The 56,999-nt window shown below is 72.0% G+C and carries 48 protein-coding genes, 4 tRNA genes and 5 pseudogenes (2 of these 57 cut by a window edge); 32 read left to right on the plus strand and 25 right to left on the minus strand.

All coding sequences use genetic code 11. From position 1 onward, the window contains the following. A protein-coding gene (locus tag ACFY9V_RS04265; protein WP_391159331.1) for a hypothetical protein crosses the window boundary here: on the plus strand, positions 1-728 show its end. It extends 832 nt beyond the left edge of the window; the window shows 728 of its 1,560 coding nt (coding positions 833-1,560); its start codon lies off the left edge, out of view; it ends in the stop codon at positions 726-728. 19 nt (positions 729-747) lie between these two features. On the opposite strand, the gene ACFY9V_RS04270 is transcribed toward ACFY9V_RS04265, so the two are convergent. From ACFY9V_RS04270 to ACFY9V_RS04280, 3 genes and pseudogenes are all read right to left on the minus strand, one after another. Continuing rightward, positions 748-1,185 carry a hypothetical protein gene (locus ACFY9V_RS04270; RefSeq protein ID WP_391159333.1) on the minus strand — a complete coding sequence of 146 codons (438 nt, stop codon included), beginning with the start codon at positions 1,183-1,185 and terminating at the stop codon, positions 748-750. Positions 1,186-1,288: 103 nt separating this feature from the next. Next, a complete protein-coding gene (locus tag ACFY9V_RS04275; RefSeq protein ID WP_391159597.1) occupies positions 1,289-1,435 on the minus strand; it encodes a hypothetical protein in 147 nt (48 codons plus the stop codon). A 154-nt stretch (positions 1,436-1,589) separates the two neighbouring features. Continuing rightward, positions 1,590-1,859, minus strand: a pseudogene (locus ACFY9V_RS04280) (NUDIX domain-containing protein); the annotation flags it as partial. On the opposite strand from ACFY9V_RS04280, the pseudogene ACFY9V_RS04285 reads away from it, so the two are divergent. Further along, a pseudogene (locus tag ACFY9V_RS04285) lies at positions 1,794-2,344 on the plus strand (HD domain-containing protein). The pseudogenes ACFY9V_RS04280 and ACFY9V_RS04285 sit on opposite strands and share 66 nt — an antisense overlap. Here ACFY9V_RS04285 and ACFY9V_RS04290 read toward each other — a convergent pair. The 6 genes and pseudogenes from ACFY9V_RS04290 to ACFY9V_RS04315 all read right to left on the minus strand — a co-directional run bounded on the left by ACFY9V_RS04290 (position 2,332) and on the right by ACFY9V_RS04315 (position 6,588). After that, positions 2,332-2,799: an NUDIX domain-containing protein gene (locus ACFY9V_RS04290; protein WP_391159336.1), complete on the minus strand. Its 468-nt coding sequence runs from the start codon at positions 2,797-2,799 to the stop codon at positions 2,332-2,334. The pseudogene ACFY9V_RS04285 and the gene ACFY9V_RS04290 overlap by 13 nt on opposite strands. Next, entirely contained in the window at positions 2,786-3,487 is a 702-nt protein-coding gene (locus ACFY9V_RS04295; protein ID WP_391159338.1) for an XRE family transcriptional regulator, read from the minus strand. The genes ACFY9V_RS04290 and ACFY9V_RS04295 overlap by 14 nt, the downstream gene beginning before the upstream one ends. 736 nt (positions 3,488-4,223) lie before the next feature. Continuing rightward, entirely contained in the window at positions 4,224-4,403 is a 180-nt protein-coding gene (locus ACFY9V_RS04300; protein ID WP_391159598.1) for a hypothetical protein, read from the minus strand. A 95-nt stretch (positions 4,404-4,498) separates the two neighbouring features. Beyond that, positions 4,499-4,735: pseudogene (locus tag ACFY9V_RS04305) on the minus strand (DUF2637 domain-containing protein); the annotation flags it as partial. A gap of 137 nt (positions 4,736-4,872) precedes the next feature. Next, positions 4,873-5,793, minus strand: coding sequence for a hypothetical protein (locus tag ACFY9V_RS04310; RefSeq protein WP_391159341.1), 921 nt, complete (start codon positions 5,791-5,793; stop codon positions 4,873-4,875). 321 nt (positions 5,794-6,114) lie between these two features. Further along, positions 6,115-6,588: a hypothetical protein gene (locus tag ACFY9V_RS04315; protein ID WP_391159343.1), complete on the minus strand. Its 474-nt coding sequence runs from the start codon at positions 6,586-6,588 to the stop codon at positions 6,115-6,117. Between the two features lie 355 nt (positions 6,589-6,943). Here ACFY9V_RS04315 and ACFY9V_RS04320 point away from each other — a divergent pair. After that, a pseudogene (locus ACFY9V_RS04320) lies at positions 6,944-7,145 on the plus strand (helix-turn-helix domain-containing protein); the annotation flags it as partial. Positions 7,146-7,298: 153 nt separating this feature from the next. After that, a pseudogene (locus tag ACFY9V_RS04325) lies at positions 7,299-8,882 on the plus strand (LacI family DNA-binding transcriptional regulator). Positions 8,883-8,932: 50 nt separating this feature from the next. Here the strand turns inward: ACFY9V_RS04325 and ACFY9V_RS04330 are convergent. From ACFY9V_RS04330 to ACFY9V_RS04340, 3 genes are all read right to left on the minus strand, one after another. Beyond that, positions 8,933-9,006, minus strand: a tRNA-Pro gene (locus ACFY9V_RS04330). Positions 9,007-9,018: 12 nt separating this feature from the next. Next, positions 9,019-9,687, minus strand: a complete 669-nt coding sequence (locus ACFY9V_RS04335) for a Pr6Pr family membrane protein (RefSeq protein ID WP_391159345.1) — start codon at positions 9,685-9,687, stop codon at positions 9,019-9,021. A 35-nt stretch (positions 9,688-9,722) separates the two neighbouring features. Further along, positions 9,723-10,652 (minus strand): metallophosphoesterase, encoded by a 930-nt coding sequence (locus ACFY9V_RS04340; protein ID WP_391159347.1) that lies wholly within the window; start codon positions 10,650-10,652, stop codon positions 9,723-9,725. A 281-nt stretch (positions 10,653-10,933) separates the two neighbouring features. Between ACFY9V_RS04340 and ACFY9V_RS04345 the strand changes: the two genes are divergently transcribed. Beyond that, the gene (locus ACFY9V_RS04345) at positions 10,934-11,392 is read left to right on the plus strand and encodes a GatB/YqeY domain-containing protein (RefSeq protein ID WP_355336100.1); all 459 of its coding nucleotides are present in this window, start codon (positions 10,934-10,936) and stop codon (positions 11,390-11,392) included. Between the two features lie 117 nt (positions 11,393-11,509). Here the strand turns inward: ACFY9V_RS04345 and ACFY9V_RS04350 are convergent, their stop codons facing one another. Then, complete coding sequence (locus ACFY9V_RS04350; protein WP_391159349.1) at positions 11,510-13,867, minus strand: transglycosylase domain-containing protein; 2,358 nt, start codon at positions 13,865-13,867, stop codon at positions 11,510-11,512. A 397-nt stretch (positions 13,868-14,264) separates the two neighbouring features. Between ACFY9V_RS04350 and ACFY9V_RS04355 the strand changes: the two genes are divergently transcribed. Then, entirely contained in the window at positions 14,265-14,597 is a 333-nt protein-coding gene (locus tag ACFY9V_RS04355) for a WhiB family transcriptional regulator (protein WP_093716024.1), read from the plus strand. 70 nt (positions 14,598-14,667) lie between these two features. Here the strand turns inward: ACFY9V_RS04355 and ACFY9V_RS04360 are convergent, their stop codons facing one another. Further along, positions 14,668-16,002, minus strand: a complete 1,335-nt coding sequence (locus ACFY9V_RS04360) for an ArsA-related P-loop ATPase (RefSeq protein WP_391042638.1) — start codon at positions 16,000-16,002, stop codon at positions 14,668-14,670. 3 nt (positions 16,003-16,005) lie between these two features. Next, a complete protein-coding gene (locus ACFY9V_RS04365; protein WP_391159350.1) occupies positions 16,006-17,124 on the minus strand; it encodes an ArsA-related P-loop ATPase in 1,119 nt (372 codons plus the stop codon). Between the two features lie 208 nt (positions 17,125-17,332). On the opposite strand from ACFY9V_RS04365, the gene ACFY9V_RS04370 reads away from it, so the two are divergent. The 5 genes from ACFY9V_RS04370 to ACFY9V_RS04390 all read left to right on the plus strand — a co-directional run bounded on the left by ACFY9V_RS04370 (position 17,333) and on the right by ACFY9V_RS04390 (position 21,182). Then, entirely contained in the window at positions 17,333-17,494 is a 162-nt protein-coding gene (locus tag ACFY9V_RS04370) for a DUF4177 domain-containing protein (protein ID WP_188284144.1), read from the plus strand. Further along, the gene (locus tag ACFY9V_RS04375) at positions 17,491-17,958 is read left to right on the plus strand and encodes a RidA family protein (RefSeq protein WP_355336109.1); all 468 of its coding nucleotides are present in this window, start codon (positions 17,491-17,493) and stop codon (positions 17,956-17,958) included. Before ACFY9V_RS04370 ends, ACFY9V_RS04375 begins: the two co-directional genes overlap by 4 nt. Before the next feature lie 121 nt (positions 17,959-18,079). Beyond that, complete coding sequence (locus ACFY9V_RS04380) at positions 18,080-19,105, plus strand: NUDIX hydrolase (protein ID WP_391159352.1); 1,026 nt, start codon at positions 18,080-18,082, stop codon at positions 19,103-19,105. Beyond that, positions 19,102-19,935, plus strand: a complete 834-nt coding sequence (locus ACFY9V_RS04385; protein WP_391042643.1) for an MBL fold metallo-hydrolase — start codon at positions 19,102-19,104, stop codon at positions 19,933-19,935. The genes ACFY9V_RS04380 and ACFY9V_RS04385 overlap by 4 nt, the downstream gene beginning before the upstream one ends. Then, positions 19,932-21,182 carry a cytochrome P450 gene (locus tag ACFY9V_RS04390; RefSeq protein WP_391159355.1) on the plus strand — a complete coding sequence of 417 codons (1,251 nt, stop codon included), beginning with the start codon at positions 19,932-19,934 and terminating at the stop codon, positions 21,180-21,182. Before ACFY9V_RS04385 ends, ACFY9V_RS04390 begins: the two co-directional genes overlap by 4 nt. A gap of 162 nt (positions 21,183-21,344) precedes the next feature. On the opposite strand, the gene ACFY9V_RS04395 is transcribed toward ACFY9V_RS04390, so the two are convergent. Together ACFY9V_RS04395 and ACFY9V_RS04400 are read right to left on the minus strand one after the other, a co-directional pair. Further along, a complete protein-coding gene (locus tag ACFY9V_RS04395; RefSeq protein ID WP_391159356.1) occupies positions 21,345-22,952 on the minus strand; it encodes an ABC transporter permease in 1,608 nt (535 codons plus the stop codon). After that, entirely contained in the window at positions 22,949-24,067 is a 1,119-nt protein-coding gene (locus ACFY9V_RS04400) for an ATP-binding cassette domain-containing protein (RefSeq protein ID WP_391159358.1), read from the minus strand. The genes ACFY9V_RS04395 and ACFY9V_RS04400 overlap by 4 nt, the downstream gene beginning before the upstream one ends. 101 nt (positions 24,068-24,168) lie before the next feature. Here ACFY9V_RS04400 and ACFY9V_RS04405 point away from each other — a divergent pair, with 101 nt between their 5' ends. Beyond that, positions 24,169-24,651: a helix-turn-helix domain-containing protein gene (locus tag ACFY9V_RS04405; protein WP_355336119.1), complete on the plus strand. Its 483-nt coding sequence runs from the start codon at positions 24,169-24,171 to the stop codon at positions 24,649-24,651. A gap of 31 nt (positions 24,652-24,682) precedes the next feature. On the opposite strand, the gene ACFY9V_RS04410 is transcribed toward ACFY9V_RS04405, so the two are convergent. Further along, positions 24,683-25,528, minus strand: a complete 846-nt coding sequence (locus ACFY9V_RS04410) for a diacylglycerol kinase family protein (RefSeq protein WP_355336121.1) — start codon at positions 25,526-25,528, stop codon at positions 24,683-24,685. A gap of 134 nt (positions 25,529-25,662) precedes the next feature. Here ACFY9V_RS04410 and ACFY9V_RS04415 point away from each other — a divergent pair, with 134 nt between their 5' ends. Further along, on the plus strand, positions 25,663-26,946 hold the full coding sequence (locus tag ACFY9V_RS04415) for an adenylosuccinate synthase (RefSeq protein ID WP_391130413.1): 1,284 nt from the start codon (positions 25,663-25,665) through the stop codon (positions 26,944-26,946). A gap of 95 nt (positions 26,947-27,041) precedes the next feature. Here the strand turns inward: ACFY9V_RS04415 and ACFY9V_RS04420 are convergent, their stop codons facing one another. Next, positions 27,042-28,784, minus strand: a complete 1,743-nt coding sequence (locus ACFY9V_RS04420) for a protein kinase (RefSeq protein ID WP_391159360.1) — start codon at positions 28,782-28,784, stop codon at positions 27,042-27,044. Between the two features lie 244 nt (positions 28,785-29,028). Between ACFY9V_RS04420 and ACFY9V_RS04425 the strand changes: the two genes are divergently transcribed. Together ACFY9V_RS04425 and ACFY9V_RS04430 are read left to right on the plus strand one after the other, a co-directional pair. Beyond that, positions 29,029-29,715, plus strand: a complete 687-nt coding sequence (locus tag ACFY9V_RS04425) for a GntR family transcriptional regulator (RefSeq protein WP_391159362.1) — start codon at positions 29,029-29,031, stop codon at positions 29,713-29,715. Positions 29,716-29,768: 53 nt separating this feature from the next. Next, the gene (locus ACFY9V_RS04430) at positions 29,769-30,419 is read left to right on the plus strand and encodes a hypothetical protein (RefSeq protein ID WP_188284155.1); all 651 of its coding nucleotides are present in this window, start codon (positions 29,769-29,771) and stop codon (positions 30,417-30,419) included. 107 nt (positions 30,420-30,526) lie between these two features. On the opposite strand, the gene ACFY9V_RS04435 is transcribed toward ACFY9V_RS04430, so the two are convergent. Next, on the minus strand, positions 30,527-31,273 hold the full coding sequence (locus tag ACFY9V_RS04435; RefSeq protein ID WP_391159365.1) for an SLATT domain-containing protein: 747 nt from the start codon (positions 31,271-31,273) through the stop codon (positions 30,527-30,529). A 236-nt stretch (positions 31,274-31,509) separates the two neighbouring features. Here ACFY9V_RS04435 and purD point away from each other — a divergent pair, with 236 nt between their 5' ends. The 4 genes from purD to ACFY9V_RS04455 all read left to right on the plus strand — a co-directional run bounded on the left by purD (position 31,510) and on the right by ACFY9V_RS04455 (position 37,839). After that, complete coding sequence (purD, locus tag ACFY9V_RS04440) at positions 31,510-32,757, plus strand: phosphoribosylamine--glycine ligase (RefSeq protein ID WP_355336130.1); 1,248 nt, start codon at positions 31,510-31,512, stop codon at positions 32,755-32,757. Between the two features lie 195 nt (positions 32,758-32,952). After that, entirely contained in the window at positions 32,953-34,776 is a 1,824-nt protein-coding gene (locus ACFY9V_RS04445) for a hypothetical protein (protein ID WP_391159367.1), read from the plus strand. A 520-nt stretch (positions 34,777-35,296) separates the two neighbouring features. Then, on the plus strand, positions 35,297-36,781 hold the full coding sequence (locus tag ACFY9V_RS04450) for a N,N-dimethylformamidase beta subunit family domain-containing protein (protein ID WP_391159370.1): 1,485 nt from the start codon (positions 35,297-35,299) through the stop codon (positions 36,779-36,781). 155 nt (positions 36,782-36,936) lie between these two features. Next, positions 36,937-37,839, plus strand: a complete 903-nt coding sequence (locus tag ACFY9V_RS04455; protein ID WP_355336135.1) for a phosphoribosylaminoimidazolesuccinocarboxamide synthase — start codon at positions 36,937-36,939, stop codon at positions 37,837-37,839. A 66-nt stretch (positions 37,840-37,905) separates the two neighbouring features. Here ACFY9V_RS04455 and ACFY9V_RS04460 read toward each other — a convergent pair. The 4 genes from ACFY9V_RS04460 to ACFY9V_RS04475 all read right to left on the minus strand — a co-directional run bounded on the left by ACFY9V_RS04460 (position 37,906) and on the right by ACFY9V_RS04475 (position 38,770). Continuing rightward, positions 37,906-37,981 (minus strand) — tRNA-Gly (locus ACFY9V_RS04460). Positions 37,982-38,114: 133 nt separating this feature from the next. Next, positions 38,115-38,190 (minus strand) — tRNA-Gly (locus ACFY9V_RS04465). A gap of 49 nt (positions 38,191-38,239) precedes the next feature. Further along, positions 38,240-38,311 (minus strand) — tRNA-Gly (locus ACFY9V_RS04470). Positions 38,312-38,452: 141 nt separating this feature from the next. Continuing rightward, on the minus strand, positions 38,453-38,770 hold the full coding sequence (locus tag ACFY9V_RS04475; protein WP_188284161.1) for an Lsr2 family protein: 318 nt from the start codon (positions 38,768-38,770) through the stop codon (positions 38,453-38,455). 403 nt (positions 38,771-39,173) lie between these two features. Here ACFY9V_RS04475 and purS point away from each other — a divergent pair, with 403 nt between their 5' ends. The 10 genes from purS to ACFY9V_RS04525 all read left to right on the plus strand — a co-directional run bounded on the left by purS (position 39,174) and on the right by ACFY9V_RS04525 (position 51,982). Further along, positions 39,174-39,419, plus strand: coding sequence for a phosphoribosylformylglycinamidine synthase subunit PurS (purS, locus tag ACFY9V_RS04480; protein WP_093716007.1), 246 nt, complete (start codon positions 39,174-39,176; stop codon positions 39,417-39,419). Further along, positions 39,416-40,096, plus strand: a complete 681-nt coding sequence (purQ, locus tag ACFY9V_RS04485) for a phosphoribosylformylglycinamidine synthase subunit PurQ (protein WP_355336137.1) — start codon at positions 39,416-39,418, stop codon at positions 40,094-40,096. The genes purS and purQ overlap by 4 nt, the downstream gene beginning before the upstream one ends. After that, positions 40,093-42,342 carry a phosphoribosylformylglycinamidine synthase subunit PurL gene (gene purL, locus ACFY9V_RS04490; protein ID WP_391130439.1) on the plus strand — a complete coding sequence of 750 codons (2,250 nt, stop codon included), beginning with the start codon at positions 40,093-40,095 and terminating at the stop codon, positions 42,340-42,342. The genes purQ and purL overlap by 4 nt, the downstream gene beginning before the upstream one ends. A 276-nt stretch (positions 42,343-42,618) precedes the next feature. Beyond that, positions 42,619-43,017 carry a hypothetical protein gene (locus ACFY9V_RS04495; protein ID WP_391159372.1) on the plus strand — a complete coding sequence of 133 codons (399 nt, stop codon included), beginning with the start codon at positions 42,619-42,621 and terminating at the stop codon, positions 43,015-43,017. A gap of 91 nt (positions 43,018-43,108) precedes the next feature. Beyond that, complete coding sequence (locus ACFY9V_RS04500; protein WP_391130444.1) at positions 43,109-43,636, plus strand: DUF664 domain-containing protein; 528 nt, start codon at positions 43,109-43,111, stop codon at positions 43,634-43,636. 884 nt (positions 43,637-44,520) lie between these two features. After that, positions 44,521-44,982 carry a hypothetical protein gene (locus tag ACFY9V_RS04505; protein WP_355336145.1) on the plus strand — a complete coding sequence of 154 codons (462 nt, stop codon included), beginning with the start codon at positions 44,521-44,523 and terminating at the stop codon, positions 44,980-44,982. Positions 44,983-45,227: 245 nt separating this feature from the next. Continuing rightward, entirely contained in the window at positions 45,228-47,162 is a 1,935-nt protein-coding gene (locus ACFY9V_RS04510) for a tetratricopeptide repeat protein (protein ID WP_391159376.1), read from the plus strand. 131 nt (positions 47,163-47,293) lie between these two features. Then, positions 47,294-49,726, plus strand: coding sequence for a PQQ-binding-like beta-propeller repeat protein (locus ACFY9V_RS04515; RefSeq protein WP_391159379.1), 2,433 nt, complete (start codon positions 47,294-47,296; stop codon positions 49,724-49,726). Beyond that, positions 49,713-51,152: a protein kinase gene (locus tag ACFY9V_RS04520; RefSeq protein ID WP_391159381.1), complete on the plus strand. Its 1,440-nt coding sequence runs from the start codon at positions 49,713-49,715 to the stop codon at positions 51,150-51,152. Before ACFY9V_RS04515 ends, ACFY9V_RS04520 begins: the two co-directional genes overlap by 14 nt. Positions 51,153-51,187: 35 nt before the next feature. After that, a complete protein-coding gene (locus ACFY9V_RS04525; protein WP_391159383.1) occupies positions 51,188-51,982 on the plus strand; it encodes a hypothetical protein in 795 nt (264 codons plus the stop codon). Positions 51,983-52,094: 112 nt separating this feature from the next. Here the strand turns inward: ACFY9V_RS04525 and ACFY9V_RS04530 are convergent, their stop codons facing one another. After that, positions 52,095-53,051, minus strand: a complete 957-nt coding sequence (locus ACFY9V_RS04530; RefSeq protein ID WP_355336430.1) for a TIGR03564 family F420-dependent LLM class oxidoreductase — start codon at positions 53,049-53,051, stop codon at positions 52,095-52,097. Between the two features lie 253 nt (positions 53,052-53,304). Here ACFY9V_RS04530 and ACFY9V_RS04535 point away from each other — a divergent pair, with 253 nt between their 5' ends. The 3 genes in view from ACFY9V_RS04535 to ACFY9V_RS04545 are tightly spaced (at most 36 nt apart) and all read left to right on the plus strand, a layout consistent with a single transcriptional unit that may run on beyond the window. Further along, positions 53,305-53,673: a hypothetical protein gene (locus ACFY9V_RS04535; RefSeq protein ID WP_391159385.1), complete on the plus strand. Its 369-nt coding sequence runs from the start codon at positions 53,305-53,307 to the stop codon at positions 53,671-53,673. 4 nt (positions 53,674-53,677) lie between these two features. Then, a complete protein-coding gene (locus ACFY9V_RS04540; protein ID WP_391159387.1) occupies positions 53,678-56,350 on the plus strand; it encodes a caspase family protein in 2,673 nt (890 codons plus the stop codon). A 36-nt stretch (positions 56,351-56,386) separates the two neighbouring features. Beyond that, positions 56,387-56,999, plus strand: partial view of a sterol carrier family protein gene (locus tag ACFY9V_RS04545; RefSeq protein ID WP_391159390.1) — the 5' portion only. 194 nt of this gene lie beyond the right edge of the window; only the first 613 of its 807 coding nucleotides appear in the window; it begins with the start codon at positions 56,387-56,389; the stop codon falls past the right edge of the window.

The raw sequence follows: 56,999 nt of genomic DNA on the forward strand, positions 1-56,999 counted from the left end.
CGGACCCACCCGGTTTGACATGGACGGACTTCCAAAACGAATTGTCACACTCTGAGCTACCGCAGCTCCAGGGGAATCAATCACGAGAAAGAGAGGGAGCTGTGCATCGCAAGCGCATTGCTCTGCTATTCGATGAGGACGCAGTGTTGCCCGGGCAGATCGATCAAGATGTGCTGACCCACGTCTCGCGGGTTGTCCCCGAGTATCGGCGTGATCTGGGCGTGGCCGTCGCAAGTCTATTCTTCAACGGCAACGGTGCTGCGCCCGCTGACCTCGCTGCTTATTTCCTTGCACGGGAACCCGCGCTGTGGAAGTCTCTCACAGTGCCCGGGCTTACTACCCTCATCCGTTCCCGCAACCTCGCCGTCTGTACAGTTTCTGGGCTCAGCGAGGAACAGACGGCGGACCTGCACCAGGCGATGCATGAAGCAGTTAATAGTTATCTCGGATGCGTCGAGGTAGATAGGAACTTGCCCTTGCATAAGCAAGTTCTTCCGGCGCATGATGACTACCATGTCGTTGGGGCAGAGTTGCGACTGATCTATAGCGCAGCGAGGCGTGCTCTAGATGAAGCCAACGGCGAAGACCTCGAAGCTCCGTTGGATGAATGGCGCCAGAAAGGGATGTTTCGCAGCGTGGAGTGGGAAGAAGACTTGGAGCAATCTGCGACTGAGGAAAACGAGGCGTCGTTGCTTATCGAGGCTTGGTTGAACGCGCAGTCTGAATGATTCTCCTCGGAGTGATCAATCAGTCCCTTTCGGAGGGGGCTGCAGTGCGTTTGGTGTTGAAGGTGATGCTAGAGAAATCCCGCCCCTGAAGCACTGGACCATTCTGGGTGCCACCGCTGATACTGTTTTGCACGCCGCTGCCCGAGGGGGCGGCCTGTGCCCGCTCCCACCACTCATCGAGCAGCACGCGGAACTCTCTATCCAGGGCTGCTCGTACCCCGAGAGCGGTGGCCAGTGCCTGCGCGCGCATAGGGTCGGCAGGCTCTGCTTCCAGCCCAGCGACTTCCAGTTCGCCGGAGCTGACCTGGGGCGTCCCGTCGTCCCGTGTTCCCTGTGCCGCGGCTCGCCCGAACGGGCGCCGCACCAGCGCGGTGAGTCCTAGCCATGCCTGACGTCCGGCTTCGCCGCCGAGTCCGCCGGCCAGCGCGGCGAGGGCGGCTGCGGTGATCGGGTCCATGTTGTCGCTCCCTCATGCGGTGACGGATCCCACCCTAGGTTGCCGCGCCGTCTCCGCGAACGGTTCCGGCACGAACAAGGCTCAGCTACAGAGTAGAAACTGTTCATGGTCCGTCGGTGCCGTACTCCAGGTAGACGGTCTTTCCGTCCGCTCTCACCGCGAGGGTCGCGTGGATCCGGAGGGCGAAGCGAGGGATCGGGACGGCGTCGAGTCGTGCCTCTTCGTAGAAGGCGTACTCGCCGATCTCCACGCTGTCCGAGGTGTTCTGGGTGCGGTCCGCGTTGGTGATGAGGCCGTCGGCGAATACGAAGAGGAGCGTGTCGGCCTCGCTTGGGTGGGGCCCAGTCGGAGACGAAGAGGCGGCCGAGGGGGGCGGTGAGGCCCAGTTCCTCCTGAGCTCGGGGCGGCGCCTTCGCTCGGGTCTCTCCGGGGTGGAGGAGGCCGCCGGGAATCTCCCAACCGGGCTTGTAGGTGGCGTTGACGAGCAGTAGGCGTCCGGCCTCGTCAAAGAGCAGCACCCCGGCCGCCGTACGGGGCTGGGCTACCGTTTCTTGGGCTTGGGGCTCGCTCATGCCGCCGACTGTAGTTGCTGATCTGCGAGGTGCTCTGTGAGCTGGGCATGGAACGTCGCCGAGCATGAGTTGGCGCATCCCCTTCCGCGGCGATGGGCGCATTCTCAGGGCGTGGCCGCTCGCGCGTCGACACTTGCCGAGCTGCTCGGCAGTCAGGCCGACCTGCTGGGATCCGCGGCGGTGCTGCATGACGTCGGGTACGCGCCCCGGCTCGCGATCACCGGCTTTCACCCGCTGGACGGAGCACGTTTTCTCCGGGACGAGCTCGGCGCTGATACGCGGGTGACGCGACTGGTGGCCAACCACTCGTTCGCGCTTTTGGAGGCGGAGGAGCGGGTCTGCGGGAGGTTCTGGAGGCGGAGTTTCCGCTGTTGGAGGACCAGTTGTTGGTGGATGCGCTGGTGTATTGCGATATGACGACGACGCCTGACGGGGAGCCGACGACCGCGCCGGAGCGGGTGGCCGAGATCGTAAGCCGATACGGCGCCGACAGCGTTGTCGGACGGTTCATTCGGCGGGTCGAGCCTGAGATCTACGCGGCCGTGGCGCGGGTGGAGGCGGCGCTCTCGGCAGCTCAGCCGAGGTAGGGGTAGGTGCCGGCGAGGTAGTCGCCGATCTGCTGGCGCATGCTCGCGTGGACGTCGTAGGCGTCGAGGTCATCGGGCTGGACCCAGCGGACGCCGTCGGCTTCGTCGTTGATGGTGGGCTCGCCGCCGACCGGGCGGCCGATGTAGGTGTTCTCGTACTGCTGGCGGATCTCGCCGTCGGTGTAGGCGACGATGTGCTGGGGGTTGGTGTAGACGCCGAGGAAGCCGGTGATCTCGGCGATGATGCCGGTCTCTTCGAGGCATTCGCGGATCGCGCACTGGGCGGCGGTTTCGCCGATATCCTGGGCTCCGCCTGGCAGCGCCCATTGGCCGGTGTCGCGGCGGCGTTGGAGGAGGATCGCGCCGGACTCGTCGACGACCAGGAGGTTGCTGGCGGGGATGAGGGTGTTCGCCTTGGGGGCGTTCGGGTCGTTGTAGTACTCAGTCCTGCCCATGTGTGGTGGCCTCTTCCTGGTAGGGCGTCCAGGGGCGTGCGCCGGCCCAGACGGCGTCGAAGCTGTGAGCGTACGTGTCGAACCAGCCGTTGGTCTCTGCCCACTTGAGGTGGAGGACGGGGTTGGCGCTGGCGGGGTGGCCGTAGATGTGCGGGTTGGCCAGCAGGGTGTCGTCGTAGCGGAAGAGCGAGGTGTAGAGCGTGGTGTCGTGCAGCCGCACCTCGCATCCGGCCACCGTTAACAGCGAGCGGTAGTAGGTGAGGGAGGCACGAATCTTGGCGGCTAGGGTGTCGCCGATGCCTTCTTCGTGGCCCCGGATGGTGACGGCTTGTCCGCCTGGGTCGCCGAAGCACAGCCGTACGCGGATGCCGTCGGCGGCGCGGGCGGCGAGCATGCGGGCGACGTGCGGGTTGCTCTGGGCGAAGAAGGTGCCGGAGAAGACGAGCACGTCGATCTGCTCCTGGGCCTGTTGGAGCAGGCCGAGCCAGGTCTCGCGCGGGACGCTGGCCCGGTTCGGGTACGTGCCGAGCAGTTCCGTGCCCTGGGCGCTGGCCGCGGGCCTGCTCAGAGTCTGCGTGGCGGGCCAGAGGAAGGTCTCCTCCACACGGAGGTGCTGGGCGACGCGGTCGCGATGCCGGGGGTGGGGGATGCGTCCGCCGAGCCAGCGGCCGACGGTCTTGGGGTCCACTTCGCACGCTTCGGCGATCGAGGCATCGGCGTTCCTCGTCGATGCTGGTACGTCGCCCGGTCCGGGAGTACGCGACTGTTGCGGCCGCCGTGAAGCCGCCGGGCATGAGGCCGCACTGCCCGGCGGCCTCGGTGATCTCGCTCCATTCGGCGTCGCTGAAGCATGGGTTGACGCGGTGGCGGCGCGGTACGGCGAGACGTCGTCGGTGGTGCTGCGCTACTGCGTGGGCGACGGTGCTGGTCGGGGCGTCGGACAGGTCGGATTTTGTGCGGGCAGCGTCGTCATACGTCCCACTCGGCACCCCTGGGCCGAGAGTCGCCGTCGCCGACCGCCCCTGGGGCGGGCTGAACCCCGGAATGACTCATCCCGGGACAACTTGCTCCGCCGCACGGTGGGCTGTTGCGGTTGTGGGGGGACGTGTGTGCGCCGTCGCGGACAGGGTGCGCGGAGGTGGCCGGGCTGTGGCTGCTGGCGGGGTTCGACATGGCGAACTCCGTGGCTGTGGGCGGCTCCGGGGCGTTGGGAGGGTCGGCGGTGCGGGCGCTCGGGGGCTGGTTGCGCCGGATCTACGAGTACCCCCACCGCCTTCGTCGGCTCAGCCCTTGGGCGACGCAGGCTGGTCTTGGGCGATGTGGTCGTTGCCGGCGGACAGCCCGCTGCCTGGATCGCCTCGCGGGCGGCGGCACGGCTCACCTGGCCGGGATCCGGGTGGGCGTGGGCGATGACGGCGGCCAGCTCATCGATGGAGGCGTCGGCTCGGCGGCCGGGGCGGCCGGTGCTGCGTGCGGCCGTGGCGGGTGACCAGGATGTGGAGGTGGGGGGTGCCGCCGAGGGCCATCGGGGCGATCGTCGAGAGGACGGCGACGGTGTGGTTGCCGAGGACGAGGACGTGGGTGCCGGGGGAGTTGAGCCGCACCGAGTGCAGGGAGTTGGCCCCAGGCTGGCGGCGGTGGCGGCGCCGAAGAGGGTCCAGGCGTAGAGGCGGGCGCTTCGGGGAGCGTCGCGGAGCAGCAGGATCGCGCGGACGCCGTACGCGATGAAGCCGTCGATCACGATGGGGAAGAGGTAGCTCAGGTCGGGGCAGACGTGGGTGGCCAGGGCGACCTGGCGCAGCGAGTCGAAGGACAGCACGCATCCGCAGGCGCCGAGCAGGAGGATCACGAGGCGGTCGAAGGGGAGCGATTGGTGGCGCGGCCGGTCCGGTATCGGAGCGTGGCGCTCGGGCTGGGGCGGGGTGGACGTGGACATGCGGAGCTCCAGGCGTGGCGGTGGGCGGCGCGGCGCGCGGGTCAGCGCGGGCAGGCGGCATCAACCGGTGGGTCGGGGTGGGGCGCGCGTCAGGACGGGGACGGGCGTGGAGCTGCGTCAGCCGCGAGAAGGCGAGGTCAGGCTCTCGCGCCGGCCAGCGGGCGCGGGTGACGGTCGCTGAGGGCGGCGCGGACCAGGGCGCGGCCTCGGGCGACGGTACGGGCACGCTCGTCGACGGCGTGGGGAGGTGCGGTGTCCGCGCCTGCGCAGGTGCGGCAGATGCCCTCGTACGGAGTCGGGCGCGCACATGCCGAGCACTCGTACCGGCGGGGCCGCGACGATACGGCCGCCGGTTCGACGGCCGGAGGCAGCTTGCGGGTCAGACGGTCGCACAGGAGGGCAGACGCGCTGTGGACGCGTTCGGGCAGGCCGCCCAGCAGGGCGAAGCCGAGATCACGCGGACCCAGGCCACGCTCCAGCCAAGGCTTCACCAGCGGCGCGAGCGTCATGGCCTCTGCCGCGCCGAGGCGTAGGCGGGGCTCAGCCGAGGTCACCGTGTGGAGCACTGCTGCCGCCTCGGCGAGTGCCGGACTTGGTGGTGCGGGCGTGGTCTCGCGCCGCCCGCCCAGTGCCACGCGCCGGACGGGGAGGGTGGGTTCTTTCCCACGGTCCTTTACGGGGTGGGCGTCACGCGTGCCATCGGCCGGTCGACCGGAGCCCGGGAGTACGGCACCCGGCGCCACCTGGGCGGCGGACGCGTACGCGGTGTGCGGGGCGTCGTAGACGTGGGCCTGGCTGACGAAGGTGCCGTCCGGCTGGCGTACCCGCTCGACCCGGTAGTACCCGGCGGCGGTCAGTTCGCGCAGGGCCTTCGCGACGGCGAGGCGGCCCTGGGGGCTGGTGTCGGCCATGTGGCGGCCGTCCTCGCGCCAGCCGTCGGGGCGGGAGAGGAGGTCGGCCAGCAGGCCGCGGGCGGTGTAGGACAGCCGCCGGTCCTGCAACAACGCGTTGGGCAGGACCGTGAAGCCGCGCGTATGGCGGCTACGATGAATCTGCATGGGGAGCTTGGACTCCTTGTGCCGGACCCCGGAGCGTTGGCGCGCTGCCGGGGTCACCCTATTGAGTTCGTCGGTGACAGAACGTACCACGCGGTTCGCCCAAGATCGACTGCTCTTGGGCGACTTGCGATCAGGCGGAACGTTCCTCCGGAGGGCGGGGAAGTCGGCGCGGGCGTGAAGCGAGTACACGGCGTCCTCCCTCGGTCAGCGGTCCGAGCTGCGCCCGGCGGTGGGAGCGGACGGTACGCCCTTTTCCCGGATGGGCCTGCGACGCCGATTCCCGTATGGTCCTGGCGCCCCGCGGGATCACGGTCCGGCGGGTCAATCCGTGGTGAAGGGCGCGTAACCCACCGGCAGCTCGCTGACCTGCAGATCTGAGAAGACCAGGGTGAGACGGTGGGCGTTGGTCTCGATGCGGACCTCATGGAAGTCGATCCCGATGCTCTGCTTCCAACGACGTGCGGTCTCGGACTCGGAGAGGACGGTGGCGCCCGGGTAGAGGGCGTGCCACTTCACGCCCCAGACGTATCCATCGAGGTCGACGCCTTTCTCGTGGTCGATGAGGCGCTCGTCGAGCGAGATCCGCCAGATGTCGGGCCGCACCGTGGTCTCACACCGGGCCTCGACGCAGTACCTGAAGAGGTATCGGAGATGGGTCGGCTCGATGCCGCTGCTGGGAGCCGCTGTCGCGTAAACGATCACCTCGTAGTCGCGCATGTAGCTGGTGTAGCCGTGGTGCACGACGGCTGTGTCGAAGGCGTCGTCCAGTAACTGTTCGAGGAGCACGGGATCCATGTCGCTGTTCTACTGCACACGATCCCGTCCTCCCGGGGCGCGTCCAGGATTCCGTGCTACCGTCCCGCCACGACCGCCCGACCAGGGCGAAGTCGTACACGAATACGCTTCCGCAGGGCCGCGACGACGAGGTACAACAGCACCTCCGCCTCCTGACCGCCGCGACCGACCAACCGAAAGAGGAGGGCTCATGCATTCGCCAGTCACGCGCCGCTGGGCCCTCAACCAGTCTCGTAGAGCGATGCACTGACGCTTCGTCAGTCTGAGTGAGCACCCGGTCCGACCGCGCCGCGCCGCCGCGCCCGGTCGCCGGGGCCAACGGCACGCATCCGCACGCCCTCACGAGGACCCCGCCATGCCTCCTCCCGATCCCGTCAATCTGCCCGTCCTCTACCGGCCCGCCCAGATCGCCGACGTCCTCGGCTGCTCGGAGTGGTGGGTCAAGGAGCAGGCCCGGCGCCGCCGGATTCCGTTCACCCGGCTCGGTGGCAGCTACCGCTTCACCGCTGGCCACCTCGCGGAGATCATTCGGATCTTCGAGGAACGGCCGCTCGCCCCGCCCGAGGCCAGCACCCTGCCCTCCACGAGGTCGGCGTACCGGCCGGCCCGCGCCGCGCCCGTCGCGGCCGAGCCTCGGCTCAACGCCCGGCCGCCGCGGCGACCCCGTTCACCCGCAGGACCCCAGACCACCACCCCGGAAGGAGCCAGACATGGGATACGGCGAGAAGCGCGGCGACTACTGGCGAGCCCGCTACAAGATCGCGCCCGGCAAGTACCGCACCCTCGCCGACGGCAACGGCGAGTTGCTGCGATTCCGGACCAAGCGAGCCGCTGAGCAGGCCGCTGACGAGGAGGAGGCGAAGGTACGTGGCGGGCGGTGGCATGACCCGGCGGCAGCGCGGATCACGTTCGGGGAGTACGCCAACCGCTGGTACGCCGCCCAGGACCTCGCAGCCTCCACCATGCAGAACTACCGGCGGCACATTGAGGAGCATTTGCTGCCGTACTTCAACGACCTGGAGGTCGGCGAGATCAACCGGCACCACGTCGAGCAGTGGGAGCGGCAGGAGCGGGGGCGAGGCTACGCGCCTGCCACCTTGAAGACCTGGCGCAGCACCCTGCACCTGATCCTCTGTGACGCCGTGGACGACGGGCCGCACGAGACGAACCCCGCTGCCCGGCGCAGGGGTCGCGGCAAGCGTGCCGGTCGGTCGCGCAACCGCAGGCCGGAGAAGGTGATCACGGATGCGCTCGGCATCCTGCTCATCGCCGAGCGCGCCGCACTGCTGACCGGGCGGGACGACGAGTTCGTCGCCGTCGTCACCAAGGGCTACACCGGCGTCCGGTGGGGCGAACTCATGGGCCTGGAGACGCAGTTCATACGTCCTGGCTCACTCCGCGTCGAGTGGCAGCTCTACGAGCTGGACGGCGGCGAGTTCCACCGGTGCCCGCCCAAGGACGACTCCTACCGGACCATCGACACCCCGGACTTCCTGTCCGGGCTGCTCTCCGGGCACGTCGCGGCCAAGCGGCCGGAGCCCTGCCGCTGCCACGGACTGCGGTACGCCTTCAACGGCTACAGCGCCGCCAACGGGGCAGCTCGCCGACCGGGCGCGAAGGTCGTCGACGTCGCCCGCAAAGCAGGGGTCTCCGCCGGGACTGTCTCCAACGTGCTCAACTGGCCGGGGCTTGTATCGGAGGACAGGCGGCTCCGGGTGGAGGCCGCCATCGCCGAGTTGGGGTACGTCCGCAACGCCAGTTCAGGGGAGCTTGCGCCCCCCTGACGGCGCAGCGGCTTCGCCTCCTGGCTCTTCTATCCGGCGACCACCGGCTCGTACCCGACCCGGGCGCCCTATGACGCCCACCCGGTGCCGCTGCTTGCCGAGCCCTGGCCCGGCATCCCCGCCCGAGGCAGGGGCGCCGCGCAACGCGCCCAAGCCTGCTGGGTGCCGATCGCCCCTGGCCTGACACCCCACGGCCTCCGCCACACCCACCGGACGATCATGGAAGAGGCTGGCACCCCGCCGAAGCTCATGGACGAGCGCCTCGGCCACGAGGACGGCTCCGTCCAGGCCCGCTACTCCCACGTCACCCCGCGCATGCGCGCCCGCCTCATGGACGCGCTCACCGAGCAATGGGAGGAGGCACTCGACATACGCCGCGCAATGAACTCCGGCTCCCCGGTCGCGGCGCTCGACGCGCTCCTCAGATCGGGAGAAAGACCAGGCCAGAAGGCGGAAGAAGAGAGCCCCCGACCACGATCTTCTCCCAAGACCCCCCCGCAAACGCCGTGAGGGGCGGTCTTCCGAATTGGAAGACCGCCCCTCACGTGCAGTGTCACCAGTCGGGGTGGCGGGATTTGAACCCACGGCCTCTTCGTCCCGAACGAAGCGCGCTACCAAGCTGCGCCACACCCCGGTGCAACGGGGTTTACTTTAGCGGACGGGGGGCTGAGGGCGAAATCCGGTTTCTTCGGGGGGAGGGGCGGTGGTGGTCGAGGAGGATCAGGAGGAGGGAGAGGGCGGCGAAGGCGAGGGCGAGGAGGAGGGCGGTGAGGAGGGTGGCGGGGTAGCCGCGGGTGTCGACGTCGAGGAAGGGATAGGGGTAGCCGGAGAAGGGGCCGCGGATGAGGGCGAAGGCGAAGTAGGCGAGGGGGAGCAGGAGCCATTGGCCGGCGTAGCGCCAGGGGAAGCGGCCGGGGGCGGTGAGCAGGAGCCAGTCGAGGACGACCGTGAGGGGGGTCACGGTGTGGAGGAGCTGGTTGGAGAAGGCGAGGGCGCCGGTGCGGGCGCCCAGGGCCTCGGACTCGGAGAAGTCGCTCGCGTCATTGGCGAGGACGAGGTGGTAGACGAGGCCGGTGATCACGATGCAGAGCAGGACGGCGCCGTGGATCAGCGGGGGGATCGGAGGACGCCGGGTCCAGGTGCGGTACGCGGACCAGGCGAAGGTCAGCGCGATCGCCGCGTTGGTGAGGACCGTGAAGTACGTGAAGACCCGCAGCGGCGGGAAGTGCGCGCACTCGATGGTGATTCCCGTCACCGCCGCTGCCGCGATCAGCAGCCGGAAGGCCGCCACGTACGAACGGGGGATTGCAGGCATGCCTCACCGTACGAGACGGCGGACGGCGGGACGGGTCAGCGGCTGGTGAGCGTCAGGAGTGTCGCCTCGGGCGGGCAGGCGATGCGGACCGGGGTGAAGCGGTTGGCACCGCAGCCCGCGGAGACGTGCAGGTAGGACGTGGAGCCGGTGGCCGTATGGGTGGACAGGCCCTTGACGCGGTCGGTGTCGAGGTCGCAGTTGGTGACCAGCGCGCCGTAGAAGGGGACGCAGATCTGGCCGCCGTGGGTGTGCCCGGCGAGGATCAGCGGGTAGCGGTCGGAGGTGAAGGCGTCCAGGACGCGCAGGTAGGGCGCGTGGACGACCGCCAGATTGAAGTCGGTGTCCGGGTCGGGGCCGCCCGCGACCGCGGCGTAGCGGTCGCGCTTGATGTGCGGGTCGTCCAGGCCGGTGAGGCCGAGCACGGGGCCGTGGTCGAGCTTGAGCTGCCCGCGGGAGTTGCTGAGGCCGACCCAGCCCGCCGCGTCGAACGCGTCGCGCAGCTCGCCCCAGGGGTTGCGCAGGACGCCGTGCGCGGCGCGGTCCTTGCCGTTCAGACCGTGCTGGCCGCGCGCCTTCTCCACCAAGTACCGGGCGGGATTACGGAACTTGGGGCCGTAGTAGTCGTTCGACCCGAAGACGTACGTGCCGGGGAACTGCATCAACGGGCCCAGCGCGTCCAGGACTTCGGGTACGGCGGTGGGGTCCGACAGATTGTCGCCGGTGTTGACGACCAGGTCGGGACGCAGGCCCGCCAGCGACTGGAGCCAGCGGCGCTTCTTGTTCTGGCCCGACACCATGTGGATGTCGGAGACCTGGAGGATACGGATCGGGCGCATGCCCTCGGGCAGCACCGGGATGTCGACGCGGCGCAGGCGGAAGGACCGCGCCTCGAAACCGGCCGCGTACGCCAGGCTGGCCGCGCCGGCCGCCGTCACACCGAGGGGAATTCCGTATCGCGCGCGCATACGTCCATCGTGTCAGAGTCCGGGCCGTACGCGCGCCAAGGCCCCTCGACCGGTGCCGGGCGCACCCTTCAGCTGGGCGCACCCTTCAAACGGGCGCCCTTCAGCCGGGCGCGCCCTTCAGCCGGGCGCACCCTTCAGACAGGAGCCCCCTCCAGACGGGCACCCTTCAGCCACGGCGCACCCTGCCACGGCCAGCCGCACAGACCCCCCGACGGGCAGTCGCCCCCCGCCTCCCTCGTATATGCGGCGCGACCGCCGCGCAGGGATGCGAAACTCGGCGTATGACCACCACGCTCAAGCAGCGACTGCACGACGACCTCACCAAGGCGATCAAGGGACGCGACGAACTGCGCTCCGCCACGCTCCGGCTCACCCTCACGGCCATCACGAAGGAGGAGGTCGCGGGCACCACCGCGCGCATCCTCTCCGACGACGAGGTGCTGAAGGTGATCACGCGCGAGGCGAAGAAGCGGCGGGAGGCGGCCGAGGCCTTCGCGCAGGGCGGCCGGGCGGAGTCGGCGGAGCGGGAGCGCGCCGAGGGCGAGGTGCTGGCGGAGTACCTGCCCAAGCAGCTCGGGGACGAGGAGCTGACCGCGATCGTCCGGGACGCCATCGCCGAGTCGGGGGCCGAGGGACCGCGCGCCATGGGCGCCGTCATGAAGATCGTCAACCCGAAGGTGGCCGGGCTCGCGGAGGGCGGCCGGGTCGCCGCCGAGGTGAAGCGCCAGCTCGCGGGCTGATCCGCGCACTCATCAGCAGACCTCACGCGTAAGGGGCGCCCTCCCAGGAGGGCGCCCCTTACGACGTCACTTATGCGCCGGCCGACGCCTCACACCTGCGTCGGCCCGCGTCGACCCCTACGTCGCCCCCGTCGTACCCCCCGCCCGGCCGTTCCCGCCGCCGGTGGTCAGGCCGGGGAAGGTCGGGAAGGGGTTGGGGCTGCCGTTGGTGGCGCCGTTGGCACCGGTCGCGCCCGCGGTCGTACCCGTCGTCGTACCGCCGTTGGTGCCGCCGCCGGCGGCGCCCGCCGTGATGGCGCCGGTGGTCGTGCCCATCGTGGTGACGCCGCCGGGGCCGTGGCCGCGGCCCTTGTGCTTGTCGTCGGTGTTGGTGGCGTTGCCCGGGTTGTTCGGATCGGGCGACGCCGGGGGGTTCTTGCCCTTGTCCTGGATGTTGAGCGGCACCGTCACGAAGCTGAGCACCGGCTTGCCCTCCAGGGACGCGGAGACGGCGTCCTTCCAGATGGGGGCGGGACCGTCGGCGCCGTACACCAGCGGGTAGTACTTGCCGCCGATGGTGATGTTCTTCATCTTCTTGGAGTGCTTGGGGTCACCCATCCACACGGCCGCCGCCATGTTCGGCGTGTAGCCGGCGAACCAGGCCGCCCACCGGTCGTCGGTCGTACCGGTCTTACCGGCGGTGTCCCGGCCGTCGTCCAGGTTGGCCGCCTCGCCCGTACCGTCGTCGACGACGCCCTTGAGCATCGTGTTGATGGTGTCGGCCGTGTTCTGCGACATGGCCTGCGAGCAGAGCGACTTGGGCACCGTCAGCTTCTTGCCGCCCGCGGCCGTCACGGACTGGATGGCGATCGGCGTGCAGTAGACGCCGCGGTTGGCGAAGGCGGCGTACGCGGCGGCCACATTGAGCGGCGACACCTCGTTGGTGCCGAGGGTGAGCGAGGCGATCTGGTTCAGCGGCTTGCCGTCGGCGCGGTTGAGGCCCAGCTTGGTCGCCATGTTGACGATCGGGCAGAGCCCGGTCTGGCTCTCGAGCTGGAGGAAGTAGGTGTTGATCGACTTCTTCAGCGCCTCGGGCATCTGGTACGGGCCCACCTCGGACGGGTCCTCGTTGCCCGTCTCGTCGGTGCCGTGGATCGTGTTGTTGTCGCAGGTCGTGACGTCGGGGTACGTCATCTTGTTCGGCGACGGCTCCGACTGGTCCGGCTTGTAGCCCGCTTCGAGCGCCGCGGCGGCCGTGATGGGCTTGAACGTCGAACCGTTCTGGAAGCCCTGGCCGCCGCCCATGTTGGCGTTGACCGAGAAGTTGATCTGCGTCTCGTTCTTGCCGAAGCCGTACGGCTTGCTCTGGCCCATCGCGACGATCTTGCCGGTGCCGGGCTCCACCAGGGTGACGGCGGCGGCGATGGCGTCGCTCTTGTAGACGTGCTTGCTGATGCCGTCCAGCACACCCGCCTGCGCCTTGGGGTCGAGCGTGGTCTTGATGGTCAGACCGCCGGTGTCCCAGGTCTTGGCGCGCTCCTCCTTCGTCTTGCCGAAGGCGGCGTTGGTGAGGAAGGTGTTGCGCACGTAGTCGCAGAAGAAGCCCGCGCCGTTGACGGCGGTGATGCAGCCGTTCTTCGGCGAGCTGACCTTCAGGCCGAGCGGCGCCTTCTGCGCGGCGGCGGACTGCTCAGGGGTGATGTCCTTGAGCTGCGCCATGCGCGCCAGCACCGTATTGCGGCGCTTGAGGGCTTCCTGCTCGTCGTTGATCGGGTCGTAGCGGCTCGGCGACTGGACCAGGCCCGCCAGCAGCGCGGCCTCGGTGAGCGACAGGTTCTTGGCGTGCTTGCTGAAATACCGCTGCGAGGCGGCCTCGACGCCGTACGCCTGCTCGCCGAAGAAGGTGATGTTGAGGTAGTTCTCCAGGATCTTCTTCTTGCCGAGTTCCTTCTCGACCTGGATCGCGTACTTCATTTCCTTGATCTTGCGGCCGATCGTCTGCTGGGTGGCGAGGGCGACCTTGTTGGGGTCGTCGCCCGCCTCCTCCACGAAGACGTTCTTCACGTACTGCTGCGTCAGGGTCGAGGCACCCTGGGTGCCGCCCTCCGACGCGTTGTTGCTGAGCGCGCGCAGGATGCCCTTGGGGTCGAGCGCGCCGTGCTCGTAGAAGCGCGAGTCCTCGATGGCGACGATGGCGCTGAGGACATTGGGGCTCATGTCCTCGATCGGGACGACGGTGCGGTCGCGCGAGTAGACCGTGGCGATCAGGCCGCCGTGCGCGTCCAGGATCTTCGACGCCTGGCTGAGCGGCGGGGTCTTCAGCTCGCCCGGCAGGTCGTCGAAGCCGGCCGCGGTGCCCTTGGCCGACAGGCCGAGCGCGCCCACGGCGGGCAGCGCGATGCCCGCGAGGACCACGCCGGAGAGCACGCTGACGCCGAGGAACTTGGCGGCCTGCTGGGCTGTGCTCAGCCCCCCGCCCGATCGCTTGTGTGCCATGGAGGCAGCCTACGTTGCGATTCCCCGGACGTGCGCCCAACTGTTCGCCTACTCTGTAACGGACAGGGCGCGATCGTCGGGCGCGTTCCTGCCTTCCTTCGTCACTCTTGTGAGTGATGAGAACTGCCCGAAATTCGGCATATGCCGAGGGACTTGTCCCTTATGGCGAGACGATGTGTGCTACTTCGCCTCTTAAGTCCGATATTGGTGCCGCATAAGCCCGCCTCACTCCGTTGGGTGATCTCCCGCGCACGCATAGTCCGTTCGGGCCATGCAAGATTGGGCCGGAAAGGGCTGTTGCGCCGCGCCTACCTTCCGTAACGTCCTCAACTGGCAACGGTGAATATGCCGCTTGCCGCCGTGGGGGAGCCTCGATTCGGGAGAGGACGGCGCCAGCATGAGTAGCTGGGTAACCGACTGGAGCACGCAGGCGGCGTGCAGGACCACAGATCCGGACGAGCTGTTCGTCCAGGGCGCGGCTCAGAACAGGGCCAAGGCGGTGTGCACCGGCTGCCCGGTGCGGACCGAGTGCCTGGCGGACGCGCTCGACAACCGGGTGGAGTTCGGCGTGTGGGGGGGTATGACCGAGCGTGAACGCCGTGCGCTGCTGCGACGGCGCCCCATGGTGACCTCGTGGCGCAGACTGCTGGAGACGGCACGCACCGAGTACGAGCGCAGCACCGGCCTCATCCCGCTCGACGACGAGGACGACTACGCCGCCGCGGGCTGACGACCGGTCAGAACCGCACCATCACGTACGGGTCCGGCCCCGCGTCACCGCGCGGTCCGACCTCGCACCACTACGCGGCCGCGGGCCGACCGTCCGCCAACTGCTCGCCGATCGCCCGCAACCCGGTCAGATCGTGTACGTCACCGGGCAGCGCTGTCACGTCCACCATGGGCACCTCCGGGTGGACGGACACAAAGCGGTCGCGCGTGCGTCGTTCACGCGCGACCACCTGCATGCGTTCGGCATGGAGGCGCAGCAATCCGGCGGCCAGCCGTTCGGTACCGGCCGCGGTCGCTGTGCTGGACGTGCTCGCTGTGCTGCCCGTGCTCGCAGTGCTGGACGTGCCTGAGCCGCTGGCGCTCGAGCTGCCGGCGGTGCTTGCCTGACTGGCCGCGGAGGCCCGCTGGGAGTCAGCCTTCCCGGTCGGATGATCCACAATGCCGCCGTCCGCAAGATTTTCTTCCAGCGCCTCCTCCAGGGCCTCGGCGGCGGCCAGCGCCCGCTCCGCGGTGAGGTGCGCGGCGCCGCTGCCGTGGACGCGGTTGAGGACGAGACCGGCGAGCGGCATGTCCTCGGCCGCCAGGCGTTCCACGAAGTAGGCCGCCTCCCGAAGGGCGTCCCGCTCCGGGGCGGCGACCACCAGGAAGGCCGTGCCCGGCGCCTGGAGCAGCCGGTACGTGGCGTCGGCGCGGGTCCTGAAGCCGCCGAACATGGTGTCCATGGCCGCCACGAAGGTCTGCACGTCACGCAGCAGTCCCGCGCCCATCACCTTGCTGAGGGTGCCGGTCATCATCGACATCCCGATGTTGAGGAATTTCACCCCGGCCCGGCCGCCGACCTTGGCCGGGGCCATCAGCAGCTTGATGAACTTGCCGTCGAGGAAGGAGCCGAGCCGCTTGGGCGCGTCCAGGAAGTCCAGCGCGCTGCGGCTCGGCGGGGTGTCGACGATGATCAGGTCCCAGGCGTCCTGGGCCCTGAGCTGGCCCAGCTTCTCCATCGCCATGTACTCCTGCGTGCCCGCGAAACCGGCCGACAGGGACTGGTAGAAGGGGTTCTCCAGGATCGCGCGGGCCCGCTCCTGATCGGAGTGCTGGACCACGACCTCGTCGAAGGTCCGCTTCATGTCCAGCATCATCGCGTGCAGCGAACCGCCGGCGGACCGATCGATTCCGGCCACCTCGCGCGGGGTGTTGTCCAGTTCGGTCAGGCCCATGGACTGGGCCAGCCGCCGCGCCGGGTCGATCGTGAGTACGACGGCCGTACGGCCGCGCTCGGCCGCGCGTACGCCCAGGGACGCGGCGGTCGTCGTCTTGCCGACACCGCCGGAACCGCAGCACACGATGATCCGCGTCTTGGGGTCGTCGAGCAGCGGGTCGATCTCCAGCACGGGGCTCTCCAGGCTCATGGGTCAGGCCTCGTCTCCGGTGTCGGTGTCTTCGTCCGGGTGAGCGGCGGATTCTCCGCGGGCGCCGTCCTTGGCGAAGGTGCCGCCGAAGCCCGGCACGGCCTGCTTGCGCAGGCTGTCGGCCAGCCGGTAGAGCCCGCCGAGGTCCACGCCCTCGCCGATCAGCTCCAACTCCCGTACGGGAAGGCCGAGTCCGCCGATCTCGGCGCGCTGCTCGCGCTCCAGGACCACCCGCTCGGCGTGCTCGTACGCCTGGGCGAGCAGCGGGTCGACGAGCCGCTCGGCGACCCCGCCGCGCCGGGCGCCGCCGAGCCCGGCCTGGGACAGCGCCTTGGCGACGGCCGTGCGCCGCTTGCCGACGCCGCCACCGCTGCCGCCCGCCGGGAGGTCGGTGACCTGGGCGAGGGCGGCGTCCTCCAGGAGGACGGGGCGCACCATGTTGACGATGACGGCGCCCACCGGCAGCCCGGCGGAGCGCAGGTCCGCGACGCCGTCCATCGTCTCCTGGACCGGCATCTCCTCCAGGAGCGTCACCAGGTGGACGGCGGTCTGCGGGGACTTCATCACGCGCATCACGGTCTGCGCCTGGTTGTGTATGGGGCCCATCCGGGCCAGCCCGGCGACCTCGTCGTTGACGTTGAGGAAGCGGGTGATCCGCCCGGTGGGCGGGGCGTCGAGCACCACCGCGTCGTACACCGGCCAGCCCGCCTTGTCCTTGCGGCGGACGGCCTCGCAGACCTTGCCGGTCAGCAGCACGTCCCGCAGCCCGGGGGCGACGGTGGTGGCGAAGTCGATCGCGCCGAGCTTCTTGAGCGCGCGCCCGGCGCGGCCGAGCTTGTAGAACATGTCCAGGTAGTCCAGCATCGCCAGCTCGGCGTCGATGGCCAGCGCGTGCACCTCGCCGCCGCCGGGTGCGGAAGCGATTTTCCGCTCCTGGTACGGCAGCGCCTCGGTCTCGAAGAGCTGGGCGATGCCCTGCCGCTCCTCCACCTCGGCCAGCAGCACACGCCGTCCCTCGGACGCGAGCGCGAGGGACAGCGCGGCGGCGACCGTGGTCTTTCCCGTGCCGCCCTTGCCCGTCACGATGTGGAGCCTGACGGCGGAAGACTGTTGAGGGCTCACCTTGCGAGCCTAACCACTGAAGGCACCACGTACTCGGGCGGCCGTGCGGTTGGGGTGACGGCGCGATGACCGCCGGGTGTCGATCCGGGGCGGCGGCGCGCGGCCGAACGGGGGGCGCGGCAGTGGTCCGCGGGTGGTCCGCGTACGGTCCCCGCCGGTCGGGGAGCGCCGTGCCGGACGGCCGCCGGGGAGGCACTACAGTCGCCGTATGGCGAAGAAGTGGGAATACGCGACCGTGCCGCTGCTCGTGCACGCGACGAAGCAGATCCTCGACACGTGGGGCGAGGACGGCTGGGAACTGGTGCAGGTCGTGCCGGGGATGAGCCCCGAGCAGCTCGTGGCGTACTTCAAGCGGGAGAAGGCCGCGTGAGCGGCGCCGTCGACGCGAGGCTCGCGGAGCTGGGGCTGACGCTGCCGGACGTGGTCCCGCCGCTGGCGGCCTACCAGCCCGCGGTGATCTCCGGGCGGTACGTCTTCACCTCGGGGCAGCTCCCCATGGTCGAGGGCAAGCTCGCGCTGACCGGCAAGGTCGGCGCCGAGGTGACCGCCGACGAGGCGAAGGACCTGGCCCGCATCTGCGCGCTCAACGCGCTGGCCGCCGTCCGCTCGGTCATCGGTGACCTCGACCGGATCGCCCGTGTGGTCAAGGTCGTCGGCTTCGTCGCCTCCGCCCCCGACTTCACCGGCCAGCCCGGTGTGATCAACGGCGCCAGCGAGCTGCTCGGCGAGGTCCTCGGTGAGAAGGGTGTGCACGCGCGCAGCGCCGTCGGCGTGGCCGTCCTCCCGCTGGACGCCCCGGTCGAGGTCGAGGTCCAGGTCGAGCTGACGGACTGAGTCCGCCGGTCCGCCGCCCGCGGGGGAGGCCCCCGCGGGCGGCGGCTCTCGAACGTCGCGGGGAGGTCCCTGCGGGCGGCGGCTCTCGAACATCGCGCCGGATGGACGTAGCATCCCGCCCATGACCAGGACCGACGGACAGATGTTCCCCGCCTCGTGGCCGGACCGCATCCGGGCGCTGACGAGCGGGGAACTGCTCCCCGTCACGCCGCGGCGGGCGGCGACCGTACTGCTGCTGCGGGACACCGACGCCGGCGGACCGGCCGTCCACATGCTGCGCAGACGCGCCTCCATGGCCTTCGCCGGGGGCGCGTACGCGTATCCGGGCGGCGGCGTGGACCCGCGCGACGAGCGTCCGGTGGGGTGGGCCGGGCCGTCGCTGGAGGCGTGGGCGGCGGCGCTGGGGGCGAGCGAGGCGGTCGCGCAGGCCGTGGTGTGCGCGGCGGTGCGGGAGACCTTCGAGGAATCGGGGGTGCTGCTCGCCGGGCCCGACCCCGAGACCGTCGTCGCCGACATCACCGGGGCGGACTGGGAGGCGGACCGGGCCGCGCTGGCCGCTCACCACCTGTCCTTCGCCGACTTCCTGGCCCGCCGCGAACTCGTCCTGCGCTCCGACCTGCTCGGCCCCTGGGCGCGCTGGATCACCCCGGAGTTCGAGGAGCGCCGCTACGACACCTGGTTCTTCCTCGCCACCCTCCCGGCCGGGCAGCGCACGCGGGACGTGTCGGGCGAGGCGGACCACACCGTGTGGCTGCCGCCCGCCGAGGCCGTCGCGGGCTACGACCGCGGCGAGCTGAGCATGCTGCCGCCGACCGTCACCACACTGCGCGACCTGCTGCCGTACGCCTCTGCCGCGGACGCGCTCACCGCCGCGGGTGACCGGGACCTCACCCCGGTCCTGGCCCGCGCCGCCCTCGACGAGCACGGCGACGTCGTCCTGACCTGGCCGGGACACGACGAGTTCACCCGCTTCATCCCGGGCACGGCGGGTCCGCTGCCGGACCGGGGCCAGGTCCAGGGTCAGGGCCGGGACCCGGACCCGGCTCAGGACCAGGGCCAAGGCCAGACTCAGGACCAGGGCCAGGCTCAGGACGCGGCGCGGAGCGAGGACCCGGACCGGGCCCAGGACGAGGGAGCGGGCCGATGACCGCCGCGAAGCCGCCCGGCGAGCCGCGGGCCACCATCGGCGGCCGGGCCACCGCCCGCGCCCTGTGCGTGCTGGCGCCCAACCCCTCGGCGATGACCCTGGACGGCACCAACACCTGGATCGTGGCAGAACCCGACTCACCGCTGGCCGTCGTCATCGACCCCGGCCCGCTGGACGAGGGCCACCTCGCCCACGTGGTGGAGGTCGCCGAGCGGGCGGGCAAGCGCGTCGCCCTCACCCTGCTCACCCACGGCCACCCCGACCACGCGGAGGGCGCGGCCCGCTTCGCCGAACTGACCGGCACCCGCGTACGGGCCCTGGACCCGGCGCTGCGGCTCGGCGACGAGGGCCTGGCCGCGGGCGACACCGTCACCACCGGCGGCCTGGAACTCCAGGTCGTCTCCACACCCGGCCACACCGCCGACTCGCTCTCCTTCCACCTCCCGGCCGACGGCGCCGTCCTGACGGGCGACACCGTGCTGGGCCGCGGCACCACCGTGGTCGCGCACCCCGACGGGCGGCTCGGCGACTACCTGGATTCGCTGCGGCGGCTCCAGGCCCTGACGGTCGACGGCGGGGTGGACACCGTGCTGCCCGGGCACGGCCCCGTGCTCACCGACGCCCGCGGCGCCGTCGAGTACTACCTCGCCCACCGCGCGCACCGGCTCGCCCAGGTCGAGACCGCTGTCGAGTCGGGGCTGCTCACCGCCGCCGACGTCGTCGCCCATGTCTACGCCGACGTCGACCGCTCCCTGTGGCCCGCCGCCGAGCTCTCCGTCCAGGCCCAGCTGGCCTACCTACGCGAACACGGACTCATCGATCTGCCATGACACCCACCCCTCCCGCGTCACCCGCCGCCCCTTCGTCCGGACCCGCCTTCGAGCCCTGGTCGCCCTCCTTCGTCGCCGACCCCTACCCGGCCTACGAAGCCCTGCGCGCGGCCGGCCGCGCGCACTGGTTCGAGCCGACCAGGCAGTGGCTCATCCCGCACTACGACGACGTCAACGCCCTGCTGCGCGACCGCCGTCTGGGCCGCACCTACCTGCACCGCTTCACCCACGAGGAGTTCGGCCGCGAGGCGCCGCCCGCCGAGCACGAGCCGTTCACCACGCTCAACGGCAACGGGATGCTGGACCTCGAAGCCCCCGCGCACTCCCGCATCCGCCGCCTGGTCGCCAAGGCCTTCACCCCGCGCACGGTGGAGAATCTGGCCCCCACCGTGGAGCGCCTGGCCGCCGGACTCATCACCTCCCTGCACGCCGACGGCGGCGGCGACCTGCTCTCCCGGGTCGCCGAGCCGCTGCCGGTCGCGGTCATCGCCGAGATGCTGGGCATCCCGGCCGCCGACCGCGGTCTGCTGCGGCCCTGGTCGGCGGCGATCACCGGGATGTTCGAGCTGAACCCCACCGAGGAGAGCGCCCGCCGCGCGGTCACCGCCAGCGAGGAGTTCTCCGCGTATCTGCACGAACTCATCGCCGCCCGGCGCACCGACCCCGGCGAGGACCTGATCAGCGCGCTGATCGCGGCCCGCGAGGACGGGGACGTGCTCAGCGAGCAGGAAATGATCTCCACCATCGTGCTGCTGCTGAACGCGGGCCACGAGGCCACGGTCAACACCACCACCATCGGCTGGCTCACCCTCTTCCACCACCCCGACCAACTCCAACTCCTCTACGACGCCCCCGAGCGGCTGCGGGACGGCGTGGACGAGATGCTGCGCTACGACACCCCCTTGCAGATGTTCGAACGCTGGGTGCTGGACGACATCGAGGTCGGCGGCACGGTCATCCCGCGCGGCTCCGAGGTCGCCCTGCTCTTCGGCTCCGCCAACCGCGACCCGGCCCGCTTCACCGACCCCGACCGCTTCGACGTCACCCGCCCCGCCGCCGACAACCGCCATGTCAGCTTCGGCGCGGGCATCCACTACTGCCTCGGCGCCCCGCTGGCCCGCCTCGAACTCGGCGCGTCCTTCGGCACCTTCCTGCGCCAGGCACCCGGCCTGCGGCTGGTCGCCGAGCCCGCCTGGAGCCCCGGCTATGTGATCCGCGGACCGGAGGAGCTGCTGGTCACCTGGTGACGGCGCGGAACCACGCGCAGGCCGCGGGGCGGACGCGCGCAGGGCCGCGGGGCGGACGGGCGCAGGGCCGTGGGGCGGACGGGCCCAGGACCGTACGGGCAGCCGCGCGCGGGACCGTATGGCGGGCCCGCGCGCACGACCCCCTGCGCGGATCGCCGCGGGTCAGCCGGTGACGAGGTCGCGGCGGCGCAGCCCGGCCAGGCCGGCCGCGAGGGTCCCGGCGGCCACGAGTATCAGCCAGGCGTACGGCGTCGCGGTGATCTCGCCGCCGGGCAGCTTCGGCACGTGGGTGAACGGCGACAGGTCGAGCAGCGGCTGCGGCAGCCGCAGCACCGGGCCGAGCTGGCCCATCATCACGAAGAGCCCGAGCAGGCCCCAGGCGGCCGTGGACGCCCTCGGCAGCAGGCCGAACAGCAGGGTGCCGAGCCCGATCAGCACCCACACGGCGGGCGCCTGCGCGACGGCCGCCCCGATCAGCCGGGGGACCTGCCCGCCGATGTCGTCGATGGCGCCGCCGTAGGCCAGGCCCATCAGCAGGCCGCCGGTGGCCAGCAGGACGACCGTCCCGAGCAGCGCGTGGACGAGGTGGCTCGCGGCCCAGCGCACCCTGCCGACCGACTGGGCGAGCACGGCCCCCGCGCCCTGCCCGGTCTCCTCGGTGCGCAGCCGCAGCACGCTCTGCACGGCGAAGACGGCGGCCATGATGCCGAGCAGGCCCATCGCGGTCGACAGGAACGCGTCGGTCAGGCCCTGGTGGCCGCCCATCCGCTCGAAGATGTCGTCCACCTGGCCGTTGCCGCCGATCAGGTCCCCGACGGAGTCGGTGACCGAGCCGTAGACCCCGCCCGCGACCGCCAGGCCCGCGGCCCACGCGTACAGGGTGCCGCGCTGCAACCGCCAGGCCAGGGCGAGGGGTCCGTTCAGCGAGCGGGCCGCCCGCGCGGGTCCCGGACGGGCGGGCAGCAGACCGGCCCCGGTGTCCCGGCGGGCGACCAGCGCGTACGCGGCGCCGCAGGTCAGTGCGGCGAAGGCGGCGGCGGGCAGCAGCACCCACCACGCCTCGTCGGCGTACGGATGGAGGTGTTCGAGCCAGCCCAGCGGTGAGATCCACACCAGGGGCGAGGAGGAGTCGGTGGTCGCGGCGTCCCCGGCGGCGCGCAGCAGGAAGGCGCCGCCGAGCACGGCTCCCGCGACACCCTTGGCGAGCCGCGCGGTCTCGGTGAGCTGGGCGGTCACCGCGGCGACCCCGGCGAACATCATGCCGCCGACCGCGAGGGCGAGGGCGAGCGCGACCGAGCCCGTCAGGCTCTGGCCGAGCACGGTCATGCCGCACAGCACGACCAGGGCGACGGCGACGTCGGCGGTCGCGGCGGCCGACAGGGCGGCGGTGAGCGGGGCCCGGCGGTCGACCATGGTCGCGCCGAGCATGTCCTGGCGGCCGGTCTCCTCTTCCTCACGGGTGTGCCGGACGACGATCAGCATGCTCATCAGCCCGGTGAGGGACGCGCCGAGCACGCCCATCCGCCAGCCGGTGAGCGCGCCGATCGTGTCCCAGTCGTAGATGGGTCCGAACAGCGCGCGCAGCGGCGCGCTGGCGTTGGTGCTGCGCGCGAGGTCCGCGCGTTCGGCCTGGTCGCCGTAGAGCGTGCGGAAGGAGGCGGCGGTGCCGATGACGGACGCGGCCAGCACGTACAGCCAGGCCGGGATCATCAGCCGGTCGCGGCGCAGGGCCAGTTGGGTGAGGGCGCCGGTGCCCGCGAAGCCGCTCATCGGGGCGTCGCCTTACGCGGACCGGTCGCGGACGGCGTACCGGATGCGGACGGCCTGTCGGGTCCGGACGGCGTACCGGATGCGGTAGTACCGGTCGCGGGCGCCCCGCCGGGTCCGGACGGCGTAACGGCCCGGCCCTCGGCAGCCGACGCGCGACCGTCGGCGTCCGGGTCCTCGTAGTGCCTGCGGAACAGCTCCTCCAGGGTGGGCGGGCGGCTGGTGAGGCTGCGGACGCCGGTGTCGGCGAGGGCGCGCAGCAGGGCGTCGAGCTTGTCGGTGTCGGCCTGGAGGGTGACGTGGTGCCCGCTGACGTCCACGTCGTGCACGCCGGGCAGTTCGTCGAGGCCGCGCGGTGGGGCGGCCAGTTCCGCGGTGACGCTGGTGCGGGTCAGATGGCGCAGCTCGCCGAGGGCGCCGGTCTCCACCGTGCGGCCCTGGCGGATGATGCTGACCCGGTCGCAGAGCGCCTCGACCTCGCTGAGGATGTGGCTGGACAGCAGCACGGTCGCCCCGCGGTCCCTGGTCTGCTCCACGCAGCCCTGGAAGACCTCTTCCATCAGCGGGTCGAGTCCCGAGGTCGGCTCGTCCAGGATCAGCAGGTCGGCGTCCGAGGCGAAGGCGGCGACCAGGGCGACCTTCTGCCGGTTGCCCTTCGAATACGCGCCGCCCTTCTTCGTCGGATCCAGCTCGAACCGGTCGAGCAGTTCCCGTTTCCGGCTCGCGGCACCGCCGTCGGCCCGCTCGCCGGTCTCCCCGCGCCCGCGCCACCGGCCGCGCACAGCGCCTCCGCCGCCCCCGCCGCGCAGTCTGCCGAAGAGGTCGATGATCTCGCCGCCGCTGAGATTGGGCCACAGCGTGACATCGCCCGGCACGTAGGCGATCCGCCGGTGCAGGGCCACCGCGTCCCGCCACGGGTCGCCGCCGAGCAGCCGGGCCTCGCCGCCGTCGGCTCTGATCAGGCCGAGCAGGACGCGGATCGTGGTGGACTTCCCCGCCCCGTTGGGACCCAGGAAGCCGTGCACCTCGCCGGTGCGGACGGACAGGTCGAGTCCGTCGAGTGCGTGTGTGCGGCCGAAGGTCTTGTGGAGCCCGGCCACCATGATTGCGTCCGTCATGCTTGTGAAGCTACAGTACATTCAGAAATTTGTGAAGATGACGAAGCGGATAAACTTCACTCAGCGTGACGTGATCGGATCGGACGAGGGAGGCGGCGGCCATGGCGGACCCGCGGGACGAGGAGAGACCTGCGGAGGTGCTGACCTTCATCGAGCGCTTCGCCGCCGAGATGGTCGAGGCCGGAATGCAGCGGATGGCCGCCCGGGTCTTCTCCGCGCTGCTCGTGTCCGAGAACGGCGCGCTCAGCTCCGCCGAGCTGAGCGAAAGGCTCCAGGTCAGCCCGGCCGCGGTCTCCGGCGCCGTGCGCTACCTCGCCCAGGTCGGCATGGTGCACCGCGAGCGCGACCCCGGCTCGCGCCGAGAGCTGTACCGGGTGCACCACGACCAGTGGTACGAGACGTTCACCAGCCGCAGCGGCGTCCTCGCCCGCTGGGAGAACACCTTGCGCACCGGAATAGACACCGTCGGCGAGGAGACGGACGCGGGTCAGCGGCTCGCCGAGACCGCCGCCTTCTTCGACTTCCTGCAAAGGGAGCTCGGCGCGATGATGGACCGCTGGCGGGAGCACAAGGCCACGATGTGACGCGCGGCCCGCTGAAACGCTCCTGCCGCCCTCAGCGCGGCACCGTCAGCCGCCACGCCGACCGCTCCACCGTCCACGTACGGCTGCGCACCGGCCCGGTGACGGCGGAGTCCGCGCGGTAGCGGAAGTCCCGGCCCGAGACGGTGATGGTCCGGGCCTGCGCGCGTACGTGCTCCGCGCCCTCCGTACGGCGGACGAAGACCTCCGCCACGCCCGACGGCGAGGTGCGGACCGAGATCTCCTGCACCGGCTGGTCCAGATCGGCCAGCAGCACACCGTCGGCCTCCACGCGCAGCCGTTGCCGCGGCTGCTGACCGTTGACCGGGATCGGCGCGGTGAGGGTGCGGACCAGGGAGCGGGCGGTCTTCTCGACCGGCGTCCACCAGTGCGCGGCGGTCTGCGAGACCGGGGTGCCGCACGGGATGCTCAGCGTGCCGAGCACGATCCCGCCGCTCTCGTCGACCAGCAGGTCGAGCTCCCGCTCGACGCCGTCGAGCACCGCCCGCGCCGCCGCCAGCACCTGGCCCGGCACCCCGAGGCCGCGGGCCAGCGCGGACCGCGGCCCGATCGGCACCAGCGCGACCGGCGCCTCCCCGAGCGTGCGGTCGCGGTGCAGCGCGCGCACCATCCGCAGCAGCGCCGCGTCGTCGCCGAGCACCACAGGGTGACGGCGACCGCGGTGCGCCAGCGCGCGCTCCGCCTCCTCCGCGGAATCCGGGACGCAAACTTTTACGGAGTACGCGCCCGCGCACAGGACATCTTTGGCGATCCGCACGGATTCGCCGTCGACCGCGCGTGCCGCGGGGTCGATGACCAGGAGCAGGGGGTGCCCCCGGTCGGAGTCCGGGGGAGGATGCCCAGGAGACACGGCCGACACCTTGGTCCTTCCTCAGGTAAAATCTCGGTGCAAGAGCCCCTTGCGCCTTTGCGTCAGGGGCTTCGTCTATTCCGGGGCAGGTTCGACGGCTCTCTGCACGTTGGACATGCCCCGCCCGGAAGGGGTGTACGCCTGTGCCCGCACTTGTGCTGCTCGGTGCTCAGTGGGGTGACGAGGGCAAGGGGAAGGCCACCGACCTGCTCGGTGGCTCCGTGGACTATGTGGTGCGATACCAGGGCGGCAACAACGCCGGCCACACGGTCGTCGTCGGCGACCAGAAGTACGCACTGCATCTCCTCCCCTCCGGAATCCTGTCACCGGGGTGCACCCCGGTCATTGGGAACGGTGTCGTCGTCGACCCGGCGGTCCTGCTCTCCGAGCTGAGCGGGCTGAACGAGCGCGGTGTCGACACGTCCAAGCTCCTGATCAGCGGCAACGCGCACCTGATCACGCCGTATCACCAGACCATCGACAAGGTGACGGAGCGGTTCCTCGGCAACCGCAAGATCGGCACCACCGGGCGCGGCATCGGCCCGGCCTACGCCGACAAGATCAACCGGGTGGGCATCCGCATCCAGGACCTGTTCGACGAATCGATCCTCCAGCAGAAGGTCGACGCGGCGCTCAGCGAGAAGAACCAGGTGCTGGTCAAGCTCTTCAACCGGCGCGCGATCAGCACCGACCAGGTCGTCGAGGAGTACCTCGGCTACGCGGAGCAGATCAGGAGCTACGTCGCCGACACGACCCTGATCCTCAACAACGCGCTCGACGAGGGCAAGGTCGTCCTGATGGAGGGCGGCCAGGGCACGCTCCTCGACGTCGACCACGGCACGTACCCCTTCGTCACGTCGTCCAACCCGACGTCCGGCGGCGCCTGCACCGGCAGCGGTATCGGCCCCACGAAGATCAGCCGGGTGATCGGCATCCTCAAGGCCTACACCACGCGTGTGGGCTCCGGACCGTTCCCCACCGAGCTGTTCGACGCGGACGGCGAGCGACTGCGCACCGTGGGCCACGAGTTCGGCGTCACCACCGGGCGCAACCGGCGCTGCGGCTGGTTCGACGCGGTCATCGCCCGTTACGCGACCCGGGTCAACGGCCTCACCGACTTCTTCCTCACCAAGCTGGACATCCTCACCGGCTGGGAGCAGATCCCGGTCTGCGTCGCGTACGAGATCGACGGCCGCCGGGTCGAGGAACTGCCCTACAGCCAGTCCGACTTCCACCACGCCAAGCCGGTCTACGAGTACCTGCCCGGCTGGACGGAGGACATCAGCAAGGCCAAGTCGCTCTCCGACCTGCCGAAGAACGCGCAGGCGTACGTGAAGGCGCTGGAGGAGATGTCGGGCGCGCCGATCTCCGCGATCGGCGTCGGCCCCGGCCGTACCGAGACGATCGAGATCAACTCGTTCCTCTAGAACGGCCCCAGGTCCCGGGCCCCGGTTCCGGTTCCGGTTCCGTAGGTAAGCCCCGCCCACCCAGGTGAGCGGGGCTTACCTGTGTCCGTACGCGGTCACTGGTCGACCTTGGTGTACGTCAGCGGCGCCTTGCTCGTGTCGAGGTTGTCGCGGCGCAGATGGGTGCCGTCCACCAGGGTGAGCGTGGTGCCGTCGCCGGGGCTGCACGAGGACGCGGGCGTCCCCGTCACCACCTGCGACGGGCTCAACTCGACCGGCGGGCCCACCGAGACGACGTGCATGGACCAGAAGCAGGCGTAGGAGGCGCTGTCGCCCGACAGTTCCACGGAGCCGTCCGCCTTCACCGTCAGCGTCCGGGTGTTGTCGCCCGCATCGTCACTGGTGAAGGAGGTCCGCCAGGTGCCGACCATGCCGCTGGGCACCGCCGCGTTCGCGGGGTCCGCCTGGCCCGGCGACGTCCGCGCGGGACCCGAGACCGGCGGGGACGTCGGACCGGTGGGTGTGCTCACACCGGGGTCCGGATCGGCCGTGTTCTTCGTGCCCCCCTGGCCCGCGATGTACGCCGTCACGCCGCCCGCGACGACCACCAGGGCGACGATCGCCGCGATCAGCGGCCCGCGCCGCGTCTTGCGCGGCCCGCCCGCGTCCGGCCCTGCCGCCTGCGGTTGCGTGTACGTCGGCGGGGGCGGCGTCGGACCGGCCGGTGCCGCACCGGCCGGGGGCGCGTACGAGCCGTAGGTCGGTGAGTACGCGGTCGGCGGCGGTTGCCTGACCGGGGTCGCGCCGTCGGTGCGCGCGCCGGTGCCCGAGAGGTGGCCGGGGTCCGCCCGTGTCGGCGTGGGGGCGCCCGGTCCGCCCGCGGCCACGACCCCCACGTCCAGCTCCGTGGGCGTGGGGGACTCCGCCGCCGCCTCCACCTCCAGCAGCCGCACCGCGTGCCGTCCGAGCTGCGCCACGATCGCGCCGGACAGCCACGGCTCGGCGGTCGAGTCCTGCGCCGCGCTGTCGTCGCTCCCGCCGTCCGCCTCGCCCAGCCGCTCCAGCACCCGCGCCAGCGAGGGCCGCTCCTCGGGCTCCTTCACCAGGCAGGCGGCCACCAACTCGCGCAGCCCGTCGGGCACTTCGTCCAGGTCGGGCGGCTCCTGCACGATCCGGAACATCTGGGCGTGCACACCGCTGGCCGCCGCGCCGAACGGCTGGAGACCGGTCGACGCGTAGGCCAGCACCGAGCCGAGGCAGAAGATGTCGCAGGCGGGCGTCACCCGGTCGCCGCGCACCTGCTCGGGCGACATGAAACCGGGGGAGCCCACCATGGCGCCGGTATAGGTGAGGGAGCCGCCGTCGACGACCGTCTCCAGGGCGCGCGCGATTCCGAAGTCGATCACCCGCGGACCGTCGATGGTGATCATCACGTTCGAGGGTTTGAGATCGCGGTGCACCAGACCGGCGGCGTGGATGTCGCGCAGCGCGTGCGCGAGCCCGGAGGCGAGCACCCGCACCGAACGCTCCGGCAGCGGACCGTACTCCTTGACCACCTGGCTGAGCGAGGGCCCCGCCACATAACCGGTCGCCACCCACGGGACCTCGGCCTCGGTGTCGGCGTCCAGCACCGGCGCGGTCCACTTCCCGCCCACCCGGCGCGCGGCCTGCACCTCACGGCGGAAACGGGTGCGGAACTCCTCCTGGGAGGCCAGTTCGTCGCGGACCAGCTTCACCGCCACCGTGCGCCCGCGCTCGGAACGCGCCAGGTAGACGATGCCCATCCCGCCCACCCCGAGCCTGCCCAGGAGGCGGTACGCGCCGATCGACCGCGGATCGCCGGACCTCAGCTCGTCCATCGTCGCTCTTCCCCGTCCCGCTCCGCACTGTGCGGCTCCGTCCCGGCACCGCGCCGCCGCCCACCCGTACGGCGAAGAATAAGCGTATGAACGGCAGGGGGTCAGAGGTGTTCCCCGTTCCGCTCGCCGCGCATACGCGTACGGGCTTCGCATATCGTGTGCGGCAGTCACCCGCGCGTACGAACGTACGAATCACCGGAGTACGTGGGCGCGCGCGACGCACAAGGACGACGAAGGAGACGGCATGCCGGACGGCGGCGTATCGCCTGTGCGGCGCAGCAGTCTGCGCCAGCAGATCGCCGACGCCCTGCGCGACGAGGTGCTGACCGGACGGCTCCAGGCCGGCCGCCACTTCACCGTCAAGGAGATCGCCGAGCTGTACGGCGTCTCCGCGACCCCCGTCCGCGAGGCCCTGGTCGACCTCGCGGCACAGGGACTCCTCGAAGTCGAGCAGCACCGCGGCTTCCAGGTCCGCCGTTTCACCGCGCAGGACTTCCGCACCCTCACCGAAGCGCGGCTCTTCGTCGTCGAGGCGTCCTTCCGGCGGATGGCCGAGGTCGGCATGGGCGACGTGCCGCCCGACGCCATCGCGTCCGTGCGGCGCCGCGCCGAAGCCGCCGCCCGCGCCGCCCGCTCCGGTGTCCTCGACATCCTCATCGGCTGCGACCTGCGCTTCTGGCGCGAGTTGACCGCCCTCGGCGGCAACCCGCACATCTGCGAATTCCTCGACCGCGTGCGCACCCAGACCTGGATCTACGCCGTCCCCCACCTGCGCGCCCTGCACGACACCGCCGGGGTCTGCTGGTCCGACCACGTCGCCCTCGTGGACGCCGTCGCCGCCCGCGACACCGCGACCGCCCGGCACCTCACCCTGGAGCACAGCGACCACACCAGCGCCCTCATCGAAAAGCTCGTCCCCGCCCGGCCATGACGCGACCGGCACGGGCGTTTTAGGCTGTACGCCCCCGACCGGATGGAGTGTTCGTGGCCTGCGACTTGTGGCTGGTGCCCCTCGTGGACGTGCTCTGCCACAGCCCGGAAAACCCCTTCTCCGAGGAACTCGCCCGATACGACAAGGCGTTGAACGACGCCGGACAGCCGCCCGTCCCCGTCTACAACTACATGCCGGGGCTGTCGGGCGACGTCGGCCCGATCGCGTGCTTCGACTACGACGCCCTGCACTTCCTGCGCCGCGCCTATCTGCTCAGCCTCCAGGGGCTCGAGGTCACCCCGGTCGACGCCCTCGGCGGCGACTACGAACAGCTCCTGGAGATGTTCGAGGCCACCGCCCAGCGGTCGCACCTGGTCTGGCACTACGACCACGCGGGGGCGTACGTCCCCCTCGACTTCCCCCAGCCCGTCGTCAACGACGAACTCCTCGAAGGCGGCGGCCCCCTCGGCTCCAGTCACGGGCTGCTGCGCGAACTCGAATTCGTGGCCCCCGTCATCGGCATCGACCCCGCCAACCCGCCGCTGCCGCCCGCGCCGCCCGAACACCACACCACTCTTGAGGAGCCGGCCGTCTCACCGGTCGTGGGCAACGGGCCGTTCGCGCGGGAACACCACGTGTGGCTCGGCCTGCACGCGGCGGCGACGCGGAGCCTGGGCCAGGGCTCGATGATCGTCTTCAGCTAATCGCACCGGGCTACTTAGCGAGCCGCACCGGGCTCCTTGGTGAGCCGCACCGCGCTGCCTGGCGAGCCGCACCCGGCCACCCCGGCTACTTGGCGAGCCGCCCCCGGCTACCTCGGGCTCTCCGGCGGCCGTTGGCGCGGCATGTTGGGGCGCGTGCTCGGGTGCGCCAGGCGCGGACCCGGCGGCGGCTCCTGGCGGCTCGGCCACCAGGCGGCGGACTGGGTGCGCAGCGGAGCGCCGGAGGTGTGGCCGCCGAATTCGACGATCCAGTCGGACGTCTCCATCCGGACGAGGTCGGCGAGGTCGTCGCAGAAGCGGCGCAGGATGGCCAGACAGCGTTCCGCGGCCTCGGCGGCGGTGCCCTCGGTGGGGCCGAGGACCTCGCGGACGCTCTCGGAGGCCCAGTCGAAGCGCAGGGACTCCAGGCGGCGCTGGACGGCCTGCGCGGTGGCGACGTCGCGCATCCACCCCGAGGTCAGGCCGAAGAGGCGGTCGGTGCCGAGGCAGACACCCGCCAGGAGCAGCGCGAGATAGCCCCAGCTCGCGCTGGTGTCCGCGGTGCCGGTCAGCTCCACCAGCGGCAGGGCGGCGCCGGCGGTGCCGAAGAGGACGGCGCCCAGACGCAGGGCGCGGGCGCCGCGGCGCTTGCGGATACGGTCGTCGAGGTACCAGTCGGCGGTGCGCAGGGCGCCCGTCTCGGCCCAGCGGTACAGCTCCGCCAGGCGTTCCGCGGGCTCGCCCCAGTCGCCGAGCGGGAACGGCAGCGCCCGTAGGTCCTCGTGCTGATGATGCAGCGCCCGCCGCTGAGGCTCGTCCCGAGGTGCTTCCTCGGGAAACATGTCCGGCTGGCTCACTGCACGCTCCCTCGTATGGCCCCAAGGGCCCCTCGTGGACCTCATATGCGGCTTTCGGCGCCGGATGTCCGGCCCGGTGGTGAAGCACTCTTCTTACCGCCGAACGGCTGAGCGCGGGGTAGCGATCTCCGGATATCCGCCCATACGGGCAGCGTGATCAGGTATAGGCCGATGAATGCGGTCGCTCGAAAGAGTGAGGGCGGCCCGCCGCCCCGCGGCCCACTACCCTGGTGCGCGTGAAGGTCCTTGTCATCGGCGGCGGCGCCCGCGAACACGCCCTGTGCCGCTCCCTCTCGCTCGACCCCGACGTCACCTCGCTGCACTGCGCGCCCGGCAACGCCGGAATCGGCGAGGTCGCCGAGCTGCACCAGGTCGACGCCCTCGACGGCGCGGCCGTCGCAGAACTCGCCGTCTCCCTCGGCGCCGACTTCGTGATCGTGGGGCCCGAGGCCCCGCTGGTCGCCGGGGTCGCCGACGCGGTACGGGCCAGCGGCATCGACTGCTTCGGCCCGTCGGCGCGGGCCGCGGAGCTGGAGGGCTCCAAGGCGTTCGCCAAGGACGTGATGGCGGCGGCCGGGGTGCCGACCGCGCGCAGTTACGTCTGCACGACGGCCGACGAGGTCGACGTGGCGCTCGACGCTTTCGGCGCGCCCTATGTCGTCAAGGACGACGGGCTCGCGGCGGGCAAGGGCGTGGTCGTCACCGGCGACCTGGCCACCGCCCGCGCGCACGCGCTGAGCTGCGACCGGGTGGTCATCGAGGAGTTCCTCGACGGCCCCGAGGTGTCGCTGTTCGCGGTCACTGACGGCGAGACGGTCGTACCGCTCCAGCCCGCGCAGGACTTCAAGCGGGCGCTGGACGACGACGAGGGCCCCAACACCGGCGGGATGGGCGCCTATTCGCCGCTGCCGTGGGCCGACCCCAAGCTCGTCGACGAGGTCGAGCGGACCGTGCTCCAGCCGACCGTGGACGAACTGCGCCGCCGCGGCACGCCCTTCGCGGGCCTGCTCTACGCCGGTCTCGCCATCACCTCGCGCGGTGTGCGGGTCATCGAGTTCAACGCGCGCTTCGGCGACCCCGAGACGCAGGTCGTACTCGCCCGGCTCAAGACGCCGCTGGCCGGACTGCTGCGGGCCGCGGCCACCGGGCAGCTCGCCGCCTTCCCGCGGCTGCGCTGGAGCGACGGCGCGGCGGTGACCGTGGTCATCGCCTCGTACAACTACCCGGACACCCCGCGCACCGGCGACCCGATCTCCGGGCTCGCGGACGTCGCGGAGAAGGACGAGCACGCGTACGTCCTGCACGCGGGCACCCGGGAGGACGACGGGCGGATCGTCAGCGCGGGCGGCCGGGTGCTGTCGGTCACCGCGACCGGGTCCGACCTCGCCAAGGCCCGTGACCGGGCCTACCGCGCGGTCGACCGGATCGGTCTGGACGGTGGCCACCACCGTACGGACATCGCCGCGAAAGCGGCCGGTCTCTGACCAAAGCCACTCCAAGGAGTGATGACTCGGCCATAAGGCTGACTCCTTCCCGGCGCCGAACTAGGGTGCCCCGAAAGCGCACTGCGGGACATTGCGGCAATCAGCCGTACGGCCATTGCGATGTCCGTGGGCGGTGCGACAGTGGGGGGAGGCCGCCATCGGGGCGGTCACCACAGCGCAGGGGGTGAGTCGCCGATGGCCGGAGAAGCAGGTGAGGCGGTCGCGCGCTCCCGTGCCCTGGCGGTGCTCCGGGTCCGGGGCGCCGCGCTCGGCGCGGCCCTGCTGCCCGCCGCCGTCGCCGTCGTCCTGCACGCGGGCGGCGCGACCGGCCGGATCGGCTCGCGCTGGGACGGTGTGCGCTGGGGGATGACCGGTGGCGCGCTGGTGGTGCTGCTGGTCGCGGCGGCCGTCGCGGCGGTGATCGTACGGGCCAGGCCCGCGGTCAGTCCCGCGGTGCCGGTGGCCGAGACCGCCGCGCCCGACCTCTACCGGATGGTCCGCGACCTGGCGGAGCGGATGGAGGTGCCCGCGCCGTCGGCGATAGAGCTGACGCCGGACTGCGACAGCTGGCTGGAGGAGCGCAGGGCCGACCGGCCCGCGGGCCGCAAGGCCAGGAAGGCCGCCAGGGAAGAGGGCAGGCGGACCGCGCCCGTGCTGGTGATCGGCTCGCCCTTCATGTGGTGGATGCGGATCGCGGAGCTGCGCGCGCTGCTCGCGCCCGTGGTGGCGGGCACGGGACCCGCCGCCGATCCGGAGATAGCGGCCGCCCGCCGCTTCGTGCGCGGCCTCGACGCGGCGGCCGGAGTCGCCGCGCACGGCCGCGAGCGCACTGTGCTGCTGCGACCGGTGTTCGGCGTCCTCGGCTGGACGGTCCGGCTGCTGCTGAACGGCTGCCGTGTCCATGTCGCCGAGATGGAGCGGGGCGTCGCCGCCTCCGCCTCCGAGCGCGCGCAGGCCGTCGACTACGGGCTGCGGATCGTCGCCCAGGAACAGGTGGGCCTGGCCTACGCGGGCTGGGACCGGCTGCTCACCCGCGTCGCGCTGCCCGCCTGGCGGATGGGCCGCTGGCCGTCCCGGCTGGACGCCGGGGTGGTCGCCGCGCTCACCGAGCTGTCCCGGCGCGACCGGCTCGCCGACGGCTTCGAGACCCGGCTGGGCGAACGCCCGGCCTGCGATCTCCTGGAGGAGCCCGGCGCGATGGACGAGGCCGTCTCGCTGCTGGCCGCCCGGCTCTTCCACGCGGGCCCGCAGCGGCCCGGCCCCGACTGGGCGCCGGTGAGCTGGAACGGCTATCCGGACGAGGTCGTCGACCGCATCTGGCGCACCGAGGCCGCCCGGTTGATACGCGTCCTGGACGAGGTGCCGCCGCCGGAGCCCGGCATCGCCGCCGCGGCCGAGGAGGAGGACGAGGGACCGGCCGCGATCGGCGGCGGGCGCCGCAGCGGCCTGCTCCTCGGCGACCGGGCCATGACCGGGCCGACCGCCGCCGCCCGCACCTCGGCGGCGGAACGGGCCGCCGCCGCGCTCGCCGACGAGCCGGGCCGCGCCACCCTCACCCGCGTCATCGACCGGCTCTCGCGCGGCGGCAGCGAGGAGCTGGCCGCCAGGATCGGCGCGCTCGCCGCCCGCGACGAGGCGGCCCGGCACGCCGCGACGGCCGAGAACGCCAAGGGCGGCGGCGGAACCGGCGGCGGAAACGGTGGCGGAACCGGGGGCGGAACCGGCGGCGGTACGGAGGAAACCCCCGTGCCCGTCTCCCCGTTGCTGCCGCCCCGTACCGGCCGTGAGCTGCTGACCGATCACGTCACCGCCGTCGTCTGCTGCGCCGCCGTGGACACCGCGGGCGCCGACGCGGGCCTGGACTGGCTGGACGGCCCCACGCTGCTCGTCGGCGGCGCCCGTCGGGCCGATCTGACCTGGCCGGTGCTCCGCCTGGTCGAGAACGGCGACGCGGCACCGCTGCGCTCCTGGCTCAGGGCCGTCGGCGTCCGCCCCGACAAGCCGATCCGGCTGGTGTGATCAACCGACGTAATGCGCCGTCGTGATCGACGGGCGTGACCCGCCGTCGTGATCGACCGACGTGACGCGCCGTCGTGACCAACCGACGTGACGCGCCGTCATGATCAACCAATGTGACAAGCGCCACGTCGCCCCCGCGCGAGCGCCGTCCGGGGGCGACGCGTTTCGGCCACGACCGCACACCGCCCGGCACCGCCTCGCGCACAGCCCCGCGGCGCGCCACACGGCGTGGAACCCGCCCGGCTTCTGGCCCGTACCGCCCGCTCCCGACCGCTCGGAGCGCGCGGCGCGACCGCTTGACCTGGGTCATGTGACGTTCACCACACGCCGGTTGACCGAATCTGCTTCACTCGTCGCCCGATCCGTTCCGATAATTCACCACGAACGGTAACCGGTGCGGTGCTTTCTGTGATGTGCTGGGTATGTGCGCCGCACTATTGCACCGCATGGGTGAACCACGGGTGGAGCGGGGAACCGCGGGAGCCAGCGCGGCCGGGGATCGGGTGAGGGAGGGGCTTCGATGAGTACGGACCAGATCCGACGGTGGGAGTCCGGAGCGCATGCCCACGGGGTCTCCGACCCCTTCGGCCAGGGCCCGCTGCCCTGGCTGCGCGGCGCCTCCCAGTACCTGGACGACGACGGCCAGGTCGTCCCCTGGTACGTCGACCTGGCCGTGAGCAGCGGCGACGCCGCGCACCGCCCGCGCTTCCCCGGACCGTGCACCGCCGACGACGTACGCCGTCAGATCAAGGGCTTCGCCTCCGCGGGATCCGTCGTGCCCGGCGAGGCCATCGACTTCCGGATCACCGTGGACCCGCCGCAGGAGTTCACGGTCGACGTCTACCGGATCGGCCACTACGGCGGCGACGGCGCCGCGAAGATGTCCGCGAGCCCCCGGCTGTCCGGCATCGTCCAGCCCGCGCCGCTGGCCGCCGGAAGGACGGTTTCCTGCCACCACTGGTGGCAGTCCTGGCGGTTGCAGATTCCCACGTACTGGAACACCGGCGCGTACGTGGCCGTCCTCACCACCGCCGACGGCTACCGCAGCCACGTCCCCTTCACCGTCCGCGCCACCCACGAGGCGGACCTGCTCCTGCTGATGCCCGACGTGACGTGGCAGGCGTACAACCTCTACCCCGAGGACGGCAGGACCGGCGCCAGCCTGTACCACGCGTGGGACGAGAAGGGGCAGCTCCTCGGCGAGGAACAGGCCGCCACCACCGTCTCCTTCGACCGCCCCTACGCGGGCGCCGGGCTCCCGCTGCACATCGGCCACGCCTACGACTTCGTACGCTTCGCCGAGCGCTACGGCTACGACCTCGCGTACGCCGACGCCCGCGACCTGCACGCGGGCCGTATCGACCCCACGCGCTACCGCGGCCTGGTCTTCCCCGGCCACGACGAGTACTGGTCCAAGCCGATGCGCCGGGCCGCCGAGACCGCGCGCGACGCGGGCACCTCGCTGGTCTTCCTGTCGGCCAACACCATGTACTGGCAGGTCGAGCTGGCCCCGTCCCCGGCCGGGGACGCGGACCGGCTGCTGAGCTGCCGCAAGCGCCGCGGCGACAACAAGGGCCGCACCGCGCTCTGGCGCGACCTCGGCGAGCCGGAACAGCTCGTGCTCGGCGTGCAGTACGCGGGCCGCGTCCCCCAGCCGTCGCCGCTCGTCGTCCGCAACGCCGAGCACTGGCTGTGGGAGGCCACCGGCGCCACCGAGGGCGACGAGATCGACGGCCTGGTCGCGGGCGAGGCCGACCGCTACTACCCGCGCGCCCCGCTGCCCGAGAGCATCGAGCGCATCCTGCTGGCCCACTCGCCGTACGAGTCCACCGACGGCCGCCGCTGCCACCAGGAGACCTCGCTCTACCAGGCCCCCAGCGGCGCGTACGTCTTCGCCTCCGGCACCTTCGCCTGGTCCCCGGCGCTCGACCGCCCCAACCACGTCGACCCGCGCGTCCAGCGCGCCACCGCCAACCTCCTCGACCGCATCTGCAAGCACGACTGAGGGGTGGGTCCGCCGGTGGCCGGCGCGCCGGAGGCGGCGCGCCGGGTCCAAGCCGCCGGAGGCGAGCGGGCGGCGAAAGGAGGAGCCCCCGCGCGCTCCGCCTGTCCCGATAAGCGAGAATCGGGAGCTGAACCGCCGAGTGGGGAGGACGACCCGTGTCCGGATTCGTCGAGAAACCCGAGCCTGTCCAGGTGCCGGGACTGGTACATCTGCACACCGGCAAGGTGCGCGATCTGTACCAGAACGCGGAGGGCGACCTGGTGATGGTCGCCAGCGACCGCACCTCCGTCTACGACTGGGTGCTGCCCACCGAGATCCCCGACAAGGGCCGGATTCTCACGCAGCTCTCGCTGTGGTGGTTCGACCTGCTCGCCGACATCGTGCCCAACCACGTGATCTCCACCGAGCTGCCCGAGGGCGCCCCCGCGCAGTGGGCGGGCCGCACCATGGTGTGCCGTTCGCTGCGCATGGTGCCGGTCGAGTGCGTCGCACGCGGCTATCTGACCGGCTCCGGCCTGGTCGAGTACAACCGGGACCGTACGGTGTGCGGCCTCGCGCTCCCCGAGGGCCTGGTGGACGGCTCCGAGCTGCCCGCGCCGATCTTCACCCCCGCCACCAAGGCCGAGGTCGGTGAGCACGACGAGAACGTGTCGTACGAGGAGGTCGCCCGCGAGGTCGGCGCCGAGACCGCGACGCTGCTCCGGCAGACCACGCTGGCCGTCTACGGCAGGGCCCGCGACATCGCGCGGGAGCGGGGCATCATCCTGGCCGACACGAAGTTCGAGTTCGGTTACGACGAACAGGGCACGCTGGTCATCGCCGACGAGGTGCTGACCCCCGACTCGTCCCGCTTCTGGCCGGCCGACCTGTGGGAGCCGGGCCGCGCGCAGCCGTCCTTCGACAAGCAGTTCGTCCGCGACCACCTCACCGACCCGGCGCTGGGCTGGGACCGCAACGGCGAGGAGCCGCCGCCCGGCCTGCCCGCCGAGGTCGTCGAGCAGTCCCGCGCCCGCTACGTGGAGGCGTACGAGCGCCTCACCGGCACCGCCTGGTCGTAGCACCCCGGCGCGGAAGCGGAGAGACGACGAAGGCCCCGGTCGTGGTGACCGGGGCCTTCGCGATGCTGGAGCGGACGACGAGATTCGAACTCGCGACCCTCACCTTGGCAAGGTGATGCTCTACCAACTGAGCCACGTCCGCAGGCCGTGCAGACACTGTACCCGATCGGACGCGGCCATTAGAAACCGATATATCCCGCCGCCCCGTGACGCGCCGAGCGGACGCCCGCGTACGACGAAGGCCCCGGTCGTGGTGACCGGGGCCTTCGTGACGCTGGAGCGGACGACGAGATTCGAACTCGCGACCCTCACCTTGGCAAGGTGATGCTCTACCAACTGAGCCACGTCCGCATTGCTGCGGCCACTCTACCCGATCCATAGGACCGGCCGGAGCGACCAGAGCGGGCGACAGGAATTGCACACTGCCCCTCCCCCCTGGAAGGGGGGCGCTCTGCTACTGAGCTACACCCGCGTGACCTCCGCTGACCTGGCCTTTTCGGCCCTGCCCTCGGCGTGCTCCACACACTAGCGGAAGGGTGGGGGTGGCTGTCCAGTCGGCACCACCGCCCCCGCCCGTTCGCCCGGCGGTTGTCAGTGAGTTGTCGCGGAACCGTCAACTGGCCTTGTTGAACGCTTCGTAGACCTTCTTGGGGATGCGCCCGCGGGCCGGGACCTCGAAGCCGTTCGACTGCGCCCAGGCGCGGACGGTGGCCGGGGTCGGGGCGATCGGCGTGCGCTTGTAGGCGCGGCCCGAAAGGGTGCGGCGGCGGCCGGCCTCCACGTAAGGAGCCAGGTCATTGCGCAGCTTGTCCGCGTTCTGGGACGAGAGGTCGATCTCGTACCACTGACCGTCGACGCCGAATGCGATGGTTTCCGCCGCTTCTCCGCCGTCCAGGTCGTCGGCGAGGGTGACCAGTACGCGTTGCGCCATAGGGATGTGGTCCTTTCGTACGCCATCGGCCTTGCCGGGGCCCGGCGATCGCACGCGGCCCGTGTGTCGTGGCGGTCGCGAGCGGGAACGGTCGCGACCGGACGCCGGGCCCCGGTGTCACGGGTGGGCCGACAAGTCGAGTGTCGACAAGTTTTCATTTGTACGATGCCACGAAATGGGCACCGCGTGATACATCGTGACACCTGTTAATTCCCCCGGGTGCCGCTTCGTAATCGGGACCCTATGTTTCACCTACGGGTTTCCCCAAGCATTTCGGCGGCCGATACATAAACGTGATCAGTGATCTAGGGGTGCGCTAGGGGTCGCGTTCATATCTACTCGCGTAGATTTTCGCACCGGGTACGCTGAGAGAACCTCACGCACCACACCACCGGGAGTGCAAGTGGCACGCGTCGTAGTCGACGTCATGCTCAAGCCGGAGATCCTCGACCCCCAGGGCCAGGCGGTGCAGCGAGCACTGCCGCGCCTGGGCTTCGACGGGATCTCCGACGTCCGCCAGGGAAAGCGCTTTGAACTAGAGGTCGAGGGGCCGGTCGACGACGCCGCCCTCGCCCGCATTCGCGAGATGGCGGAAACCTTTCTCGCGAACACCGTGATCGAGGACTTCGCCGTAAAGGTGGAGTCGTGACTGCGCGCGTTGGCGTCGTCACATTCCCCGGCACGCTCGACGACCGTGACACACAGCGCGCCGTCCGGGTCGCGGGCGCCGAAGCCGTACCGCTGTGGCACCGTGACAAGGATCTCCAGCAGGTCGACGCGGTGGTTCTGCCGGGCGGCTTCTCGTACGGCGACTATCTGCGGGCCGGCGCGATCTCGCGTTTCTCGCCGGTGATGGAAACGATCATCGAACAGGCGAAGGCCGGAATGCCGGTTCTCGGCATCTGCAATGGGTTCCAGGTGCTCACCGAGTCGCATCTGCTGCCAGGCGCGATGCTGCGCAACAACCACCTCCACTTCGTCTGCCGCGACCAGAAGCTGCGGGTCGAGACCAGCGCCACCGCCTGGACGTCGCAGTACGCGGACGGCCAGGAGATCTCCATCCCGCTGAAGAACATCGACGGCCGCTACACCGCCGCCGAGCGGGTGCTGGACGAACTGGAAGCCGAGGGCCGGGTGGTCTTCCGCTATCTGGACGGCAATCCGAACGGGTCGCTCCGTGACATCGCGGGCATCAGCAATGCCGCGGGCAATGTCGTCGGCCTCATGCCGCACCCCGAGCACGCCGTCGAGCCGCTGATCGGCACCGGCCGCACCGACGGCCTCGGATTCTTCACCTCGGTCCTGAAGAAGTTGGTCTCCGCATGACCCTCGATACCGTCAAGCACGCCGCCGAGACGCCCGAGGCCGGGCAGCCGTGGAAGGAACTCGGCCTCAAGGAGGACGAGTACGCCCGGATCCGCGAGATCCTGGGCCGCCGCCCGACCGGCGCGGAACTGGCGATGTACTCGGTCATGTGGTCGGAGCACTGCTCGTACAAGTCGAGCAAGGTGCACCTGAAGCAGTTCGGCGAGAAGGCCCCGCAGACCGACGCGCTGCTCGTCGGCATCGGTGAGAACGCGGGCGTCGTGGACGTCGGCCAGGGCTACGCCGTCACCTTCAAGATCGAGTCGCACAACCACCCGTCGTACATCGAGCCCTACCAGGGCGCGGCCACCGGCGTCGGCGGCATCGTCCGCGACATCCTCGCGATGGGCGCGCGGCCGGTCGCCGTGATGGACCCGCTGCGGTTCGGCGCGGCCGACCACCCCGACACCCGGCGCGTCCTGCCCGGCATCGTCTCGGGCGTCGGCGGCTACGGAAACTGCCTCGGCCTGCCCAACATCGGCGGCGAGGTCGTCTTCGACCCCTGCTACCAGGGCAATCCGCTGGTCAACGCGCTGTGCGTGGGCGTCATGAAGCACGAGGACATCCACCTCGCGCAGGCGTCGGGCCCCGGCAACAAGGTGATCCTGTACGGCGCCAGGACCGGCGGCGACGGCATCGGCGGCGTCTCGGTGCTGGCCAGCGAGACCTTCGACTCGACCGGCCCGTCCCGCCGCCCGGCCGTCCAGGTCGGCGACCCCTTCCAGGAGAAGCTGCTCATCGAGTGCACCCTGGAGATCTTCCGCGAGCAACTGGTCGCGGGCATCCAGGACCTCGGCGGCGCGGGCCTGTCCTGCGCCACCAGCGAGCTGGCCTCGGCCGGCTCCGGCGGCATGCGCGTCGAACTGGACACCGTGCCGCTGCGCGACGCGACGCTCTCGCCCGAGGAAATCCTCATGAGCGAGTCGCAGGAGCGCATGTGCGCGATCGTCGAGCCCGACAAGGTCGAGCGCTTCCTGGCGATCTGCGAGAAGTGGGACGTCATCGCCACCGTCATCGGTGAGGTGACCGAGGGCTCGCAACTGGAGATCTTCTGGCACGGCGAGCAGATCGTGGACGTGCCGCCGCGCTCGGTCGCGCACGACGGGCCGACGTACCACCGCCCGTACGCCCGGCCGGACTGGCAGGACGCGCTCCAGGCCGACGACGCGGGGAAGCTGCCGCGGCCCGGCACCTCCGCCGAACTGCGCGAGCAGGTGCTCAAGCTGGTCGGCTCGCCGAACCAGGCGTCCAAGGCGTGGGTCACCGACCAGTACGACCGCTTCGTGCAGGGCAACACGGTGCTGGCGCAGCCCGAGGACTCCGGCATGATCCGGATCGACGAGGAGACCGACCTCGGCGTGGCCATCGCCACCGACGGCAACGGCCGCTTCGCGAAGCTCGACCCGTACACGGGCGCGCAGTTGGCGCTCGCGGAGGCGTACCGCAATGTCGCCGCCTCCGGGGCCAAGCCGCTGGCCATCTCGGACTGCCTGAACTTCGGCTCGCCCGAGGACCCGGCCGTGATGTGGCAGTTCGCCGAGGCCACCCGCGGTCTCGCCGACGGCTGCCTCCAGCTCGGCACCCCGGTGACCGGCGGCAATGTGTCGCTGTACAACCAGACCGGCGACGTGGCGATCCACCCGACCCCGGTGGTCGCGGTGCTCGGCGTGATCGACGACGTCAACCGGCGTACGCCGATGGCCTTCAAGGACGAGGGCCACCTGATCTACCTGCTCGGTGACACCCGCGAGGAGTTCGGCGGCTCGGCCTGGTCGCAGGTCGTCCACGACCACCTCGGCGGTCTGCCGCCCGCCGTCGACCTGGACCGCGAGCGGCTGCTCGGCGAGATCCTGATCTCCGCGTCGCGCGACGGCATGATCGACGCCGCCCACGACCTCAGCGACGGCGGTCTCGTCCAGGCGGTCACCGAGTCCTGCCTGCGCGGCGGGCACGGCGCGCGGCTGGTCGTCCCGGACGGTCTGGACGCCTTCACGTTCCTGTTCTCCGAGTCCGCGGGCCGCGCCGTCGTCGCGGTGCCGCGCTCCGAGGAACTGCGCTTCACCGACATGTGCGGGGCGCGGGGGCTTCCGGCGGCGCGGATCGGCGTCATCGACGGCGACGAGATCGACGTGCAGGGGGAGTTCAGCATTCCGCTGGGCGAACTGCGCGCCGCGCACGAGGGGACGATTCCGGCGCTGCTCGCCTGAGCCTCCCGCTGATGTGACGGGAAAGTCCACCGGGTGCCCCGGCCGCGATGACGCGGCCGGGGCATCTGTGCGGTGTGGCGTGGACCGGCGATGGTCTTAACGGTGTGACGAACGGCTTGACGTTTTACGGGAATCGGGCGTCGTGGCAATTGCCGGAGGCGTCATAAGACGGCATGTGCCGGATCCACCCGTATGGCGGTGCTCGGGGCTGTGCGCCGTCACCCATGATCGTTTCGCGCGCTCGCACGTTGGCGCACGAAACGAGGGGAATGTGCAGTGATTACACGTAAGAACATCGCCGTGCTGCTGTCCGCCGCCGTGATGACGGCGGGTCTCGCCATGACCGGCGGGGCCTCGGCCACGGCCGCCGCCGCCGCTCCGGCGAAGGAGAAGGTCAGGCCGGCCGCCGAGTGCGGTGTCCGCTCCGACGGCCGTCTGTACTGCGGCAACAAGGTCGGGGCCAGGGGCTTCGCGGACCGCTCCTACCGCTCGGCGACCCGCGGCACCCTGACCACCGGCTTCAACTGGTTCGTCTGCTGGGGCCACGGCGACCCGCACGCGGGCCAGAACGACATCTGGTACTGGACGCAGCTCGACAACGGCGCCTGGGGCAACGTCCCGGCCGTCGACCTCTACACCGGCCAGGACCCGGCGCCCGGCCTGCGGGAGTGCTGAGACCGTTCGCCACTCGGGGATGACCGCCTCCCGGTGCCGCGGGCACCGGGGGGCCGGGGGCCGGGGTGCCGGGGGCCGGTCAGAATGGACCGTGACCTCAGAGCAGACCGAGACCCCCGACCCGCGCACCGGCCCGCCGACCACGGGCGGTGAGCGCGAGACGCTGCGCGGCTTCCTCGACTACCACCGCGAGACCCTCGCCATGAAGTGCGACGGCCTCACCGACGACGAACTGCGCCGCTGTTCCATGCCGCCGTCCACCCTCAGCCTGCTCGGGCTCGTCCGGCACATGGCCGAGGTCGAACGCGCCTGGTTCCGCCGGATCATCGACGGCGAGGACATCCCTCTCGTCTGGTCCGCCACCGGCGACTTCCAGGAGGCGTACGACGCCTCCGGCTCCACCCGCGACGAAGCCTTCTCCGCCTGGCACGCCGAGGTCGCCCACTCCCGCCGCATCGAGGGCGCCGCCCCTACCCTCGACCTCGTCGTCCACAACTCCCGCCACGACGAGGACGTTTCGCTCCGCCTGGTCATGCAGCACGTCATCCTCGAATACGCCCGTCACAACGGCCACGCCGATCTGCTCCGCGAGGCCATCGACGGCACCGTCGGCGCCTGACGGCGCCGTTCCGCGTGGGCGCGCTCACCCACGGCGCTCCCGCAGGTCACCACCCGCCCCGGGCGGGGCGGTTCGGTTGTCCCCGGACCACCCGCCGGTGGTGGGTTGCTCGCGCAGTTCCTCGCGCCCCTGAAATGCCCCGCCTTGCGCAAGGCCAGCGACCCTCGTCCTCATCCGCGAGGGCCCGCGCCCGTGGCGGGGCGGACCGATTTTCGTCCGGGCGGTGAGCCGATCTTTTTAGGGGCGCGGGGCTGTGTTTGATGTGCGGCTGCCGCCGCGTGGGCGCGCTCACCCATGACGCTCCCGCAGGTCACCGGCCGCCCCGGGCGGGGCGGTTCGGTTGTTCCCGGACCACCGACCGGTGGTGGGTTGCTCGCGCAGTTCCTCGCGCCCCTGACGGGGCGCACTGTCTTTTTGTCCGGGCGGTGAGCCGATCCTTTGAGGGGCGCGGGGCTGTGTTTGATGTGCGGCTGCCGCCGCGTGGGCGCGCTCACCCACGACGCTCCCGCAGGTCACCAGCCGCCCCGGCGGGGCAGTTCGGTTGTGCACGGACCACCGGCCGGTGGTGGGTTGCTCGCGCAGTTCCTCGCGCCCCTGACGGGGCGGACTGTCTTTTGTCCGGGCGGTGAGCCGGTCTTTTGAGGGGCGCGGGGAACTGCGCGACCGGCCACGGGGTTGGTGCGCCTTTGAGAACCGGCCCCAGTGGGGCAGATGCGGTTGTTTTCGGGCTGGCAGCCCGGCGGGGGTGGGTCGCGGCCCATGGCGGGGCACGTCGTGGGTGAGGGCGGCGGAGTTCACGGGGCCGCCCGCCACGCCCCCCGGTGGTGCCGCCGCTTTCGGTGCGGCGGCACGGGAGTTGGGGCTACCGTCAAAGAGTGACCGGTGTGGAGATTGCGATCGGGTACGTGTGCGCGTGGCTGGTGGCCAAGGCGCGGCGGGTGGCGGGGCGGGCGGACGCGGAGGTGGACCGGGGTCTGGACGCCGGAATGGACCGGCTGCACACGCTGGTCTCCGGTGCGCTGGGGGAGGACCCGGCGCTGGAACGGGCGGCGCGGGAGGCGGACGCCGGGGAGGTGTCCGCCAGGACGCGCCGTCGTCTGACCGACGCGCTGGACGAAGCGGTCGAGCAGGACGGGGAGTTGGCGGAGGCGCTGCGCCGCGTCGTTGACGAGGTACGGGCGTTGACGCCCGCCACGGCCTCGGCGGAAGGCGATGGCGTCGCCATCGGGGGGAACGTCGAGATCCGCGCGGACGGCGGCTCGGCCGCCGCCGTACGGATGGGTGACGTGACGATCGGGAACCCCCCGGCGCCGGACCCTCAGGTGCCGGGTCCGCCACAGGGCTGAGCGCACCCGGCGCTCCACCCGAAGAGCCCACGAGGACGCCAACGGCCGTCACGATAACGGCCGTTGACGGTTCCGTCGCGGCCCACACCGTCCACGGCGGACTCCACCAGCACCACCACCCGCCCCCGCGCCCGCCCGCCGCCTGGCCCGTACAGATCGGCGTCGTCCCGCGCGAGGCGGACTGCTTCCAGGACCGCGCGGCCGTCGGCGCCCTGGACGCGGCGCTCACCGACGCCGGTACGGCCGTGGTCGGCCAGGTCCTCACCGGCATGGGCGGCGTGGGCAAGACCCAACTCGCCGCGCGGCACGCCCGGGACGCGTGGCGGTCCGGCCGCCTCGACCTGCTGGTGTGGGTCACGGCGACCAGCCGCCAGGCGGTGGTGGACGGCCTCGCGGAGGCCGCGCAGACGCTGCTCGGGGCGGACCGCGAGGACCCCGAGCGCGCCGCCCGCGCCTTCCTGGCCTGGCTTGAGCCCAAACCCGCCCCGCAAGCGCCGCGTTGGCTCGTCGTCCTGGACGACGTCACCGACCCCGCCGACCTCACCGGCCTGTGGCCGCCCGACAGCCCCACCGGCCGTACGGTCGTCACCACCCGCAGCCGCGACGCCGCCCTCACCGGCCGGGGCCGTAGACAGGTCACCGTCGGCGTCTTCACCGAAGAGGAGAGCGAGGGCTATCTGACCACCGCCCTCGCCGCCCACGACCGCGAGCCGCTGCGCGAACTCATGGCGCTGGGCGGCGCATTGGGCTGGCTGCCGCTCGCCATGTCCCAGGCCACGGCGTACGTCGTGGACGCCGGAATCACCTGCGCGACCTACCGCGCCCGCCTCGCCGACCGCGCCCAGCGCCTCGCCGACCTGCGCCCCACCGCCCTGCCCGACGACCAGACGACCGGCGTCGCCGCCGCCTGGACCCTGTCGCTCGACCGCGCCGACCACCACGCCCCGGTCGGCCTCGCCCGCCCCATGCTCCAACTCGCCTCGATGCTCGACCCCAACGGCATCCCCGAGGCCGTCCTCACCGGCGCCCCGGCGCTCAACTGGCTCGCCCAAGAAGCCCCTTCCCAGGACACGGTCTCCTCCGACGACGCCGTTCGCACCCTCCGCGTCCTCCACCGCCTCAGCCTCCTCGACCACAGCCCCCGTACGCCGCACCGCGCCGTCCGCGTCCACCGCCTCGTCCAGCGCGCGGTGCGCGACACCTTGACCGAGGCGGAACAGGACGCGCTGGCGCGGGTGGCCGCCGACGGGTTGGTGGAAGCCTGGCCCGAGGTCGAGCGGGACACCGAACTGGCGCAGTCGCTGCGGGCGAACACGGCCGCCGTGATCGGGGTCGCGGAGAAGGCGCTGTACGAGCCCGCGTCGCACGTCGTGCTGCACCGCTACGGCAGGTCGCTGGGAATGGCGGGCCAAGTCTCCGATGCCATCGCCTACTACGCGAACGTCGTACGCGTGTCGCACACGCTTTTGGGCCCCGCCCACCGGCACACCTTGTTCAACCGTGCCGTCCTCGCCAACTGGTACGGGCGGGCGGGGGACGCTGCGGGCACCGTCGCCGCGTTGACGGACGTCCTCAACGACATGGAGCATCTGCTGGGACCCGGCCATCCGTACACGCACCTTGTCCGTCCCCTTCTCGCGCTGTGGCAACGCGCGGCAGGAGACGGTACGGCCGCCGCCGCGCTCGGGGAGTGGCTGGAGAGCCCGCATCTGAAGGTGAGCCCCGACGATCCGCTCACGTTCGCCGTCCGCAGCGACCTCGCTCACCAGGAAGGCGGCACAGGCGATCCGTCCTCAGCCGTCGCGACGTACGTCGCACTCCTGGCGGACGCCACGCGGGTGCTCGGCCCCGATCACGATCAGACGCTCGCCATCCGTGGGCACCTCGCCGAATGGCAGGGCAGAGCGGGTGCTCCGTCCGGTGCCGTGGCCGCGTACGAGGCGCTGTACGAGGACTACGCGCGGGTCCTCGGCCCCGATCATCCGCACACCTTCCTCCTCCGTGCCAGGCTCGCCAACTGGCTCGGCGTGGACAGCAGCGCCGCCGCCGCTGTCACCGCTCTCAGATCGGTGCTGGACGACATGGCCAAGGTGCTCGACCCCGAGCATCGCGACCTCCTTCTCGTACGCGAGCGGCTGGCCCACTGGCAAGCGAAGTCCGCCACTGACCGGACGCGTTGAAGCACCCGCTCCCGCCCCCTCTAGAACGTGCTGTGAAGTCCTTGTGAGGACCCCGCGATCCCCGCCCCGCACAAGGCGACAATTGGTGCTCCTGTGACTCCCGCCCCGGCGGCCGAGAAGGAATGAGCGCCGTGGAGCCGCTACAACCGGAGGACCCGGAGCAGATCGGGGGCCATCGGCTGCTGGCGCGACTGGGCGCGGGCGGAATGGGCGTGGTGTACCTGGGGCGTTCGCCGGGCGGGCGCGCGGTGGCGGTCAAGGTCGTCAAGGCCGGGTTCGCGCGGGACGCGCGCTATCGGGCGCGCTTTCGCAGGGAGGTGGCGGCGGCCCGTACGGTGACGGGGGCGTTCACCGCGCCGCTGCTGGACGCCGACGCGGACGCCGCCGTGCCGTGGCTGGTGACCGAGTACCTGCCGGGCCTGTCGCTGCGGGAGGCGGTCGGCGCGTACGGCGGTCTGCCGCCCGCCGCCGTACGCCTGTTGGCGGCGGCCCTGGCCGAGGCGCTGGTGGACATCCACCGCGCGGGCCTCGCGCACCGGGACCTCAAGCCGGAGAACATCATGCTCACGGTGGGCGGCCCCCGCGTGATCGACTTCGGGATCGCCCGCCCCGACGGCGCCGCGTCGATCACCGCCCCCGGCGCGCTGCTCGGCACGCCGGGCTTCATGTCGCCCGAACAGGCGTCCGGCGGGCTCGCGGGCTCCGACAGCGACATCTTCGCGCTCGGCGCGGTGCTGGTGTTCGCGGCGACCGGGCGGGAGCCCTTCGGCGACGGCGACCGGGCGGCCACGCTGGAACGGGTACGGCGCGCGCGGACGGATCTCACCGGGGTGACGGATCGGGGGCTGCGGGCCCTCGTCGCGTCCTGCCTGCGCCGCGAGCCCGGCGAACGCCCCTGCGCCGCCGCCCTGTTGGACCGGCTCGGCGAGCCGGAGGCGTCCGTGCAGGGCACGCGGTGGCTGCCGCCGTCGATGGCCGAGGCGGTGGACCGGCGGATGACGGGAGCGGAGCCGCCGCCGTACGCCCCGACGCCGGGGCGGGTGCGGCCCGAAGGAGCGCCGGGACCGCAGGCCGTGGCGCCGGGCCAGACGACGGCCGACCCGACGGCCGACCCGCCCGCCGGTCCGCCGCCGCTGCCGCCCGGGCCCCCGAAGCCACCCGGCACCCTCCGCGACCCGAGCCGCCGCACACTGCTGCTGACGGTGGCCGCCGTCGCCGCCGTACCCGTCACGGCAGGGGTCGTACTGGCCGTGAGGGGCACCGGCTCGGGCCCGGGCCCCGGTCCGTCCGGCAAGGGCCGGGCGTCCGTCGGGCCGAAGCCGTCGAGCGGCCCGGCCTCGCCGCCGTCCCCCGCCGCGCCCCCGGAGGCCACCTCGCGGTGGAAGACCAAGGTGCCCGCCAACGGGCAGGGCTACCCCGACATCTACGCCACCGGCGACGTCCTCCTCACGGCGAACGACACGGGCACCGCCGTGGCCCGCGCCCTCGACGCGCGCACCGGGAGGCAACTCTGGTTGCGACCCATCGACGTCGCCACCCAGGCATCCAAGATCACCGTCGGCGACGGCGCCGTGTTCGTGATCGACGAGCGCGAGAACGACACCTCCACGCTGCGCGCCCTCGACCCGGCCTCGGGAGCCACCCTGTGGACCTACCGGGTGCCGCTCATGAACTTCGTGTGGGGCGCGGCGGCCACCGGCTCGATGGTCTGCGTCACGGGCGGCGACGCGGTGACGGCGTTCGACGCCAAGAGCGGCAAGGTCATCTGGCGGACGACCGTGGAAGGGCAGTACGCCACGGCGGGCGCCGGGCTCGTCCTGGTTGAGAGCACCGCGCGGGGCACCAACGCGATCACCGCCCTGTCCGCGACCACCGGCCGCGTCCGCTGGACGCACAAGCTGGCGGACCAGCCGATGGACACCGTCATCGGCGGCGACGGCTTCGTGTTCACCCACGACGCTTACGGCAACCTGTTCGCTCTCCACTCCGCCACCGGCAAGGCCGCGTGGAACAAGACGGTGGACACGCGGAGTTCGTACCGCCGCACCGGCGGCGGCCTGCTCTTCGCCGACGACGTCGACGGCCACATCCGCGCGCTGCGGGCCAGTACGGGCGCGGAGGTCTGGTCGCGCCGCATGGGCCAGGACACGGCGAGTCCGTACGGCGAGTCGACGGCGATCGGCCTGTCGGGCGGCACGCTGTGGGTCGGCACGACCGACTCCGTCGTCCACGCCCTCGACGCCGCAGACGGCAGCGTCCTGTGGACCTACGGCGCCGACGCGATGAACGAACCCGGCGCCTCCGCCGATCCGGCGTGGGGCGCGCTGGCAGTCGGCGGGCTCGTCGTCCTGGGCACACGGGACGGCTACCTCGACGCGGTCAGCCCGCCGGACGGAATCCGGAGCGGAACGCAGGACGGAAGCCGGAACGGAACGCCGGGCGCGACGTCAGGCGGCGTGGCACCGACCGTCGCGCCGGGTGGAGCACCGACCGTCACGCCGAGTGGAGCGCCGAGCGTCACACCGAGTGGATCACCGAACGGAGCCCCGAATGCTGCGGCTTGAACCCGGCGACCCCGGTACGGTCGGCCCGTACCGGACCCTGGCGCGCATCGGCACGGGCGGCATGGCCACCGTCTACCTGGCCCGTTCCCGGGGCGGCCGGTCCGTCGCCGTCAAGGTCATGCACGCCGACCTCGCCCGCGAACTCCCGTACCGCGAACGGTTCCGGCGTGAGATCGCCGCCAACTCCGCCGCGGGCGGCGTCCACAGCCCCTCCGTCCTCGGCGCGGACCCCGACGCGGCCACGCCCTGGATGGCCACCGAATTCCTGCCGTCGCTCTCCCTGCGCGACACCGTCGAGCGCTTCGGCCCGCTCCCGGCCGCCTCCGTCCGCCGCCTCGCCGCCGGTCTCGCCGAAGCCCTCGCCGACCTCCACCGCAACGGGGTCGCCCACCTCGACGTCAAGCCGGCGAACGTCCTGCTGACGGCCGACGGCCCCCGGCTGATCGACTTCGGCATCGCGACGACGGCCACGCCCGCGCCGCCCGGGACGCCACCCGGACCCGGCCACGTATCCGTCAACGCGTCCGGCCACGCGGGCTCTTGGGGCTTCATGTCCCCGGAGCAGGTCGCGGGCGCGGCCGGTCCGCCGAGCGACGTCTACTCGTTGGGCGCGACGCTGGCGTACGCGTACGGGAGCGCCGACGGCGGGGTCGAGGACGGCGGCGGTACGGACGCGCTGCGTGCCCTCGTCGCCGACTGCCGACGGCCCGACGCCGCCGCGCGCCCGACCGCCGCCGCGCTGGTCCAACGGCTCGCCCCGGCGCCGGACGAGAGCGCGGTCCCCGCCGCCCACTGGCTCCCGCCGCAGGTCGTCACGGCCATCGACGCGAACGCGAGCGCCGCCGACAACCCGCCCGGCCTCTCGCCGCCGTCAACCGGGCCGGGGCGGCGCCGCGTCCTGCTGGGCGGCGTGGCGGCGGCCGTCGTGGCCGTGGCCGGGGGCACGGCGGCGGTGCTGGCCACGCGCTCGGACGGCTCGTCGTCCGGTGAGGGACCGGGCGGTGACGGGAAGTCGCGTACGACGCCCACGCGTTCGCGCGCGGGCGCCACCCCCACGGCCACGGCGGCCCCCACGACCCCCACGCCCTCGGCGAAGCCGGTCTCCCTGGTCTTCGAGGTCACGGGAACCGGCACCCTGACGACGGTCTCGTACGCCGTCAACGGCAAGGTGACCAGGAGCAGGAAGCCGCAGAAGCTGCCCTGGCGCAGGACGGTCGAGGTGCCGGGGGTCGCGGGCTCCGTCGGCTGGGAGATCAGGCTCACCCTCGGCTCGGGCACGGCGCACTGCCGCATCCTGCTGGACGGCAGCGCGGTGTTCGACCAACGCGCTCCCACCAAAACGCCGTTCGGTCCGACGTATCCCACCGACATCGCGGGGGGCGGGTCCAGTTCCCTGCCGGGACCCCTCCCGGGGCTCGACGGTTAGCGTGTGCGCCCCGGCCGAGGAGAAAGGCATTCACCATGGTGAGCAAAGTCAGCTTCCTGCCCAAGGACATCGGCAGCCTCAGCCGGGGAATTCCCGCCGCCGCGCCCGGCACGCTCTTCGTGCTCGGCCCGAGCGGCGGCATGAGCGTCGCCCCGGACGCGGACTTCGCCGTGATGTTCGGCCGCAACGAGCTGGACGTCCACGTCTGCGTCGGCACGGGCGACGCGTGCGTCAGCCGCCGCCAGGGGATCATCACCTACGCGCACTCCCGCTGGACCCTCGGCAACACGGGCAAGCTGCCGATCCGCTTTCCCGGTTCACGTCTCGTACTCGGCGGTGACCAGGCCGAGTTGAGCACCGGCTACACCCCGCTCTTCATCGTCGCCCCGCGCCAGGAGCACCTGCTGGAGGTCCGGATCGCCTCCGCCGGCCCGCAGCCCGGCGCCGCCGTCCGGGGCTCGGCCTCCGTCGCCCACGAGCGCGAGACCAGCGACCGCGAGACCCGCGACCTCACCGACGAGGAGAAGCTGGTCCTCACCTGCCTCGCCCAGCGCTACCTCCGCAACGACCCCCAGCCCCAGCCCCTCACCTGGTCCCAGGTCGCCTACGAACTCACCGACCTCCACCCCGCCGACCCCTGGAGCGCCAAACGCGCGGCCCACGTCGTCGCCAAGCTCCGCCGCCGTCTCCACCGCGAGACCGACATCCGCGGCCTCCTCGAACACGAGGTGCCCCCGCCGGTCGGCAACGCGCTCAACCACAACCTCATCACCGACCTTCTGCTCACCACCACGATCACCAAGGCCGACCTGGACCTCCTGGGCGACTGACGACGGCGATTGAGGATGACGGCGATTGAGAATGACGGCGATTGAGGACGGCGACTGACGACGGGCGACTGACGACGGCGAATAACGACGCCCGCCCGGTGAAGTGGCGTGGTCAGCCCGCCAGTTCGCCGAGGAGCGTCCAGGTGCGCAGGCGGTCCGCCTCGCCCGCGATGTCGGTGCCCGAGAACACCACCTCGGTCGCGCCGGCGTCCCGGTAGCGCCGTACCTCGGCCGCGACCGTCTCCTCGTCGCCGATGACCGCGACGTCGGAGGCGCGCCGGCCGCCGGAGAGTTCGATGGCGCGCGCGTAGGAGGGGATCTGCTCGTAGAAGGCCAGTTGCTCGGTGGCCTTCGCCCGGACCGCGTCGACGTCGTCCGTCACCACGCCGGACACCAGGGCCACGATCCGGGGCGCGGGGCGGCCCGCCGCCCGCGCCGCCGCGGTGACGGCCGGGACGATGTGCTCGCTCAGGGCGCGCGGCCCGGCCAGGTAGGGCAGGATGCCGTCGGCGAGTTCCCCGCTGACGCGCAGGGCCTGGGGCCCCATCGCGGCGACCAGCAGCGGAACACCGCCCTCGGCGCCCGGCACGCGCGCGGGGACCGGGGTGGCGGCGGTGAGCAGTTCGCCGTGGAAGTCGGCGGCGCCGGTCTGCGTCAACTGCCGCAGGGCGGTGAGGAATTCGCGCAGGCGGGCCACGGGCCGCTCGAAGGGGATGCCGAATCCGGCCTCGGTCAGCAGCTTGGTGCCGAGCGCGAGCCCGAGGTGGTAGCGGCCGTGCGTGGCCGCCTGGGCGGTCTGGGCCTGGCTGGAGACCAGCAGCGGGTGCCGCCCGAAGACCGGGATCGCGGAGGTGCCGACGTGGAGGCCGGGCACCTCACGTCCGACGATCGCGGCGAGCTGCGGCGAGTCGGCGCCGAAGGTCTGCCCGAACCAGGCCGAGCGCAGGCCGTGGGCCGCGGCCTCACGGGCGAGTTCTACGGTGGCGTCGACCTGGTTCGCCGCCTCGGACGCGTGGAGTGTCACTCCTACAGTCATGGTGGTGAGAACCCCGCGCTCCTGACCAGGTATTCCGCCGAGTGTGACGGCGTCGTGTCAGGTGTGTGAACCGGGGGCGGAAGGACACCGGGCCGGGTCGCGGTCGGCCGGCGTCCGGCCCCGCCGGCCCGCCCGCGGCGCGCGTCCGCACCGGCCGACCGGCTCACTTGTGGCGAACCGGTGCCGGGCGCGCGCCCGGCTGTGACACGATCCGGTGAGACCGTGTTCTGGTGGGCGCGGGAACGGACGCCGGGGGGTGGCGGTAGTGCGGTTGAGTATTGCGGCGGTGGACGAGGACGGGGCCGCTGAGCTGCGGGAGCTGTCCGAGTGGCTGCGCACCGACGAGGACGGTCCCGACGAGGTCCGGCTGGCGACGCGGACCGGCGGTACGGCCGGGGAGATGGGCCCCGTCGAGGTCATCGACCTCGTGCTCACGCACGCCGTGGCCCTCGCCAACCTCGCCGTGGTGTACGCCGGTTGGTGGAAGTCGCGGGCTCCGCGCCCGCCGGGATCGGGCTTCACCTTCACCCGTGAATCCGACGGGCTGACCGTGACCGTGTCGGGGCAGGACGGTTCAGAAGAGGCCGTACGCCGCCTGCTGGCCGTCCTCGCGGAGCCGCAGCAGCCGCCCGCGGGGCCGCCCGAGGTGGAGTAGGGCCGTGGAACTCGCCGACCCGCTCCGCTCGTACGCCGTCCTCATCGGCTCATCGACCTTCGCCGACCCGGGCCTCGACGACCTGCCGGCCGTCGCGAACAACCTCGCCCGCTTAGGGGAGTTGCTCGAAGACCCCACCGTCTGGGGCCTGCCGCCCGACCGCTGCGTACGGGTCCCGGAACCCGCGTCGCCGGGCGAGGTGCTGGACGCGGTCCACGACGCGGCCCGCAGGACCGAGGACACGCTGCTCGTGTACTACGCGGGCCACGGCCTCAGCGACGCCGACGGCCTGCTGCTGACGCTGCCGTCCACCGACCCCCAACGCCCGTACACCTCGGTCGGTTTCGACTCCGTGCGCCGCGAAGTCCTCACCGCCCGACGGGACGCGAACCGCATCGTGATCCTCGACTGCTGCTACAGCGGCGGCGCGCTCGTCGGCGGCATGAGCGGCGGCGGCGCGGCGAACGCGCCGGTCGAGATGGCCGAGCAGACCCGTATCGCCGGGTCGTACCTCCTCACCGCGAGCGCCGCCACCCGCAAGGCGCTCGCCCCGCCCGGCGAGACCTACACCGCCTTCACCGGCGAGCTGATCCGCCTCCTCGACCAGGGCCTGCCCGGCGGCGACTCCCTGATCGAGGTCACCAGCGTCTACGAGCGGCTGCGCGGCGAACTCCTCGCCAAGGGACGGCCGTTGCCGCAGCAGCGGCTGAGCAACACCGGCCGCACGCTGGCCATCGCCCGCAACCGGTACGGGGCGGCGCACGCGGCGCCGCCGCCGTCCGAGACGCTGCCGGGCCCGAAGCCCGCCCCGCCCGCCCTCACGATCCCGGACGACCTGAAGGAGGCGCTGCGAGGAAAGCCCCGCGCCCTCGCGAGGGAGTACGTGCGGTGGGGGCAGACCGAAGGCGGACGCGCGCACGCCCGGGAACTGCTGCGCCTCGCGGGCGCGTTGCGGCCCCCGCAGGAGGTCGCGGCGCTCGTCGCCCTTCTGAACGGGGACAGTTGGGGCATCCCCTTCCAGGAAGTCGCCGCGCGCGGCCCGCAGGCGGTCGTGGAGTGCCTGGAGGCGCTGTACGCGGTGGACGGCGCGGAAGAGGCCCCGCACGGGCTGATCGAGGTGGTGACCACCCAGATCCCCGAAATCGTCGTGGGCACGGTGCGGGCGCTGCGCGCCGCCGGATACCCGGCCGAGGCGGACCGGCTGCTGTCCAGGACGGTCGCGGAGAACGCGTACACCGAGTACGTCCTCGGCCTGCTCGGCGCCCTGTGGTCCGCGGAGTTGGACGCCGACGCCGACCGCGTCCTGGCCGAGGCCACCACCGAGTCGGACGAGGAGGCCGTACGGTTCGCGGACGCGCTGCTGACGATGGGCCGTCGGCAGAAGGCGTTCGAGCTGTACGTGCGGGCCGCCGCGGTCGTCGTCCGAAGGTCGCCGGGCGACCTCATCCGCGTCCTGAAGGCGTTGGACGAGGAGCGGGAGGAGGAGCGGGAGGAGGAGCGGACCGGGGGCCGGCCGCCCGAGGCGGCGGACGCGCGGATCGTCCTGCTCCAGGGATTCGCGACCACCCTGCTCGACACCGCCGTCGCGGAGGCCGAAACACCCGCCGGGCTGGCCGAGTTGTGCGAGGCGCTGTGGAGCGCGGGCATGGAGGGCCGCGCGCTGATCGCGCTCGCGGCAGCCGCCGAGTCGTACGACGCCCCTGCCGTCGTGGAGCTGGCCGACGCCCTCCGTGAGAGCGGCCACGCGGACGGCGTACGCCACCTGATGCGCGCCGCCGCTTTCACGCATCCCGTCGAGACGACCCCCTACTTCGTGGAGGCGCTGCGCGACATGGGCTGGCCGGTGGACGCCAACCGGCTGCTCGCCACCGCCCTGACCCGCTCGCCCGAGGAGATCGCGGCGCTGCTCGCGTCGTTCGGGCCGGGCCGGGAGCGGGACCGCGCCCAACTGGTCACGGCCGTCAACAGCCGCCCGGTCGCCGACCGGCTCCGGCTCCTCAGCGGTCTGCTGGCAGCGCCGGGCGACTACGAGGACTTCCTCGCCTCGGTCGCGCTCCTGCCGGACGAGGACTTCCTGGAGGTCCTGGAGGCGCTGCGCGCCGCCGACGACCCGACCGCCCTGGTCACGCTGTTCCGCTTCCAGATCCGCGCCGACCCGATGGGAGCCGCGAGGCGGCTGCTCTTCCTCATCGACAACGCGGAGGCGTTCGGCGTCGAGAGGGCCGTGCTGGCCGCGCTCGCCGCCAAGGAGCGGGACGGCGACAGCGAGCTGTCGGTCGCCGAGGTGAGCCGTCTGGTCGGTCCGACCGTCGCCCTCGAAGCGCGCGTCTACGCCACCGCCGCGCTGTGGGCCGCCGGATACGGCGAGCAGGTCCGCACCGCCCTGTCCCGCCAGCACTACGTGGCGACAGGCACCTACCTGGTGAGGTGGCTCGTCGCCCTGCACGACCACTCCCTGCCGGAGTGCGTCAACGCGGTCATCGCCAGCCGCTCCCTCACCGAGAGCAGCCCGCCCATCCTGGCCGACCTCGTCGCCGGTCTCGCCGAGGCGGACATGAAGGACGCCGCCACCTTCGCCCTCAAGCGGTACGCCTTCGCTCTCGGCCCCCAACAGGTCAGCGCCCTCGCCCGCCGTCTCGCCCTCATGCCCGCCCTCCCGGCCCCGTCCCGCCGATGACCGTCGCTGTCAGTGGGCCCGTATAACCTCGGGCGCATGCCCGTTGAACGGCGCCGACGCGCGCGGACGTATGAGCCCGACCGGACATGGGGGGCGCTCACCGCGCAGGCGGGGCATCTCCGGTCGGCCGTGAGCGCCCTGACGGGGGAGCGGCTCCAGCGGGAGAGCGGGCTGCCCGGCTGGGACGTACGGACGCTCGTCGCGCATGTCGTACGGCAGACCGTGGTGCTGCCGCGTTACGTGGCCGAAGCCGTGCCCGCCGGGAAAGGGCAGCTGACCGACCTGGACACCTGGGCCGTCTCGACGGCCGGGATCGCCGACCGGCTGGACGCCACGACCAAGGAGGCCGCCGCGGCCATGGGGGACCCGGCCGAGGCGATGGCGGCGGCGGCCGAGGAACTGGCCGGGTGCAGGGAGCGGGCGCTGCGGACGGATCTGGTGGTGCCGGACGTGTTCGGCGGTATGCGGGCGCTGGACTTCACCGTGACGCGGCTCGTGGAGCTGGTGGTGCACAGCGACGACCTGGCGCGGGCGACCGGCGTGGACGTGCCGCTGGACCGACACGCCGTCGCGGCCGTCGTCCGGCTGCTCGCGGACGCGCTCGCCGCCAAGGCGCCGGGCAATTCCGTGGAGGTCCGCGTCCCGCCGT

This window comes from Streptomyces sp. NPDC008317 (assembly GCF_042955955.1).
GTDB lineage: Bacteria > Actinomycetota > Actinomycetes > Streptomycetales > Streptomycetaceae > Actinacidiphila.

Excerpts from the sequence above, each read along its gene's own strand:
- ACFY9V_RS04270 (WP_391159333.1), bottom strand. The coding sequence starts at position 1,185 with ATGGACCCGATCACCGCAGCCGCCCTCGCCGCGCTGGCCGGCGGACTC.
- ACFY9V_RS04290 (WP_391159336.1), bottom strand. The coding sequence starts at position 2,799 with ATGGGCAGGACTGAGTACTACAACGACCCGAACGCCCCCAAGGCGAAC.
- ACFY9V_RS04310 (WP_391159341.1), bottom strand. The coding sequence starts at position 5,793 with ATGCAGATTCATCGTAGCCGCCATACGCGCGGCTTCACGGTCCTGCCC.
- ACFY9V_RS04315 (WP_391159343.1), bottom strand. The coding sequence starts at position 6,588 with ATGGATCCCGTGCTCCTCGAACAGTTACTGGACGACGCCTTCGACACA.
- ACFY9V_RS04335 (WP_391159345.1), bottom strand. The coding sequence starts at position 9,687 with ATGCCTGCAATCCCCCGTTCGTACGTGGCGGCCTTCCGGCTGCTGATC.
- ACFY9V_RS04340 (WP_391159347.1), bottom strand. The coding sequence starts at position 10,652 with ATGCGCGCGCGATACGGAATTCCCCTCGGTGTGACGGCGGCCGGCGCG.
- ACFY9V_RS04345 (WP_355336100.1), top strand. The coding sequence starts at position 10,934 with ATGACCACCACGCTCAAGCAGCGACTGCACGACGACCTCACCAAGGCG.
- ACFY9V_RS04350 (WP_391159349.1), bottom strand. The coding sequence starts at position 13,867 with ATGGCACACAAGCGATCGGGCGGGGGGCTGAGCACAGCCCAGCAGGCC.
- ACFY9V_RS04355 (WP_093716024.1), top strand. The coding sequence starts at position 14,265 with ATGAGTAGCTGGGTAACCGACTGGAGCACGCAGGCGGCGTGCAGGACC.
- ACFY9V_RS04360 (WP_391042638.1), bottom strand. The coding sequence starts at position 16,002 with ATGAGCCTGGAGAGCCCCGTGCTGGAGATCGACCCGCTGCTCGACGAC.
- ACFY9V_RS04370 (WP_188284144.1), top strand. The coding sequence starts at position 17,333 with ATGGCGAAGAAGTGGGAATACGCGACCGTGCCGCTGCTCGTGCACGCG.
- ACFY9V_RS04380 (WP_391159352.1), top strand. The coding sequence starts at position 18,080 with ATGACCAGGACCGACGGACAGATGTTCCCCGCCTCGTGGCCGGACCGC.
- ACFY9V_RS04385 (WP_391042643.1), top strand. The coding sequence starts at position 19,102 with ATGACCGCCGCGAAGCCGCCCGGCGAGCCGCGGGCCACCATCGGCGGC.
- ACFY9V_RS04390 (WP_391159355.1), top strand. The coding sequence starts at position 19,932 with ATGACACCCACCCCTCCCGCGTCACCCGCCGCCCCTTCGTCCGGACCC.
- ACFY9V_RS04395 (WP_391159356.1), bottom strand. The coding sequence starts at position 22,952 with ATGAGCGGCTTCGCGGGCACCGGCGCCCTCACCCAACTGGCCCTGCGC.
- ACFY9V_RS04400 (WP_391159358.1), bottom strand. The coding sequence starts at position 24,067 with ATGACGGACGCAATCATGGTGGCCGGGCTCCACAAGACCTTCGGCCGC.
- ACFY9V_RS04405 (WP_355336119.1), top strand. The coding sequence starts at position 24,169 with ATGGCGGACCCGCGGGACGAGGAGAGACCTGCGGAGGTGCTGACCTTC.
- ACFY9V_RS04420 (WP_391159360.1), bottom strand. The coding sequence starts at position 28,784 with ATGGACGAGCTGAGGTCCGGCGATCCGCGGTCGATCGGCGCGTACCGC.
- ACFY9V_RS04425 (WP_391159362.1), top strand. The coding sequence starts at position 29,029 with ATGCCGGACGGCGGCGTATCGCCTGTGCGGCGCAGCAGTCTGCGCCAG.
- ACFY9V_RS04445 (WP_391159367.1), top strand. The coding sequence starts at position 32,953 with ATGGCCGGAGAAGCAGGTGAGGCGGTCGCGCGCTCCCGTGCCCTGGCG.
- ACFY9V_RS04450 (WP_391159370.1), top strand. The coding sequence starts at position 35,297 with ATGAGTACGGACCAGATCCGACGGTGGGAGTCCGGAGCGCATGCCCAC.
- ACFY9V_RS04475 (WP_188284161.1), bottom strand. The coding sequence starts at position 38,770 with ATGGCGCAACGCGTACTGGTCACCCTCGCCGACGACCTGGACGGCGGA.
- purL (WP_391130439.1), top strand. The coding sequence starts at position 40,093 with ATGACCCTCGATACCGTCAAGCACGCCGCCGAGACGCCCGAGGCCGGG.
- ACFY9V_RS04520 (WP_391159381.1), top strand. The coding sequence starts at position 49,713 with ATGCTGCGGCTTGAACCCGGCGACCCCGGTACGGTCGGCCCGTACCGG.
- ACFY9V_RS04525 (WP_391159383.1), top strand. The coding sequence starts at position 51,188 with ATGGTGAGCAAAGTCAGCTTCCTGCCCAAGGACATCGGCAGCCTCAGC.